We start from the raw sequence: 45979 nt of genomic DNA, 5'->3' as shown, positions 1-45979 counted from the left end.
TGCGTGGGGTCGTCCCCCCCCCCCCCCCGGCCCGCCCCTCCCCCGCTACCCCGCCCGCCCCCCACCACCCCCCCCCGGGTGCCCCCGCCGCGGCCGTTCGCGGTGGACGGGCACCCGCCAGGTGGGCCCTCCCACCGAAAGCGCTCACGAGCGGGCAGAATGCGTCCGGACCTGTCAGGCGGTGACGGGCCGGTGAGGGAAGGTGTGGGGAATGGCGGAGGCCAGCAGCTCCGTGGCGGCCGGGCCGGGCGCGGCCGGGGCCGGGACGACCGGGGAGGGCGCGGCCGGACCGGCGCCCGGCGCTCCGGGCGTCCGCGGCGGCTCGGGCCCGGCGGGCTGGGCCGGCCGGATCGCCGGCTGGAAGGCGACCGGTTCGCGGCTGGCGCTGCTGCCGCTGCGGATCTTCCTCGGCACCACCTTCGTCTACGCGGCGCTCGACAAGCTCTCCGACAGCCACTACCTGGCCGGGGCCGGCGACCCGGCCTCGTTCGTCTCGCAGACCCGGGCCGTCAAGGGCTCCAGCCCGATCGACTTCCTGCTCGGCCCGGCCCTGTCCCACCCCACCCCGTTCGCCCTGCTGGTCGCCTTCGGCGAGCTGGCGGTGGGCCTGGGCACCCTGCTCGGCCTCTGGGGCCGGCTCGCCGCCGCCGGCGGGGCCCTGATCAGCCTCACCCTCTGGCTCACCGTCAGCTGGACCGTCGCGCCGTACTACCTCGGCAACGACCTCGCCTACCTGATGGCCTGGACGCCGCTGGTGCTGGCCGGCACCCCGTACCTCTCGGTGGACGGCTACCTCGCCCGCCGCGCCGCCCGGGACCGCGGGCGCGGCCTGCGCGAGGACCACGTCCGGCGCCGGGCCCTGATGGACGGCGGCATCGCGGCCGTGGCGATGGGCGGCGCCGGACTGCTCACCGGCTCGCTGACCGCCACCTTCGGGCGGGAGAAGCCCGGCGCGGACGCGAAGGCGAAGCAGTCCGCCGTCCCGGCACCGGCCGCCGCGCCGGTCACGGTGGACGCCGCGAGCGTCCCGGTCGGCGGCTCGGCCCAGGTCAAGGACCCGGCCAGCGGAGACGCGGTCTACGTGGTGCAGCCCAAGGCGGGCCAGTACTGCGCGTTCTCCTCGGTCTGCACCCACTCCGGCTGCGCGGTCGACGCGCCGAAGGACGGAAGGCTCTACTGCCCCTGCCACGGCTCCCGGTTCGACGCGGCCACCGGTGCGGTGGTGACCGGGCCGGCCACCAGGCCGCTGCCGAAGTACCGGGTCACCAAGGAGGGCGACAAGCTGCACCTGGGGCCGCTGGAGGCCCAGGGAGGCTCCTAGGAGGCGCCCCGGTCCGGGCCGTGGTCCTCCGGCCGGGAGCGGCGCACCGCCGCCGCCACCGCCCCGGCCAGGCCGCCCAGGCCCAGGACGATGAAGGTCACCGGGATGACGATCCGGCCGTTCACCGAGACGTCGTTCACCGCCGCCACCAGGTAGAGCACCGCGATCGCGGTGAACAGCCCCCCGGCGATCAGCGAGAACAGGTCGAGCTGGTGCTTCCTCACTGCTGGACCACCTTGACGTTGCCGAGCCCGACCTTCAGCGTGAGGTCGAGCGTGCCCTTGGATGCCTGTCCGTTCAACGGGAGCAGCTGGTAGGTGCGCTTCCCCGGCCCGCCGTCGTCGTAGCCGTCCTGGCCCGTGATGCGGACCTCGACCAGGCCGATCTCGCTGCGCACGTTGACCGTCACGCCCGACGGCACCGTGACGAGCAGGTCGCCGGCGCCCAGCTCGGCGGTGGTGGCCAGGCTCGCGCCGGCCGGGTCGATCGCGCTGAGGTCCAGGTGCAGCGTGCCGGCCCCCAGCGAGTACTTGGGCCGCAGCTCGGCGGCCGTGGCGACGGTCCAGCTGCGGTCGCCGGCCAGGTTCCGGGTGGTGACCGAGGAGCCGCCGATCGCGGTCAGCGCGACGGTGAGCAGCAGGCCCGGGACCACCAGCCGGCGGGCCCGGCCGAACTTGGCGCCGAGCAGCAGGGTCAGACCGATCACCAGCAGCGCGGCGGCCAGCACGCTGCCGGCCCGCACCGTCCCCCCGCCGTCGGCCGAGGCCGACCAGACGGCACTGGCGGCGCCCACCGCCAGCAGCAGGCCGATCAGGCCGAGCGGGGAGCGCTCGCGCCGGTGCACCACCACGGGCGGGCGCGGCGCGGACGGCGGGGCGGGCGGGACGGGGCCGGACCCCTTGCGCAGCGGGTCGCCCTGCGGCAGGTCGGTGCGCTGCCACCACGGCCGGGCCGGGGCGCCGGGCGGCGGGGTCGGCGCGGTGCCGCCGTACGGGTTGCGCTCGGGGTGGCGCGGGTCCCACAGGTAGCCGGACGGGCCGGCGTGCGGGGTGTCGGCCGGGACGGTGCCGGCCTCGCGCGCGGCGGCGTGCCGGGCGCGGGCCTCCTCGGCGGCGGCCGGCTCCTCGCGCGGCCAGCGGTAGCCGTCCGCGGCGGTTCCGGCGGCGGTCCCGGCGGTGGGGTCGGCGTCCGGGAAGTACCGGTCGTACGGGCCGCCCTGCGGTCCGCCGTCCCCGAACCCGTGACCGCGGCCGTGCGGGTGGTGGTGCCGGTGGCGCCGGCCGCGGATCCGGCCGCCGCGGCGGCGCTCGGGGTCGTAGCGGACGGCGAGGAAGACCAGCCCGCCGAGCAGCAGCAGCGGGAACAGCTGGTCGCCGTCGCCCATCGAGGAGAAGAAGACGCCGGTGCCGATCACGGTCAGCAGCACCGCGCCGACCGACTGGCCGTCCACCCGGCCGGTGAGCACCCGCTGGAGCTCGGTGCGGCCGGAGCGGCCGCCCTTGCCGTCGGCATCCGGCTCGGTCGGCACGATCAGCCAGGCCAGGCCGTAGAGGAAGAGGCCGAGGCCGCCGGAGAGGCAGAGCACGACCGTCACGACGCGGAACACCACCGGGTCGATGTCGAGGTGCCGGCCGAGGCCGCCGCAGACGCCGGCCACCACGCGGTGGTGCTCGGCCCGGGTCAGCGGGGGTCGGTCCGGCGCGGGCGGGGCGCTGGTCCCCGCCTCGTGGAGCTCCTCTGCGCGGTGGTCTTCGGTCATGGCCACCATCCTGGTGGGTGCCGGACCCCCGCCCAACCGGTCCCGCCCCTGCTCGGACCCTGACTTGTCCCTGATAAGGGTCAGGGCCGCACCCTGATGCGGCCGGGTCCGCCCGCGTGGAACCATCGGTGCCGTGGCAGCACCCGGTTCCGACCCCCGCCCCCTCGCTCCCGAGCCAGCACCGCCCGGGGGCGGCGACCCGTCCGCGCCCGCGGACGGGAAACCGCCGTACCGCCGGCTGTACCGCAGCCCGCAGGGGCGGATGCTCGGCGGCGTCGCGCACGGGCTCGCCCTGCACCTCGGACTGCCCGTCAGCTGGGTGCGGATCGCCTTCGTGGTGCTGTTCTTCGCCCAGGGCCTCGGCGCGCTGCTCTACGCGGCGTTCTGGTTCGTGGTGCCGATCGGCATCGGCGAGCCGCGGGCCGGCGCGCACTGGGTGTACGTCAACGGCGCCTTCGTCCCGGTCGGCTCCTGGCAGTCGGGCGGCGGCGGGGAGCTGAGCAAGGCCGGCCGGCGCGGCGGGTGGATCGGCCGGCTGCGCGAGGTGCTGCAGCACGCCCTGCGCGGCGAGCCGGTCGAGGCGGGCGAGGGGGCCGGCGCGGCCGCCGGCCAGCGGCAGGGCGGACTGGGCCAGCTGGCCGCGCTGGTGATGCTGGTGATCGGCGTGATCGCCCTGCTCAACGCGCTCAACGTGCAGACCGCCAAGCCGTACACCTGGCCGCTGCTGGCGATCGGCGTCGGCGTGGCGCTGGTCTGGCGGCAGGCCGACGACTCGCGCTGGCAGCGCTGGTTCGGCCTGGAGGAGGGCGACAAGCGGCGCGGCGCCTACACCCGGGTCGGCGCGGGCGTGCTGCTGGTGGTGGCGGGCATCATCGCCTTCCTCGCCACCCAGGGCAGCGGCTCGACGATCGGCTCGGTGGTCGAGGCCTCGCTCGCGGTGCTGGCCGGTGTGCTGGTGCTGGTCGGGCCCTACGCGCTGCGGATGTGGCAGGACCTCGGCGCCGAGCGCACCGCCCGCATCCGGGCCCAGGAGCGCGCCGAGATCGCCGCCCACGTCCACGACTCGGTGCTGCACACGCTGACCCTCATCCAGCGCCGCGCCGAGGACCCCAAGGAGGTGCTGCGGCTCGCCCGGGCCCAGGAGCGCGAGCTGCGGCTCTGGCTCTACCGCCCGGAGGCGGTCGCCGAGCAGGCGCCGGACACCATGGCGGAGAGCCTGCGGGCGGTGGTCGCCGAGGTCGAGGACCGGCACGGCGTCCCGGTCGAGGTGGTCGTCGTCGGCGACTGCCCGATGGACGAGCGGATCGCGGCACAGATGCAGGCCGCGAGGGAGGCGACCGTCAACGCGGCCAAGTACGGTGGCGGGGGACCGGTCCAGGTCTACGCCGAGGTCGAGGGGAGGACCGTGATGGTGTTCGTCCGCGACCACGGACCGGGCTTCGACCCGGACACGGTGCCCGAGGACCGGATGGGCGTACGCGAGTCGATCCTCGGCCGCATGAAGCGCAACGGCGGCACCGCACGGGTGCGGCCGGCGCCGGACGGCGGGACCGAGGTCGAGCTGGAGATGGAGAGAGCGAATGACTGAGGCAGCGCCGGAGCGCCGTGCGCGGGTCGTGCTGGTCGACGACCACCGGATGTTCCGGACGGGGGTACGGGCGGAGATCGGGCGCACCGAGACGACCGGGATCGACGTGGTCGGCGAGGCCGACGACGTCGAGTCCGCGGTCCGGGTGGTCGCCGAGACGCGGCCCGACGTGGTGCTGCTGGACGTCCACCTGCCCGGGGGCGGCGGCGTCGAGGTGCTGCGCCGCTCGGCCGGGCTGATGGGGGACCCGGGGGGAGTGCGCTTCCTGGCGCTCTCGGTGTCGGACGCGGCGGAGGACGTGATCGGGGTGATCCGCGGCGGCGCCCGCGGCTACGTCACCAAGACGATCACCGGGACCGACCTGGTCGACGCGATCTTCCGGATCTCCGACGGGGACGCCGTCTTCTCGCCCCGGCTGGCCGGCTTCGTGCTGGACGCCTTCGCCGCCACCGACACCCCGCCGGTGGACGAGGACCTGGACCGGCTGACCCAGCGCGAGCGCGAGGTGCTGCGGCTGATCGCCCGCGGCTACGCGTACAAGGAGATCGCCAAGCAGCTGTTCATCTCGGTGAAGACGGTGGAGAGCCACGTCTCGGCGGTGCTGCGCAAGCTCCAGCTGAGCAACCGGCACGAGCTGACCCGCTGGGCCACCGCGCGCCGGCTGGTCTGAGCGGGCGCCGTCCCGCCACCCCGCGGTCCCGCCGCCCGCCCGGTCCTGTCAAGGGCCGGGCGGGCTTGTCGGCGCGTGGCCATAGACTCGTCAGTGCCATGAGTAGCCTCTTTGACGACCTCCCGCTCCCCGGTTTCGAGGCCCCCGCCGCCGGGTCGAAGCAGCCCGCGCCGCCGATCGACGAGGAGCCGCCGCCGTACGGGGACGAAGCCCCCTACGACGCCTACGAGGAGGCGATCCCGGACGGGCTGTTCCAGACCGCTGCTTTCCATGAGCCGGGGGGCTCCGCGGAGGCGGAGCGGGACGCCTGGTACCGCAACGGCGCCGCCCGCCCGGTGATCGACCCGGCCGCGCTGCTGGAGGGCATGAACGACCCGCAGCGCGAGGCGGTGCTGCACGCCGGCTCGCCGCTGCTGATCGTGGCCGGCGCCGGCTCCGGCAAGACCCGGGTGCTCACCCACCGGATCGCGTACCTGCTCGGCGCGCGCGGGGTGCAGCCGGGCGAGATCCTGGCGATCACCTTCACCAACAAGGCGGCCGGCGAGATGCGCGAGCGCGTCGAGCAGCTGGTCGGCCCGCGCGCCCGGGCGATGTGGGTCTCCACCTTCCACAGCGCCTGCGTGCGGATCCTGCGCCGCGAGTCCAAGCTGCTCGGCTTCACCTCGTCGTTCTCGATCTACGACTCGGCCGACTCGCAGCGGCTGATGGCGCTGGTCTGCCGCGACCTCGACCTGGATCCCAAGCAGTTCCCGCCGAAGTCCTTCACCGCCAAGGTCAGCAACCTCAAGAACGAGCTGATCGACGAGGAGACCTACGCGGACCAGGCCGCCAACCCGATGGAGAAGAAGCTCGCCGAGGCGTACTTCCTCTACCAGCGGCGGCTGCGCGAGGCCAACGCCCTCGACTTCGACGACATCATCATGACGACGGTGAACCTGCTCCAGGCGTTCCCGGACGTCGCGGAGCACTACCGGCGGCGGTTCCGGCACATCCTGGTCGACGAGTACCAGGACACCAACCACGCCCAGTACACGCTGGTCCGGGAGCTGAGCGGCGGCGCGGCCGCCGACGCCCCGAAGCGCACCGTCGACGGCGACCGGGTCGGCCCGGCGGCCGGCCGGGCGGCCGAGGTGCCGCCCGCCGAGCTGTGCGTGGTCGGTGACGCGGACCAGTCGATCTACGCCTTCCGCGGCGCGACGATCCGCAACATCCTCCAGTTCGAGGAGGACTACCCGAACGCCACCACGATCCTGCTGGAGCAGAACTACCGCTCCACCCAGACCATTCTCAGCGCGGCCAACTCCGTCATCGAGCGCAACGCCAACCGGCGCAAGAAGAAGCTCTGGACGGCCGGCGAGGACGGCGAGAAGGTCGTCGGCTACGTCGCGGACGACGAGCACGGCGAGGCCCAGTTCATCGCCGACGAGATCGACCGGCTCACCGACGCGGGCGCGGCCAGGCCAGGCGACGTCGCGATCTTCTACCGCACCAACGCGCAGTCCCGCGTCTTCGAGGAGGTGTTCATCCGGGTCGGCCTGCCGTACAAGGTGGTCGGCGGGGTGCGCTTCTACGAGCGCAAGGAGGTCAAGGACGTCCTGGCCTACCTGCGGGTGCTGTCCAACCCGGAGGACACCGTGCCGCTGCGCCGGATCCTCAACGTGCCCAAGCGCGGCATCGGCGAGCGGGCCGAGGCGATGATCGACGCGCTGTCCGCGCGCGAGCGGATCTCCTTCGCGCAGGCGCTGCAGCGGGTCGACGAGGCGTACGGGATGGCCGCGCGCTCGGCGAACGCGGTGAAGAAGTTCAACGCGCTGATGGCCGGGCTGCGCCAGGTCGTCGAGTCCGGCGCGGGTCCGGCCGCGGTGCTGGAGGCGGTGCTGGAGGAGACCGGCTACCTCGCCGAGCTCCAGGCGTCGACCGACCCGCAGGACGAGACCCGGGTGGAGAACCTCCAGGAGCTGGCCTCGGTCGCCCTGGAGTACGAGCAGGACCCGGGCGAGCGCCCGGACGCGGGCGAGGACGGCGCGCCGCCGGTCGGCTCGCTGGCCGACTTCCTGGAGCGGGTCGCGCTGGTCGCCGACTCCGACCAGATCCCGGACGAGGACGAGGAGGGGCAGGGCGTCATCACGATGATGACCCTGCACACCGCCAAGGGCCTGGAGTTCCCGGTGGTCTTCCTGACCGGCATGGAGGACGGCATCTTCCCGCACATGCGGGCGCTCAACCAGGTCAAGGAGCTGGAGGAGGAGCGGCGCCTCGCGTACGTCGGGCTGACCCGGGCGCGGCAGCGGCTCTACCTGACCAGGTCGGTGCTGCGCAGCGCCTGGGGGCAGCCCTCGTACAACCCGGCCTCGCGGTTCCTGGAGGAGATCCCGGAGACGCTGGTGGAGTGGAAGCGCACGGGGGCGGCGCCGGCGCCGGCCTCGCGCGGCTTCTCGTCCGGGTCGTCCTGGGGCGGCCGGTCCTCGGGCGGTGCGGGCGCCTCGTCGCGCGGCGGAGCCTCCTCGCGCGGTTCGTCGGCCGGGGCCTCGCCGAAGGCGGGCTGGGGCCAGTCGGCGCGGCGCTCGGGCGCGGCGGCGGAGCGGGAGGCGGTCGCGCTGGCGGTCGGCGACCGGGTCACCCACGACACCTTCGGGCTGGGCACCGTGGTGGCCACCACCGGGGCCGGCGACAAGGCGCAGGCCACGGTGGACTTCGGCACGGAGGGGCGCAAGCAGCTGCTGCTGCGCTACGCGCCGGTCGAGAAGCTGTAGGGCCGGGGAGCCCCGGCCCGCGCTGCGCTCAGCGCGGGTCGAGGCCCTGGGCGAGGAACCAGGGCAGCGGGTCGACGGGGGCGCCCCCGCCGGCCGGGCGGATCTCCAGGTGCAGGTGCGGGCCGGTGCTGTTGCCGCTGCTGCCGACGAAGGCGATGACGTCGCCGGCCTTCACCGTGCCCTTGCGGATCTTGTACGAGCGCAGGTGGCAGTACCAGACCTCGGTGCCGTCGGCGGTCTTGAGGATCGTCATGTAGCCGTACGACGCGTTCCACTGCGTGCGGATGGTGCCGTCGGCGACGGCCATCACCTGGGTGCCGCCGTCCACCGGGAAGTCGATGCCCGTGTGCCGCTTGGCCCAGTGGGTGCCGGCCGCGCCGAAGGCCTCGCCGATGCCGTGCTGGGCGACCGGCATCGAGATCGCGGGCCGGACCGGCGCGGGCGGCTGGTCGGCGGCGGCGGCCTGCGCGACCGGCTGCCCGGCGGCGTCGGGCGCGCCCTGGGTGCCGGAGAGCGGCTGGCGGGCGTCGCCGCGGGAGGCCTGGTCGGCCTGGCCGGCGGCGAGCGCCTGCTGGGCGGCCTGCACGGCCTCGGTGGGCGCGCCGTCCGGCGCGTCGGCGGCGGTGTTCTGCTCGGGGGCACGGCCGGCCGCCTGGGCGCGCTGCTGGTCGGCCTCGCCCTGCACGGTGACGGCGGCCGCGGCGGCGACGCCGAGCGCGGCCACCGACGGCAGGGCGACCCGCAGCAGTGCCGTGCGGGTGGCGGCCTTGGCGGCGTCGCGGCGCTGGGACCGGGACTGCTCGCGGGCGGCGAGACGCAGTTCCGCACGGGTCGGGCGGGCGGCTGCTTCGGGAGCCATCGCGGCTGCCTCCTCGGTGGCCTCGGGCGCGTCGTCGGGCGGGGACGGAGGGTGAAACGACCGAGACTGTAGCCGGAAGCCTGACATCCGGACAAAAGTCCGGATGTCAAGGGGCTGGGGGTGTGCGGTTGCGGGGCGGGAGCAGGGCGGATCGGCGGGCGGGTTGTGATTTTCCCCTCGTCTTGAGGGGCGGCGCCGCCAACCCCGGCGGGTGGCGCTACCCTCCCCTCAGATTGGTTATTGCTCGTTAACCTCGCCCGTGCTCACAAAGTCCGGTGGGGGATGGACGACGAGGTCCGGGAGGCAGTGATGGGTGTGTCAGGACCGATCCGCGTGGTGGTCGCCAAGCCGGGGCTGGACGGCCACGACCGCGGCGCCAAGGTCATCGCGCGCGCCCTGCGCGACGCCGGTATGGAGGTCATCTACACCGGCCTGCACCAGACGCCGGAGCAGGTGGTCGACACCGCGATCCAGGAGGACGCGGACGGCATCGGCCTGTCGATCCTCTCCGGGGCGCACATGACGCTCTGCGCGCGGGTGCTGGAGCTGCTGAAGGAGCGCGAGGCCGAGGACATCAAGGTGTTCTGCGGCGGGATCATCCCGGACGAGGACATCGTCGAGCTGAAGGCGATGGGCGTCGCCGACATCTTCACCCCGGGCACGCCGACCAGCGACGTGGTCGCCTGGGTCGAGGCCAACCTGCGCGCCGCGGGCTGACCGCCGCCGACGGGCCGGGGCCGGACGAGGTGTCCGGCACCGGCCCGTCGCGCGTCCGGGCCGGGCGTCCGGGTGTCCGGGTGTCTCCGGGTTCCGCGGGCGGCCGCCGGTCGGGTCCTCGGTCAGGCCGCCAGCTCGGCGAGCATCGCCTCGCGGAAGCGCAGCGTCCCGGCGAGCCGGGCGAAGGTCTCGCCCCACGCGGTGGCGGTCGAGGCCCCGGCGGCCAGCGCCTCGACCGCCCCGGCGCTCTCCGGGGAGAGCGCGCGCTCGGTCATGCCCAGCACTCCGCTGTGGCTCCACGGGTAGGCGCCGGAGGCCGCGGCCCGGGCCAGTGCCTCGACCACCGCGGTGGAGAGCGGCGGCGTCCACGGGGTGGCGCAGGCGCCGAGCAGCTGGAAGGCGTCGCCGAGACCGTGGGCCTCGATGAACGCGGCCGTCCAGGCGGCCCGTTCGGTGGGCGGGAGCACCGCGAGCAGCTTGGCGGGGGCGCCGGTGGTGCGGGCGGGGCGCCCGGGGCCGGCGACGGGCGCGGGGCCCAGCAGGGCGCGCGCCCAGGCGGCGTCCTGCTGGCGGACGGCGGCCCGGGCCCAGGCCTCGCGCAGATCGTCGGCCCAGGTGCTGCTGGTCTCGTCGATCGCGTCGCCGACCCGCAGCGCGAGCAGCCGCTCGGGCGTCAGACCGGTGTGCCCGGACCAGACGGAGAGCGGGGCGGCGGCGATCACCTCGCCGAACCACCAGGCCCGTTCGCCGCGCCCGGTGGGCGACTTGGGGGGTATGCCGTCGCGCTGCATGGCCGGGTCGCAGGCGGTGGGCGGGGTGACCAGCAGATGCGTGCCATGGGAGGAGAGGCGCACGGCGGTGCGGGCGCGCTCGGCCATCCGGGTGGCCAGTGCGGAGCCGGGCAGGGTGGAGAGCAGTTCGGCGGCGGTGGCCCGGACGTTCTTGCTGCGGTCGCCCAGCGCGGCCTCCAGGAAGGGTTCGTCGGCGAGCGAGAGGCCCTCCTGGAGGGCGTCCAGGAAGAGCAGCCGGTCCTCGGCGCGCTCGGTGGACCAGGTGCCGCGCAGCAGCGCGAGCCCGGCGGCCGGGTCGCGGCGGCGGAGCAGGGTGAGGTGGGTGACCCGTTCGGCGAACAGGCCCTCGTGCCACAGCCGGTCGCCCTCGGCGGGCGCGGCCTCCGGGACGGACGCGGGCTTTGGGGCGGATGCGGCCGCCGGGGCGGGCTCCGGCGCGGACACCGGGTCCTGGGCGGCGCGCTGGACGAACCGCCAGTCCGCGTTGCGCTCGGCGAGCCATCGGCCGAGCGGGCCGGCCAGCGCGACCGCGTCGGGGCGCAGTTCGCTGCGGGCGCGGGCGGCGTCCAGCAGGGCCGGGACGCTGGCGGCGGGCACGCGGTAGCCGCGCTCCCGGGCGGTGGCGAGCCACTGCGGGAGCAGTTCGCCGACGTTGGCGAGCACACCGCTGCCGCCGCCGCGGGTGGAGAGCAGCAGCGAGAGCCGGCGGGCGGCGGGGGCCGGCAGCTCGGGGCGCGGGTCCTCGGCGGCCGGCCGGTCGGCCGGGGCGGCGGCCGGCACGGGCAGTGCGCCGGCCCGGCGGCGGACCGTCTCCAGGGCGGCGAGTTCGAGCAGCGCGGTGGCCGGGTCGGCGCGGTCGACGGCCTCGTCGTACGGGGCGGCCGGGCCGGGCGCGGGGAGCGGGCGGCGGTCGGTGCCCAGCAGGGCGGTGGTCTGCAGGGACTCCCAGGGGTCGGGCACGGGGCCTCCTCCGGTGGAACGGGTGCGGGTGGACGTCGGGGTGTCGGCGGGCTCGCGGCGCGCGCCCGGGGCGCGGCGGGGCCCGCTCAGGGCGTGCCGAGGCCGATCGGGCGGCCGTCGAGCCCCCAGGCGGTGACCGGCGCGAAGCCGCGGTGGCCGTACTCGCCGAAGACGGTGAGCGGGCGCCCGGTGGAGACGGCGGCGAGCCGCCAGAGCGCGGCCTCCGGCACGGCGGCGCGGTGCACCGGGACGGTGTGCCGGCCGTCGGTGAGGTGCCAGCCCCCCTCGGAGAGCACCGGGACGACCTCGGTGAGCACCGTCGGCCAGGCGTCCAGCCACGGGTCGTCGGCCACCGCGGTGCCGTAGCCGGCCACCGCCTCGGCGACGGCCAGGCCGGGCGGCGGTCCGTCGGGCGCCGCCGCGGGGGCGCCGTAGCGGGTGCCGAGCACGGCCCGCAGCGGGCGGGCGCCGGGGTGGAAGGCCAGCTCGGCCTCGACCACCTGGCCGGTGGGCAGGGCGAGTTCGGGGGCCTGGCCGGGGCGGCCGAAGGAGATCAGCAGGGCCTGGCGGCCGGTCTTGGCGCCGCGCAGCCAGAGCTGGCGGGTGGTCAGCCGCTCGTCCGACCCGCCTTCCATGGGCGAGGTCCGGCTGCCGAGGACCTGCCAGCGGTCCCGGACGGTCGGGCCGGCCAGCAGCTCGGCGGTCTCGGTGGTGTAGCCGACCCGGGCGCGGACGGTCGCGGCGAGCGGCGCGGGCAGCTCGTCGAGCCGGGTCGCGGCGGTGGCCAGCAGGTGGAGCATCGCGTACTCCGCCAGCAGCCCGTGCTGCGGCAGCGCGTCGAGTTCGCGGACCCGGGTGGCCAGGCCGGGGGCCTGGGCGTCGACCATCCGGGCCGCGACCTCCTCCCAGGGGCCGGCGGTGGACTGGTCGGCGAGGCCGTGCCGGACCCGGTCGGCGAGCCGCAGCCGCAGCTCGGCGGCGCCGGCCGCGACCCGGGCGGAGCGCTTCTCGGCGCGGCGGCGGGCGGCGGCCGGATCGGCCGGCGCCTCCGCCCGCACGGCCCGCTGCTCGGCGCGCTCCTGGCGGCCCTTCAGCCATTCGGCGGCCCAGTCGGCGGGCTCCGCGCCGTCCGGCACCGCGGCGGGTGAGCCGCTCCAGAGCAGCAGCAGCCCCAGGGCGTGCTTGCAGGGGAACTTCCGGCTCGGGCAGCTGCACTGGTAGGCGGGTGTGGCGAGCTCGACGACCGTGCGGTACGGCGTGCTGCCGCTGCCCTTGCACTCGCCCCAGACCGCCGCGCCGTCGGTGCCCGCGGCGGACCAGGGGGCGGGCGCGGAGAGCTTGCCCGCGGCCTTCCGTGAGGCGGCGTCGGGTGCCAGGGACAGGACGTGTTCGGTGCTCCAGCGTTCCTCCATGCCCACGACGGTAGGCGGCGGCACTGACAGTCGACCGGTGGCCGGGAAGGCCCGAACTGAGGTCCGGTCAGGATTGTCAGTGGTCGGGTGCATGGTGGTTTCCGCAGGCCGGGACGCCGACCTGGCTCCCCCCGATCATCCCGCCGCCCGGGCATCCGTGTGCCCGGCGGCCGACCCGAAGGAGCCCCGATGACCGACGTCGTGACCGAGGTCCTGCGGCAGCACGCCGAGGACGCGTTCGCCGCCGAGCTGTCCGCGCTGGCCGCCCAGGACGACCGTCCGCGCCCGGAGCGCTGGAGGCTCTCCCCGTGGGCCGTCGCCACCTACCTGCTGGGCGGCGAGCTGCCCGACGGCACCGTGATCACCCCCAAGTACATCGGCCCGCGCCGGGTGGTGGAGGTCGCCGTCACCACGCTCGCCACCGACCGCGCGCTGCTGCTGCTCGGCGTGCCGGGCACCGCCAAGACCTGGGTGTCCGAGCACCTCGCCGCGGCGATCAGCGGCGACTCCACGCTGCTGGTGCAGGGCACCGCCGGCACCCCCGAGGAAGCCGTCCGGTACGGCTGGAACTACGCGCAGCTGCTCACCAACGGCCCGAGCCGGGAGGCGCTCGTCCCCTCGCCGCTGATGCGGGCGATGGCGGAGGGCCGGATCGCCCGGGTCGAGGAGCTGACCCGCATTCCGGCGGACGTCCAGGACAGTCTGATCACCATCCTGTCCGAGAAGACCCTCCCGATCCCGGAGCTGGGCAGCGAGACCCAGGCCGTGCGCGGCTTCAACCTCATCGCCACCGCCAACGACCGCGACCGCGGCGTCAACGAGCTGTCCAGCGCCCTGCGCCGCCGCTTCAACACCGTGGTGCTGCCGCTGCCCGGCTCGCTGGAGGAGGAGGTCGAGATCGTCAGCCGCCGGGTCGAGCAGCTCGGCCGCTCCCTCCAGCTGCCCGAACTGCCCGGCGGCGCCGAGGAGATCAGGCGCGTGGTGACCGTCTTCCGCGAGCTGCGGGCCGGCCTCACCACCGACGGCCGGACCAAGGTGAAGACCCCCAGCGGCACCCTCTCCACCGCCGAGGCCATCTCGGTGGTCACCAACGGCATGGCGCTCGCCGCCCACTTCGGCGACGGCGTGCTGCGGGCCGCCGACGTCGCGGCCAGCGTGATCGGCGCGGTGGTCCGCGACCCGGCGGCCGACCAGCAGGTCTGGCGCGAGTACGTCGAGGGCGTGGTCCGCGAGCGCGACGGCTGGAAGGACTTCTACCGCGCCGCCCGTGAGAACGCCCGCTGAACGGCGCGACCGTGCCTCGCACGACCGTGCACCGTACGACGCACCGTACGACCGCAAGCTCGGAACACTCGGGAGGGAGCGCGCGATGAGCGCAGAGGTGACGCTTCTCGGCGTCCGGCACCACGGCCCCGGCTCGGCCCGCTCGGTGGCCGCCGCACTGGAGCAACTGCGACCGGACGCCGTCCTGGTGGAGGGCCCGCCGGAGGCCGACCCGATCCTCGCACTGGCGGGGGAGAAGGACATGGTGCCGCCGGTCGCGCTGCTGGCCCACGCGGCCGACGACCCGGCCCGCGCCGCCTTCTGGCCGTACGCCGAGTTCTCGCCGGAGTGGGTGGCGATCCGCTACGCCACCGAACTCGGGCTCCCGCTCCGCTTCATCGACCTGCCGGCCGGCTACGCCTTCGCCGACGCCGGGGAGGAGGCGGACCGGGGAGCCGACGGCGCCGACGGGGAGGACGCGGACCTGCCGGGCGACCCGATCGCCCGGCTCGCCGAGGCGGCCGGCCACGACGACCCGGAGCGCTGGTGGGAGGACGTCGTCGAGCACCGCCGCCCCGGCGACGGCGAGGACGCGCTCGCGCCCTTCGCGGCCGTCGCCGAGGCGATGGCCGCCCTGCGCGAGGACGGCGGAGCGGGCCGGCGCGACGAGCGGCGCGAGGCGTACATGCGACAGCAGATCCGCGCCGCCCGCCGGGCCGGCCACCAGCGGATCGCCGTGGTCTGCGGGGCCTTCCACGTCCCCGCGCTGGCCGCCATGCCGACCGTCGCGCACGACCGGGCGCTGCTCGCCGAGCTGCCGAAGAAGGTGCGCACCGAGGTCACCTGGGTGCCCTGGACGCACCGCCGGCTCTCCCAACTCACCGGATACGGCGCCGGGATCGTCTCCCCGGGCTGGTACCGCCACCTGCACCGCACGGACGGTGACCCGCTGCCCGGCTGGCTCACCCGGGCCGCCGACCTGCTGCGCGCCGAGGACCACCCGGTCTCCTCCGCGCACGTCATCGAGGCCGTCCGGCTGGCCCGCACCCTCGCCGTGCTGCGCGGCCGCCCGCTCGCCGGGCTCACCGAGACGCTGGACGCCGTCCGCGCGGTGATGTGCGACGGCTCGGACGTCGCCCTCGCGCTCGTCCAGGACCGGCTGGTGATCGGCGACGCGCTCGGCGAGGTGCCCGACGCCGCGCCCGCCGTCCCGCTCCAGCGCGACCTCGCGCGCCTCCAGCGCACCCTGCGGCTCAAGCCCGACCCCGCCCCGCGCGACCTCGACCTCGACCTGCGCAAGGAGACCGACGCGGCCCGCTCCCGGCTGCTGCACCGGCTGCGCCTGCTCGGCGTCGACTGGGGCGTGCCGGTCCGCTCCGCCGTCGCCTCCACCGGCACCTTCCGGGAGAGCTGGCGGCTGTGCTGGCAGCCCGAGTTCGCGGTCCGGATCGCCGAGGCGGCCCAGTGGGGCACCACGGTCGAACGGGCGGCCGCCGGCAAGGCGGTCGGCACCGCCCGGGCCGCCGTCGAGCTCGCCGAACTCACCGGGCTGGTGGAGACCTGCCTGGTGGCCGGGTTGGCCGAGGCGCTGCCCGCCGTGATGCGGGTGCTCGCCGACTGCGCCGCCCTGGACACCGATGTCGCCCACCTGGCCGGCGCGCTGCCCGCCCTGGTCCGCGCGCTGCGCTACGGCGACGTCCGGGGCACCGACCACGGCGCGCTCGGCGAGGTCGCCGGCGGCCTCGCCGACCGGATCTGCGTCGGCCTGCCGCCCGCCTGCACCGGCCTGGACGCCGCCGGGGCCGCCGCGATGCGCGGCCACCTGGACGAGGTGCACGGCGCGATCGGCCTGCTGGACCAGCCGGGCGGCGACGGCGCCGGGCTCGCCGGACTCGCCGACCGCTGGGCCGCCACCCTGCGGGCGCTCGCCCGGCGCGAGCCGTCCGGCGGCCCGGCCACCGGTGTCCCCGGCCTGCTGCGCGGGCGCGCCGTCCGGCTGCTGCTGGACGACGGCCGGCTCGAATCCGACGAGGTCGGACGGCGGCTCGGCCTGGTGCTGTCCACCGCCAACAGCCCGGCGGACGCTGCCGGTTGGATCGAGGGATTCCTGACCGGGGGCGGCGCGCTGCTGCTCCACGACCCCCGGTTGATCGGCCTGCTCGACGACTGGCTGACCGGTGTTCCGGCGGAGGTCTTCACGGACGTGCTGCCGCTGCTGCGGCGCACCTTCGCCACCCTGGAGGCCGGGGTCCGGCACACCGTCGGCGGCCGGGTGGCGGCCGGTCCGCTCGATCCCGGGAACGTCGAACCGGTCGCGGACACCGCCGAGTTGGACCGCCCGCGGGCCGACGCCGCGCTGCCCGTGGTGGCCCTGCTGCTCGGGCTGCCCGACGCCGGGGAGCCCGGCGCCCGCCCGCGGATCCCCCGGCAGGCCGAGGGCCGCGACACCTGACGACACCCACGACACCCCCGTCCCGACCGCCGACCGCACGCAGAGGAGCCCCCGATGGCAGTCACCACCCCCGGCACCGCGTCCGCCGCCGACCCCGGTGCCCGCGCCGACGAGCGGCTGCGCCGCTGGCGGCTGGTCCTCGGCGGCGAGGCGGACGGCACCGGCCGCGCCCTGCACGGCCGGGACGCCGCGATGGACGGCGCGCTCGCCGCGCTCTACCGGGGCGCCGCCGAGGACGGCCGGGCCGGGCAGCCGCGCTCCGGCCGCCGCGGCGCCGGCCTCGGCGGCTCGGCCCCGCAGGTGGCCCGCTGGCTGGGCGACATCCGGACGTACTTCCCGGCCACCGTCGTCCAGCTGATGCAGCAGGACGCCATCACCCGGCTCGGTCTTGAGCAGCTGCTGCTGGAGCCCGAGATGCTGGAGGCCGTCGAGCCGGACGTCCACCTGGTCGGCACCCTGCTCTCGCTCAAGCACGCGCTGCCCGAGACCACCCGGGAGACCGCCCGCGCCGTCGTCGGCCGGGTGGTCGCCGACCTGGAGCGCCGGCTCGCCGACCGCACCCGGGCCACCCTGGGCGGCGCGCTGGACCGCAGCGCCCGGGTCAACCGCCCACGCCACCGCGACATCGACTGGGGCCGCACCATCCGGGCCAACCTGAAGAACTACCTGCCCGAGCACGGCACGGTCGTCCCGGAGCGGCTGGTCGGCTACGCCCGCGCCCAGCGCGCGGTGAAGAAGGACGTCATCCTCTGCATCGACCAGTCCGGCTCGATGGCGCCGTCGGTGGTGCACTCGGCGGTGTTCGGCGCCGTGCTCGCCTCGATGAGCAGCCTGGACACCCGGCTGGTGGTCTTCGACACCTCGGTGGTCGACCTCACCGAGCAGCTCACCGACCCGGTCGACGTGCTGTTCGCGACCCAGCTCGGCGGCGGCACCGACATCAACCGGGCGCTCGCCTACTGCCAGTCCCGGATCACCCGGCCGGCCGAGACGATCGTCGTCCTGATCAGCGACCTCTACGAGGGCGGCATCCGCGACGAGATGCTCAAGCGGGTGGCCGCGATGAAGGCGGCCGGCGTCCAGTTCATCGCCCTGCTGGCGCTCTCCGACGAGGGCGCGCCCGCCTACGACCACGCGCACGCCGCCGCGCTGGCCGCGCTCGGCGCCCCGGCCTTCGCCTGCACCCCCGACGTCTTCCCGGAGATCATGGCGGCGGCGATCGAGAAGCGCCCGATCCCGGTCCCGGACCAGGGGGTGTGAGCGGAACCGTCGGCACGGTCGTCGACCCTGGTCCCGGCGGGATCACCCGAACGGTGGAACCTGGGGCGCAACCGCGCGAAGCCGCCGGTCGGGGCACCCGGCGTACGCCCCCTAAGCTGTCTGTGACGGTTCTCACCAAAGACGGGCAGGCCCCGGGCGAAACACGCCCGTCGTACGGGGATAACCTGCCAGACGGACGTGACGCGCGTGTTGATTGACGTGTGCGCCCGTGGCTGTGTGGGCCGCAAGGCCGTACTTCTGCGTACCCGCACCGCCCCGACGACCCGCAGCGAAGATCCTGCCGTGGCACGCTCGTAGAGACACAATCCGCGACCACGAACAAGGACAAACACGTGGACCTGTTCGAGTACCAGGCGAGGGACCTCTTCGCCAAGCACGGCGTGCCCGTGCTTGACGGCGATGTCATCGAGACCGCCGCAGACGCTGCCGCCATCGCGGAGCGCTTCGGCGGCCGCGCCGTCGTCAAGGCTCAGGTGAAGGTGGGCGGCCGTGGCAAGGCCGGCGGCGTGAAGCTCGCCGCCGACCCGGCCGACGCCGTCGCCAAGGCCGATGCGATCCTCGGCATGGACATCAAGGGCCACACCGTGCACAAGGTGATGCTCGCCCAGACCGCCGACATCAAGGACGAGTACTACGTCTCGTTCCTGCTGGACCGCACCAACCGCACCTTCCTGGCCATGGCCAGCGTCGAGGGCGGCGTGGAGATCGAGGTCGTCGCGGAGCAGAACCCCGACGCGCTCGCCAAGATCCCGGTCGACGCCAACGAGGGTGTGACCCCGGAGAAGGCCGCCGAGATCGTCGCCGCCGCGAAGTTCCCGGCCGAGGTCGCCGACCAGGTCGCCGAGGTCCTGCAGAAGCTGTGGACCGTCTTCATCAAGGAGGACGCCCTCCTCGTCGAGGTCAACCCGCTGATCAAGTCCGGTGACGGCAAGATCATCGCGCTCGACGGCAAGGTCTCCCTGGACGAGAACGCCGAGTTCCGCCAGCCGGAGCACGAGGCGCTCGAGGACAAGGCCGCCGCCAACCCGCTGGAGGCCGCGGCCAAGGCCAAGGGCCTCAACTACGTCAAGCTCGACGGCGAGGTCGGCATCATCGGCAACGGCGCGGGTCTCGTCATGAGCACCCTCGACGTGGTCGCCTACGCCGGTGAGAAGCACGGCAACGTCAAGCCCGCCAACTTCCTCGACATCGGTGGCGGCGCCTCCGCCGAGGTCATGGCGAACGGCCTGGAGATCATCCTCGGCGACCCCGACGTCAAGTCGGTCTTCGTCAACGTCTTCGGCGGCATCACCGCGTGCGACGCGGTCGCCAACGGCATCGTGCAGGCCCTCGAACTGCTCGCGTCGAAGGGCGAGGCGGTCACCAAGCCGCTCGTCGTCCGCCTCGACGGCAACAACGCGGAGCTGGGTCGCAAGATCCTGGACGACGCCAACCACCCGCTGGTCCAGCGCGTGGACACCATGGACGGTGCGGCCGACCGCGCCGCCGAGCTGGCCAACAAGTAAGGAAGGGGACTCTCACACCATGGCTATCTTCCTTACCAAGGACAGCAAGGTCATCGTTCAGGGCATGACCGGCTCCGAGGGCATGAAGCACACCCGCCGCATGCTCGCCTCCGGCACCCAGATCGTCGGCGGTGTCAACCCGCGCAAGGCCGGCACCACCGTGGACGTCGACGGCACCGAGGTGCCCGTCTTCGGCACCGTCGCCGAGGCCATCGAGAAGACCGGTGCCGATGTCACCGTCATCTTCGTCCCGCCGGCGCACACCAAGAGCGCCGTCGTCGAGGCCGTCGACGCCGAGATCGGCCTGGCCGTCGTCATCACCGAGGGCGTCCCGGTGCACGACACCGCCGCCTTCTGGGCGCACGCCGGCGCGAAGGGCAACAAGACCCGGATCATCGGCCCGAACTGCCCCGGCCTGATCAGCCCCGGACAGTCGAACGCCGGCATCATCCCGGCCGACATCACCAAGGCCGGCAAGATCGGCCTGGTCTCGAAGTCCGGCACCCTGACCTACCAGCTCATGTACGAGCTGCGGGACATCGGCTTCACCTCGGCCGTGGGCATCGGCGGTGACCCGGTCATCGGCACCACCCACATCGACGCCCTCAAGGCGTTCCAGGAGGACCCGGAGACCGAGCTCATCGTCATGATCGGTGAGATCGGCGGCGACGCCGAGGAGCGGGCCGCGGCCTTCATCAAGGAGAACGTGACCAAGCCGGTCGTCGGCTACGTCGCGGGCTTCACCGCCCCCGAGGGCAAGACCATGGGCCACGCCGGCGCCATCGTCTCCGGTTCCTCGGGCACCGCGCAGGCCAAGAAGGAGGCCCTTGAGGCCGCCGGTGTCAAGGTCGGCAAGACGCCGTCCGAGACCGCCCGCCTGGCCCGTGAGCTGTTCAAGGGCTGACGCCCTCCCGCTCGCCACGCGGCGCCCCCGGCCGGACCTCCTGCCGGGGGCGCCGCGTTTCCGTCCGCTCGCCCCCGGGCACCGTGCTGCCGCCTCAGCGGCCCGCTGCGCACGGGTGCAGGGCCCAGGCCGGTGCGCAGGCGAGCGGCGGTTCGACGGCCACCGCGCCGGGCGGGGGCAGCGCCTCGGCGTACCGCCCGCCCGACGGCGGGCGGTACGGCCCGTCCTCGCGGGGCGGCGGCGGATCCACCACGACCGGTTCGAGCCCCGGCGTCGGCGAGCACCAGAGGCTCTGGATCCCCGACGGCGGCCCGTCCGCCAGCAGCGGCAGCGGCGCGTCCGGATCGGTCGCCGAGGTCGGGAACGGCGCGCAGAGCGCGGGCGGCGGCGGACCGGGCGGCCGGAACAGCTCGCCCGGCCCCCCGCCCGCGAGCGTCGCCAGCACCGCGCCGCCGACCGCGGCCGTCAGCAGCGCCGCCGCCCCCGTCCGGCCCGCGTTCACCAGTCCGTGCCGGGCCCGCAGCAGCGGCACCGGCGGCCGGTACGGCTCGGGGACCCCGCGCACCGCCGCCCGGTGCATCAGCGCGCACAGCCGGTCGGCGAACCCGTCCGCCGCCGGATCCGTCCCGACCAGCTCCGGCACCGAGTGCGCCAGCGCCGTCCGGGCCGCCCACACCCGCCCCTCGGCGGCCGTCACCGTCGATTCCACCTCCACCGCCACCGCGGCGGCCGGCATCCCCAGCCCGTCGTGCAGCACCAGCGCCCGGCGCTGCGGCCGGGACAGCCGCCGGAGCGCCTTGAGCAGCGCGCGGTCCCGGTCGGTGAGGCGGTCGTGGTCCGGCAGGACCGCCTGGGCCTCGTCGGCCGGCCGCACCTTGATCCGGCGGTGCGGCAGCCGCCACGCGTGCGTGCGCCGCGGGCCGCCCCGGTGCCAGGGGGACAGCGCCAGCTCGAAGGCCCGCGCCCGCACCCACGACTCCGGCTCGCCCCCGGAGGCCGCCTCCGGCCACCGCCGCCGGGCCTCCCCGAACGCCCGCCCCACGCAGTGCACGGCGCGGTGCTTGCACGCGGTGAGCAGGAACACCTGCTGCGCCAGCCGGGTGTGCGCGGTCTCGTACACCTCCTCGAACGCCGCCGCCGGCCTGCCCTCGCCGGCTCCCGCGTCCCGGTCGGCGGTCCGGCCGGGACGCACGCCCTGCGGCCGGTTCGTCCCGGCGGCGTCCGCCACCGGGGGGCGGGCCTCCTCGACGGGGTGTGCGGCGGTCGCACGGTCCGACGGAGACGGGGCGGCGGTGTCGGGCCCCACCGGTTCGGCCGGTTCGACCGGCTCCACCCGTCCGACCGGCTCCACCCGTCCGACCGGCTCCACCCGTCCGACCGGCTCCACCCGTCCGACCGGTGCCGCCGCCGGGGCCTTCCGGTCCTCCGGAGCGCCCGGAGCCTCCGGGGCCCCCGGAGCCGCCGGGGCCCCCGGAGCCTCCGCGGTCCGTCCGGTCGGTGCCGCGCTCCGGCGGGGCTTCCCGCCGCCGGACTTCGGGCGGCGGGCCTGCGCACTCCGGGGCGGGTTGCCGGGCGTGGCCTCCGGGGCGGGCAGCAGGGCGGCCAGGGCGGCGATCTCGTCCTGGGTGCGGGTGCCGAGCTTGCGCAGGGCCCGGTGCTGGTAGCTGCGCGCGGTGGTGGGGGTGACGCCGAGGGCGGCGGCGGTCTCGGCGAGGTCCCGGCCCGCCGCGAGATGGGCGAAAGCCTGCGCCTCACGCGCCGTCAGGCGGCCCAGCAGCTCGGCGGACCCGTCGTCCCGCGCGGGCGGTGCTCCGCCCTTCCCGGCGGTGGGAGCGGTGCCGGCCCGGGCGCGTCCGGCCCCGGCCTTGGCGGGACGCCCCTTCCCGCTGCGGCGCTGCGGCGCGGGCGCGGGCTGGTTGCCGGGGTGTTCGGCGGTCGGGGGCTTGGTCATCAGACGCTCCTGGCCGGGTCGGTCGCGGCGCCGAAAGGGCATGGTCTGAAAATGCGCATAAGCCAATAATCTGGGACACCCCGGCGGTTTGCCTCTTCACCGAGCATGGCGAGTCGCCTTGGCACGATGTGGGCCATGACGCAGCTGACGGGTCGTCCGATTCTGGGAGCGCCGGGCGAACTGGGGGCCAGGCCCGTCCTGTCCGCCCTGCTCGCCGGGGTCCGGACGGCCCTGCTCGGGCTCTGCGCCGTCACCGTCCCGGTGCTCGGCCTCTGGGTGGTGACGCCGAACGCGGACGCGGGGGCGTCCGGGGCGCTGCGGCTGGCGGCGGCGCTCTGGCTGCTCGGGCACGGCGCGCCGGTGCTGCGCGGGGCGGCGGAGGCGCCGCTGTCGGTCACCCCGCTGCTGCTCGGCCTGCTGGCGGCGGCCCAGTTGTCCCGGGCGGCGGGCCGGGTGGCTGCGCGCGGCGCGGGGCGGCCGGGGCGCAGCGGGGTGCGGGCGGTGTGGGCGGGCTACTGCGCGGTGGCGTGCGCGGTGGTGGCGCAGTGCGCGGGGGCGGGGGAGTTCCGGGCCCGGGTGCTGCCGGACCTCGCCGTGGTCGCGCTGGTGGCCGGGGCGGCGGTGGTGGCCGGTGCGCGCGGGCGCGCGGTGGTCGCGGGGGTGACGGGACTGCTGGAACGGGCGCTGGCGCGGCTGCCGGAGCCGGCCCGGCCGACGGGCGGCGCGGTGGCGGTCCGGGTGGCCGCGCAGGCGGCCGGGACCGGGCTGCTGGCGGCCGGCGGACTGGTGCTGGCGGGGGGCGCGGTGCTGGCCGCGGCGTCCACGAGCGGCGCGCCGGGGGTGTTCGACGGCGGGCCGGCGGCGGTGGCGGGGGTGCTGCTGGTGAGCCTGGTGCTGCTGCCGAACGCGGTGCTGTGGGGTGCGGCGTACGCCCTCGGGCCGGGGTTCGCGGCGGGGGAGGGGGCGGTGGTGTCACCGGTGCGGACGGTGCTGGGGCCGGTGCCGGAGTTCCCGCTGTTCGCGCTGTTCCCGGAGCCGGGTGCGGGCGGCTGGCGGCTGGTGGTGTGCGTGCTGCCGGCCCTGGCGGGCGTGGTGCCGGGGCTGGTGCTGGGCCGGGCGGCCGTCCTCGGCCAGGGTGGTCGGCCCGGCCCGTGGCCGCCGGCGGCCACCGCGGCGGCGGCGGTGGCGGCCGCGCTGCTGGCCGGGGTCGCGGCGGCGGGGCTCGGCGGTCTCTCCGGCGGGGCGCTGGCGGCCGGCCGGATGGCCTGGCTGGGGCCGGTGCCCTGGTGGACGGGCCTGGCCGCGGCGGCCTGGACGGCGGTCGTCGCCACCCCGACCGCCCTGCTGGCCCGCTTTCGGCTGCTGCGCGAACCCGGGGTCCGCGTCCCCCTCGTCCCTCGGGCGCTCGCCCTGCGCGCGCACCGGTGGGCGCTTCTCCTGCGCGCCCGCGCCCACCGGGCGGTCACCCGCCTGTCGGGACTCGGGGTCGGCACCCCCGGGGCCGGCGCGGACGGCGCCGGCCGGGCCCGCTGACCGGGTCTACTCGCTCTGCTTGGTGATGTCGACGTACCACTGCGGGGCGAGCCGCTCGCAGCCGTCGGCGCCGCTGGCGGTGAGGGAGTCCTGCACGCAGGTGACGTAGTCGTTGTAGTACAGGGCCAGGCCGAGGACCGAGGAGACGAAGACCACGGTCATGGCGCCGGTGAGGACGCCGGCCAGGGCGGCCGGGGTGAGCGGGTTCGGGGTGGCGGGGCCGGCGGGGGCCGGGGTGCCGGTCGAGGCGTCGGCGGCGGGGGCAGGCCTGGGGGCGCGCATGGCGGAGACGCCCCAGACGATGGCGAGCGCGCCGACGAACAGGGCGACGTAGTGCAGGGAGGCGAAGGCGCAGACCAGCGCGCCCATGCCGGCCAGCGCGGCGTTGCGGGCCTTGCGCTGGGCAGGGTCGGTCGGGTCGAGCCGGGGCGGCTGCGGCGCGGGCGGGCGGGGGTGCCAGCCGCCGCCCTGGTAGCCGGGGCTCCAGGGGTGCGGCGGCGGGACGAGCGGGCGCTCGTCCGGGTCGCCGTCCTGGCCCTCGGGGCGGTCGGAGCCGTCGGAGGGGTGGGGAGCGCGCGGTCGCCACGGCTGCTCGGGGGCATCCGCCGGCGGCGGCGCGAAGGGGTTGCGCTCGCCGGTGTCGTCACCGCTGCTCATGGTTCAGCCATTCCTTCTCGGTCGGTGGGGCGGGTGCCCGCGCCACCCTATGATCCCGCAGGCCTTTGTGGGGGCTCCGGGCGCGTCCGGGACGAGCCGGTCGGGGCCCGCCGGGCCCGGCGAGATCCCCGTCTCAGCTACGCGCGTAGCCCTCGACGGTGTTTCGGAGGCCGTCCGACCAGCCGTTATGGTGGTGACGGTCAGCAGCTCCCACGGGTTCCCCGGGCGCCCGCGTCGCGGCGGGTTCTCCAGGAGTTCCCCCTCGCTCGACCTGCCGTTCGTAGTGGCCCCACCGCCGGTGGACGTACCAGCGTACGGCGACCGACCTACGGAGAATCGCGCAGTGGCCGCCGCCCCCGCTCAGCTCTTCCCGCCCCGCACGCCCGGACCGGCCCGCCTGGTGGTGCTGGTCTCCGGCTCCGGCACCAACCTCCAGGCGCTGCTCGACGCCGCCGCCGATCCCGCGTACGGCGTGGAGATCCTGGCCGTCGGCGCGGACCGCGACGGCATCGCGGGCCTGGAGCGCGCGGAGCGCGCGGGCCTGCCGGTGTTCGTGCACCGGGTGAAGGACCACCCGGGCCGCGCGGACTGGGACCGCGCGCTGACCGCCTCCGTGGCCGGGTACCGGCCGGACCTGGTCGTCACGGCCGGCTTCATGAAGATCCTCGGCCCCGAGTTCATCGCGGCCTTCGCCGGACGGATCGTCAACACCCACCCCGCGCTGCTGCCCTCCTTCCCCGGCGCCCACGGCGTCACCGACGCCCTGGCGTACGGGGTGAGGGTCACCGGCTGCACCGTCCACCTCGTCGACGCCGGCGTCGACACCGGGCCGATCATCGCGCAGGGCGTCGTGGAGGTCCTCGACGCCGACCACGCGGATGGCGGCGAGGCGCTGCACGAGCGCATCAAGACTGTCGAGCGCAAGCTGCTCGTCGACGTCGTGGGCCGGCTGGCCCGCGAGGGTCACCGCATCGAGGACCGAAAGGTATGGATTCCGGCATGAGCGCCGCCCCCACCACCACTCCCGTCTCCGAGAACGTCCGGCCGATCCGCCGCGCCCTGATCAGCGTGTACGACAAGACCGGTCTGGAGGAGCTGGCCCAGGGCCTGCACGCCGCCGGGGTCGCCATCGTCTCCACCGGTTCCACCGCGGGCCGGATCGCCGCCGCGGGCGTCCCGGTGACCGAGGTCTCCGAGCTGACCGGCTTCCCGGAGTGCCTGGACGGGCGCGTGAAGACGCTGCACCCCCGCGTGCACGCCGGCGTGCTCGCCGACCTGCGGCTGGAGTCGCACCGCGCGCAGCTGGCCGAGCTGGGCGTCGAGCCCTTCGACCTGGTCGTGGTGAACCTCTACCCGTTCAAGGCGACGGTCGCCTCCGGCGCCACCCCGGACGAGTGCGTCGAGCAGATCGACATCGGCGGCCCGAGCATGGTCCGCGCCGCCGCCAAGAACCACCCCTCGGTGGCCGTCGTGGTCGACCCGGCCCGCTACCAGGACGTGCTCGCCGCCGCCCGGGCCGGCGGCTTCGACCTGCTGACCCGCAAGCGGCTGGCCGCCCAGGCCTTCGCGCACACCGCCGCCTACGACGTCGCGGTGGCCAACTGGTTCGAGGAGTCCGGCTACACGGAGACCGAGGACGCGTTCCCGGCCTTCCTGGGCTCGGCCTTCGAGCGCCAGAACGTGCTGCGCTACGGCGAGAACCCGCACCAGGGTGCCGCGCTGTACACCGACGGCAGCGGTGGTCTGGCCGGTGCGCGGCAGCTGCACGGCAAGGAGATGTCGTACAACAACTACGTCGACACCGACGCCGCCCGCCGCGCCGCCTACGACCACGCCGAGCCGGCCGTCGCGATCATCAAGCACGCCAACCCGTGCGGCATCGCGACCGGCGCCGACGTCGCCGAGGCGCACCGCAAGGCGCACGAGTGCGACCCGGTCTCCGCGTACGGCGGCGTGATCGCCGTCAACCGCCCGGTCACCGTGGCGCTGGCCGAGCAGATCGCCCCGATCTTCACCGAGGTCGTGGTGGCCCCCGGCTACGAGGACGGTGCCGTCGAGGTGCTGGCCCGCAAGAAGAACCTGCGGGTGCTGCTGGCCCCCGAGGCCCCGGCCAACCGCCAGGAGGTGCGCCCGATCTCCGGCGGCGTGCTGCTCCAGGACGCCGACCGGGTGCACGCCGAGGGCGACGACCCGGCGACCTGGACGCTGGCCACCGGTGAGGCGCTGTCCGAGGCCGAGCTGGCCGAGCTGGCCTTCGCCTGGCGGGCCTGCCGGGCCGTCAAGTCCAACGCGATCCTGCTGGCCAAGGACGGCGCCTCGGTGGGCGTCGGCATGGGCCAGGTCAACCGGGTCGACTCCTGCAAGCTCGCGGTCGAGCGGGCCGGCGAGCGGGCCAAGGGCGCGTACGCGGCCTCCGACGCCTTCTTCCCCTTCGCGGACGGCCCGGCGATCCTGATCGCCGCCGGTGTCCGGGCGATCGTCCAGCCGGGCGGCTCGATCCGCGACGAAGAGGTGATCGCGGCCGCCGCCGAGGCCGGGGTGACCATGTACCTCACCGGCACCCGGCACTTCTTCCACTGATTCCGCCGGTTCGCCGGCCGGCCGATCCGATGACCGGCTGATCCGCCGACGGAACGACGGAGCGGCCCGCTCCCCTCCACCGAGGGGGCGGGCCGCTCCGTCGTCCGCGTTACTTCTTGATCACCAGGGTGCCGGCGGCACGGTCGTGCCAGCCCTGCAGCTTCCCGGAGTTGTCGAAGAACGGCGACAGGTAGACCAGCAGCGCGCCGATGTAGCAGAGGAACGCGCCGACGATCGGGATGATGAAGCGGATGAAGCCGCCGCCCAGGCCCGGGGTCTGGCCGGTGCTCTCCTTGACCACGCGCAGGCCCATGGCCATCTTGCCCAGGGTGGCGCCCACCAGGGAGACCATCAGCCACTCGTAGAGCAGGTTGAACAGCGCCAGCACGCCGATCATGATCATCATGGTGGCGAAGACGCCGGTCGCGGCGTCGGTCTGCTGCTGGAGGCAGTCGTCGTAGGAGATGGTCCCGTAGGAGTACTGGGTGCAGTCGTCGGTGTCCTTGACGATGCCGAGCGAGCCGGCCAGGCCGAGCGCCATGACCAGGGCTATGACCGCGCCGACCGCCAGACCGTCGATCAGCCGGGCCACGAAGCGCTGGCCCATCGACGCGATCTTCACCGTGCCGAGCTGGGCGATGTTGATGTAGCCGTTGTTCGCCTGGAGGGTGCCCGGCATCGGCTGGTACCCGTACGCGGGCTGCTGCTGCTGCGGGTAGCCGTACCCGGCGGCCGGCGGGGCCTGCTGCGGGTAGCCGTAACCCGCGGCCGGCGGCTGCTGCGGGTAGCCGTAACCGGGCGGGGGCTGCGGCGGCTGCTGGGGCTGCTGCGGCTGCTGGTTGTACGGGTTGTTCGGGTCGGGCGGGTAGCTCATCGATGCCTCCGGGCAGATGGGGACACAGGGGGACGGGACAGCGGAGGACCCGGAACGGACCGGCGGATCGCACGGCCGGTCGGACGGGACGTTAGCGGAGCGCACTGACACCGGGCGCGGGTGCGACCGGCCGCGTGTCCCCGCTCAGGGCCGTGGGGAGTGGGCGAACGGAGGCCGGGACGGCGCGCCGGTGAGGGGCGTGCCGCGTCGTCGGTCGGTCGTCGGCGCGGTGCGGTCTGGTCGGCTCACTTCGTTCTTCCCCCGGGTACGCCCCCGCCGGGTCTGTCCGTCGGCCCGTCACCGGGCCGGATGCGGCGGGGAATGCCCGCATATCGTCGACCGCCCGGCGGGGGCCTGTCCAGCCGCGTCCGCGCGTCGCGCCGGACTGTGGCGCAACCGCAATACGACCCGGACGTTCCGTACCCGTTCGTCCACCCCCGGCGCCGTCCCGCGACCGCCCCGCGGCCGCCCGGCCGCCGCCCCGCCGCGGGCCGCGGCCGCCGCCGTGCCGTCGGCTCCGCCCGCCCCGGGACCGGTGGCACGGAACCCGTTCCGGATCCGGGAGAATGGGTCCATGACTGCCCAGATTCTCGATGGCAAGGCCACCGCGGCCGCGATCAAGTCCGAACTCGCCGCCCGCGTGGCGGCCCTCCAGGCGAAGGGCGTCGTGCCCGGCCTCGGCACCGTCCTGGTCGGCGACGACCCGGGCAGCCGCTGGTACGTCAACGGCAAGCACCGGGACTGCGCCGAGATCGGCATCGCCTCGATCCAGCGCGAGCTGCCCGCCACCGCCACCCAGGAGGACGTCGAGAACGTCGTCCGCGAGCTCAACGCCGACCCGACCTGCACCGGCTACATCGTCCAGCTGCCGCTGCCCAAGGGCCTCGACCAGAACCCGGTCCTGGAGCTGATGGACCCGGACAAGGACGCGGACGGCCTGCACCCGACCTCGCTCGGCCGGCTCGCGCTGGGCATCGAGGGCCCGCTGCCCTGCACCCCGCTCGGCATCGTCGAGCTGCTGCGCCGCCACGACGTGCCGATCGACGGCGCCGAGGTGGTCGTGGTCGGCCGCGGCGTCACCGTCGGCCGCTCGATCGGCCTGCTGCTCACCCGCCGCAGCGAGAACGCCACCGTCACCCTCTGCCACACCGGCACCCGCGACCTCGCCCACCACCTGCGCCAGGCCGACATCATCGTGGCCGCCGCCGGTGTGCCGCACCTGGTCAAGCCGGAGGACGTCAAGCCCGGCGCGGCCGTGCTGGACGTCGGCGTCAGCCGCAGCGAGGGCAAGATCGTCGGCGACGTCCACCCGGGCGTGGCCGAGGTGGCCGGCTGGATCTCCCCGAACCCCGGCGGCGTCGGCCCGATGACCCGCGCCATGCTGCTGAACAACATCGTGGTGGCGGCCGAGCGCCGCGCCGGCGTCTGACCCACCCCCGATCGACGAACGACGATCCCGAAGGACGGGAAGCCATGACCGAACCGCGGCGGACCCGGCGCAGGCCGGTCAAGACCACCGGCACCATCCCTCCCGAGGGATCGGCGGCCGCGCTCGGGCGCGACCACGCGCTGCCGGTCCGGCAGTGGCCGATAACGGTGGTCCTGCTGGTGGTCGGCGCCGGTCTCGCGGTCACCTGGTTCGCCGACTTCAAGGACGGCTTCAAGTACGGGCTGCTGATCGTCGGCGCCGGGGTGCTGCTCGGCGCGCTGCTGCGGCTGGTGCTGCCGGAGGTCGGCATGCTGGCGGTGCGCAGCCGCTTCACCGACGTGATCGTGCTGACCTTCCTGGGCCTCTCGATCGTGCTGCTCACCCTGATGGCCCAGCCCAATCCGTGGCTGGACCCGCCGCTGCTGGACAACATCGGCCAGCTGATCGGCCGTCCGCGCCGGTAGCCCGGCGTGTCGGTGAACGGCCCCCGCCCGGTTCCGGGCGGGGGCCGTCATCGTCTGTGACCAACCAGTCACGACCTCGCCCGAGGCGTACGCTTCCCTTTGCGATACCCTGACGCCGGTTCTCTCGATGTCGAGAGACCGTCCGCGGCTCCGGCGCGCCGAACGTGCCTGGGGCACCTGGCGATCTTGCTGGAGAAGGTAGAAATGACCCGCACCCCCGTCAACGTCACCATCACCGGAGCCGCCGGCCAGATCGGCTACGCGCTGCTCTTCCGCATCGCCTCGGGCCACCTGCTCGGCGCCGACGTCCCGGTGAACCTGCGCCTCCTGGAGATCCCGCAGGGTCTCAAGGCCGCCGAGGGCACCGCCATGGAGCTCGTCGACTGCGCGTTCCCGCTGCTGCGCGACATCACCATCACCGACCAGCCGAACGTGGCCTTCGACGGCGCCAACGTCGCGCTGCTGGTCGGCGCCCGTCCGCGCACCGCCGGCATGGAGCGCGGCGACCTGCTGTCGGCCAACGGCGGCATCTTCGGCCCGCAGGGCAAGGCGATCAACGCCCACGCCGCGGACGACATCAAGGTCCTGGTCGTCGGCAACCCGGCCAACACCAACGCCCTGATCGCCCAGCGCAACGCCCCGGACGTGCCGGCCGAGCGCTTCACCGCGATGACCCGCCTGGACCACAACCGCGCCGTCGGCCAGCTCTCCGCCAAGACCGGCGCCCTGGTCTCCGACATCAAGCGCGTCACCATCTGGGGCAACCACTCCGCCACCCAGTACCCGGACATCTTCCAGGCCGAGGTCGCCGGCAAGCCGGCCTTCGAGGCCGTCGGCAGCGACCAGGCCTGGCTGGAGAACGACTTCATCCCGACCGTCGCCAAGCGCGGCGCGGCCATCATCGAGGCCCGCGGCGCCTCCTCGGCCGCCTCGGCCGCCAACGCCGCCATCGACCACGTGCACACCTGGGTCAACGGCACCGCCGAGGGCGACTGGACCTCCATGGGTGTCGTCTCCGACGGCTCCTACGGCGTCCCGGCCGGCCTGATCTCCTCCTTCCCGGTCACCACCAAGGACGGCAGGTTCGAGATCGTCCAGGGCCTGGAGATCTCCGACTTCTCGCGCGCCCGCATCGACGCCTCGGTCAAGGAGCTGACCGAGGAGCGCGACGCGGTCCAGGAGCTCGGCCTCATCTGAGCCGCCGCGCCCCCCAACGCCCCACGACGGCCCGTCGTCCCCTTCCCCGGGGACGGCGGGCCATCGCCCTACACTGACCCGCTGTGAACGAAACCATCGAGGACGCCGCGCTCGTCCTCGTCTTCATCGTCCTGGGCGGTCTGTTCAACGTCGCCGAGATCTCGCTGATCTCGCTGCGCGAAGGCCAGATCCGGACGCTGGAGGCGCGCGGCACCCGGCGGGCGGCCCGGGCCGCGCACCTCGCGGCCGACCCGAACCGCTTCCTGGCGGCCGTCCAGGTCGGCGTCACCTGCATGGGTTTCCTCTCGGCCGCCTTCGGCGCCGACACGCTGGCCGGCAAGGTCGCCCCGGTGTTCGTGCGGGCCGGGCTCTCCGAGGGCGTCGCCGACGCCACCGCGCTGGTCGGCCTCACCCTGGCGATCAGCTACGTCTCGCTGGTGCTCGGCGAGCTCACCCCCAAGCGGATCGGCCTCCAGCGGGCCGACGCCATCGCGGTGCTGGCCGCCCCGGTGGTCGACGTGATGTCGGTGGTGCTCCGCCCGGCGATCTGGCTGCTCGGCCGCTCCACCGACCTGATGGTGCGGCTGCTCGGCGGCGACCCGAGCGCCGGGCGCGGCTCGATGAGCTCCGAGGAGCTCCGCGGCCTGGTCGCCGCCAACACCGAACTCGGCAGCGACGAACGGACGTTGATCGCCGACGTGTTCGCCGCCGGGGACCGCCGGCTGCGCGAGGTGATGGTCCCGCGCACCGAGGTGACCTTCCTGGACGCCGAGCGCCCGCTGGCCGAGGTGCGCGCCCAGGCGGACTCCTCGCCGCATTCCCGCTACCCCGTGGTCGAGGGCAGCTACGACGCGGTGACCGGCTTCGTGCACGTCCGTGACCTGTACGGGGCGCGCGGCGAACGGGCCGCCAAGGTCCGCGACCTGGCCCGCCCGGTCAAGCTGCTGCCCGGCACCAAGCGGGTGCTGGAGGCGATGGGCGAGATGCGCCGCGAGGGCCACCACCTGGCCATCGTGGTCGACGAGTACGGCGGCACCGCGGGCATCGTCACCCTGGAGGACCTCGTGGAGGAGGTCGTCGGGGAGATCCGCGACGAGTACGACACGCCCGAGCCCGCGCCCACCCGGCGGCTGGCCGGCGGAGGGGTGGAGCTCGACGGCCTGCTCAACCTGGCCGACTTCGCCGAGGAGACCGGTGTCACCCTCCCGGAGGGCCCCTACGAGACGGTGGCCGGCTGCCTGGTGGCCGCGCTCGGCCGGCTGCCCGCCGAGGGCGACCGGGTGCGGATCCCGGCCGGTCCCGGCGTGGAGGTGCTGCTGACGGTGGCCAAGCTGGAGGGCCGGCGGATCGCCCGGGTCGGGGTGAGTGCGGTCACACTGGCTCAACCGCCGGGGCCGGAGGTTTCCTGACCGGTCGGTGGAACTGGAACAATGGCCCGCATGGTCAACGCAGCGGTCACCGGTCCGGTCAAGGACCGTCCCCGGGTGCTCTCCGGCATCCAGCCCACCTCCGGCTCGTTCCACCTCGGCAACTACCTGGGCGCGGTGCGCCAGTGGGTCGACCTGCAGAAGGAGAACGACGCCTTCTACATGGTGGTCGACCTGCACGCGATCACCGTCGAGCAGGATCCGGCGACGCTGCGCCAGAACACCCGGATCTCCGCCGCCCAGCTGCTCGGCGCGGGCCTGGAGCCGGAGCACTGCACCCTGTTCGTCCAGTCGCACGTGCCCGAGCACGCGCAGCTGGGCTGGGTGATGAACTGCCTCACCGGCTTCGGCGAGGCCTCCCGGATGACCCAGTTCAAGGACAAGTCGGCCAAGCAGGGCGCCGCCGGCACCTCGGTGGGCCTGTTCACCTACCCGATCCTCCAGGTCGCCGACATCCTGCTGTACCAGGCGGACGCCGTCCCGGTCGGCGAGGACCAGCGCCAGCACGTGGAGCTCACCCGCGACCTGGCGGAGCGCTTCAACACCCGCTACAGCCCGACCTTCACGGTCCCGAAGCCGTACATCCTCAAGGAGACGGCCAAGATCCAGGACCTCCAGGACCCGGCCATCAAGATGAGCAAGTCCGCGTCCTCCACCAAGGGCCTGGTGAGCCTGCTCGACGAGCCGAAGGCCAGCGCCAAGAAGTTCAAGAGCGCCGTCACCGACACCGGCACCGTGGTCTCCTACGACGAGCAGGAGAAGGCGGGCGTCTCCAACCTGCTGCGGATCCACTCCGCGCTGAGCGGGCAGTCGATCGAGCAGCTCGTGGCGCACTTCGAGGGCAAGATGTACGGGGCCCTGAAGACCGAGCTGGCCGACCTGTTCACCGAGTGGGTGACGCCGTTCCAGGAGCGCACCAGGACCTTCCTGGACGACCCGGCCGAGCTGGACCGCGTCCTCGCGCTGGGCGCCGGCAAGGCCCGCGAGGTGGCGTCCGAGACGCTGGCCCAGGTGTACGACCGGATCGGCTTCCTCCCGGCCGCCAAGCGGTGACTCCGCTGACGAGCCTGCCCGGTGGTGGGGGTCTCCCGGAGACCCTCACCATCGGCGTGTCCGTCAGCGTCCCGGATCCGTACGGCGCGGCGATCCAGGACGCGCGGGCCGGGCACGGCGATCCGCTGGCCCGGTCGATACCCACGCACGTCACGCTGCTGCCGCCCACCGAGGTGCCGGCCGAGGCGCTGCCGAAGATCGAGGAGCACCTGGCGGCGGTGGCCGCCGCGCACCGGCCGTTCCGGATGGTGCTGCGCGGCGGCGGCAGCTTCCGCCCGGTCTCCCCGGTGGTCTTCGTCCGGGTCGAGGAGGGCGAGCGGGAGTGCCGGCTGCTGGAGGCGGACATCCGCTCCGGCCCGCTGGCCCGGGAGCTGGCCTTCCCGTACCACCCGCACGTGACCGTGGCGCACGGACTCCCGGACGACGTGCTGGACCAGGCCCACGAGCAGGCCCGGTCCTTCCACGCGGCCTTCCCGGTCCCCGGGTTCGGCCTCTCCCGGTTCGACGCGGACGAGGTCTGGCGGCCCTGGCGGGCCTACGGCTTCGCCTGACCGGCGCGCCCGGCCGCGCCGCCGAGCTCCAGCATCCGGTCGACCACCCGGGAGGCGGCGGCGCCGTCGTCCAGCGCGCAGTGCACCTCCCGGAAGCGCCGGTAGCGCTCGGCGTACCCGGCGGGCACGGCGCCCCCGGTGTCGGCGACCGCGCGCAGCGCCGCGACCAGCGCGGCCGAGTCGGCCAGCAGCGGGCCGGGGGCCTGCGCCTCGAAGTCGAAGGCGAAGCCGCGCAGGCTGTCCCGGTAGTGCGCCAGGTCGTAGGTGAAGAACAGCACCGGGCGGCCGGTGATGGCGAAGTCGAACAGGATCGACGAGTAGTCGGTCACCAGCACGTCGGCGACCAGCAGCAGCTCCTGCACGTCCGGGTAGTCGGCGCAGTCGACGGCGAAGCCGTCCCCGGTGCCGGTCAGCGGCTCGCGGACGTGCGCGTGCGGGCGCAGCAGCAGGACGTGGTCGTCGCCGAGCGCCCGCCGGGCCCGGTCGAGGTCGAGCCGCAGGTCCAGCCGGAAGCCGTCGCCGTCGGGGCGCGGCCGGTCCTCCCGCCAGGTCGGCGCGTAGAGCACGACCCGGCGGCCCTCGGGGATGCCGAGCCGGCGGCGGACGGCGGCCGCCCGGTGCGGGTCGGGGCGGGCCAGCACGTCGTTGCGCGGGTAGCCGGACTCCAGGATCTCGCCCCGGTAGCGGAAGGCCCGGCGCAGGATCGGGGTGGCGAAGGGGCTGGGGGAGAGCAGCAGGCTCCAGTGCGGGGTCTCCCGGTCGAGGGAGGCGAGGTAGCCGTGGTCGGCGAGCCAGGGGTTGTCGACGTCGTGGGCGATCCGCTTGAGCAGGGCGCCGTGCCAGGTCTGGACGACGACCTGGCCGGGGCGGCGCCGCAGGAAGTCCGGGAAGTGGGTGTTGCCGACGAGGTAGCGGCTGGTGGCCAGCGCCCGGTACCACTCGGGGCTCCAGACCCGGACCGCGCGGACCCCGGGCGGCAGCTCGGCCTGGGCGTCGTCGACCACCCACAGGTGCTCCAACGGCGCGCCGCGGCGGGCGAGTTCGGTGTGCACGGCGCGCGGTGAGTCGGCGTAGCCGCGACCGCCGAAGACGTCGTACAGCACGGCCTCGCGCAGCGGCTCGCGGCGGGCGGCGGGGTAGCCGGCGGTGCGCTGGCGGGCCTGGGTCCAGGCGCTGCGTTCGGTGGCGCTGAGGACGGGCGTGGAGTCCAGCACCAGGGTGTCGTGCCAGCGGCGCTCCAGCACGATCCGCTTGCCGCCGGCCAGGGTGGCGGCGGGCAGCGCGGCCAGGACGGCGGGCGCGGCGGTCAGCGGGCGGGCCGGGCCCGGGCGGCCGGCGGGGTGCAGCGCGACCTCCCACAGACCCTTGCGCAGCGGCAGCGCGGTGCCGTCGGAGCCGGTGCGGGTGGCGGGCAGCCGGACGGTGAACCGCGGGCCGGGGCCGAGCCGGACGGGGTGGCGGACCTCGGTGCCGCTGGCGCTGTGCCGCAGGACGAGGTCGAGCGGGCCGGGCGCGGGGCAGCGGCCGGCGAGGTCGAAGCCGCCGGCCCGGGGGGTGAGCCGCTCGATCCAGCCGGCGGCGGGCCGCACGCACAGCTGGAGCCGGCCGTCGGCGAGGTGCTTGAGGTGCAGCACCCGGTCCTCGGCGCCGGGCAGCGGGTGCTGGCCGGTGACCGGCGCGCCGCGTTCGTCCAGGACGAGCTGTTCGACGGCGCCGTCGGGGTCGACGAGTTCGGCGTCCCAGTGCTCCAGCTCGTCGGCGCCGCGGCCGTCGGCGGTGAACGGGGCGTACGGCAGCAGCGTGGTGACGGTCCGTCCGGTCCGGTGGGCGGGCTCGGTGAGGACGGTACCACTCTCGCGGTGGCGCAGCCGCAGGACGGTGCGGGCCTGGCCGGGGTCGGCGGTGGCGAGGCACAGGCGGATCCCGCCGGGGGCGGGTACGGCCCGGGTGAGGCGGACGGCGGGGCGTTCGAGCCGCAGGGCGAGCCGGCCGTCGGCGAAGTGCGGCAGGAGGCGGACGTCGTGGTCCACCCAGCGCGCGGGCGGGTACTCGCCGGAGCCGCACCAGTGCGGGGCGAGGCCGCCGTACTGGCGGCGCAGCCGGGTGGGGCGGGGGAGGGTGAACAGGGTGGCATCGACGCTCCAGTCGCCGAGCAGCCAGTCGTCGGGGGCGCGCAGCCGGCGCGGTTCGACGAGGGCGGTGAAGCCGGCCCAGTCGTGGTTGTGCTCGGGCTGGGCGCTGTCGTCGGTGATCTCGGGGAGCCGGCGCGGGCGGGTGGGGACGTGGACCGGCTCCTGGCGGTCGTCGCGGCGCAGGGTGAGCCAGGTCCAGGCGGAGCCGGGGCGGTCGGTGGACCGGTCGTCGGGGCGGGCGTAGCCGGTGAGTTCGAGGCCGCGACCGGTCCAGCGGGCGCGCAGCAGTCCGAAGGCGGCGTTCCCCTCCTCGCCCGGCAGCGGGGCGCCGAAGCGGGGGTCGCCGAAGCGGGGCGCGGCGTGCGGGAGGACGAACCGGGTGAGGACAGCCATTTCCACGGACCTTTCTCGGCGAGAATTGCCATCTCACCCGGAAAAGCATCCGAGGTCAATTCGGTAATGGAATGCGAATTAGCTGGCGAGTTCCCCTCGGAAACGTCAGTTCGAAATTCCGGATCGGTGGGCGGAAATCGCCCGGAAAACGCCGGAGGCGCCCGCCGCGGTGTTCGCGTCGGGCGCCTCCGGCACCGGTGTGCGGCCGGTCAGGCCTCGCGGCTCAGCATGGCGTCCACGGCCCGGGCGGCGGCGTGGCCGTCGTCCAGGTCGCAGTACTTCGCGCGGAACGCCGCGTACTTCCCGGCGTGCTCCGCGGTGACCTCGTCCAGCCGGCCGAGCGCCGCGACCAGCTCCTCGGAGGTGGCCAGCAGCGGGCCGGGCGCCTCCGCCTCGAAGTCCAGCGAGAAACCGCGCAGGTTGTCGCGGTAGTGCGCCAGGTCGTAGGTGAAGAACAGGATCGGCTTGCCGGTCGCCGCGAAGTCGAACGTCGACGCCGTGTAGTCCGTCACCAGCACGTCCGTGACCAGCAGCAGCTCGTTCATGTCCGGGTAGCTGCTGACGTCCCAGACGTAGCCGTTGCCGGCGCCCTCGATCTGCTCGTGGACGCTGGTGTGCCGGCGGACCAGCAGCACCTGGTCGTCGCCCAGCGCGGCCTGCGCCGCCTGGAGGTCCAGCTGGAGGTTCAGCTGGTAGCCGCCGTAGTGGCGGCGCCGGTCCTCGCGCCAGGTCGGGGCGTACAGCACGACCTTCTTGCCCTCGGGCAGGCCGAGCCGCTCCCGCACCCGCTCGGCGGTCTTCTCCTTGTCGGGGGAGAAGAACACGTCGTTGCGCGGCAGGCCGCTCTCCAGGATCTCGCCCTTGAAGGCGAAGGCGCGGCGCAGCACCGGGGCCGCCCAGGTGCTGCCGGCCAGCAGGATGCTCCAGTTCGGAACCTCCTGGGCGAGGCCCTTCAGGTAGTTCGCGTCGGTGAACCAGACCTTCTCGAAGTCGTGGCCGAGCTGCTTCAGCGGCGAACCGTGCCAGGTCTGCAGGACGATCTGGCCGGGCCGGCGGACGAAGAAGTCCGGCAGGTGCGCGCTGGTGACGATGTACTTCGCGCTGCCCAGCGCCTCGAACCACTCCGGGCTGTAGAGCCGGACGGAGCCGGCCGACTGCGGCAGGTCCGCCTGAAGGTCGTCGGTGCCCCACAGGTGCTCCAGCGGCAGGCCGCGGCGCACCAGCTCCTCGTGGATCGCCCGCGGCGAGTCCGCGTACAGACCGCCGAGCGCGGCGTTGTAGAGCACGGTGTCGCGCAGCGGCAGCCGGCGGGCGGCCGGGTAGTCGACCGTCCGCAGCTGGCGCTGGCGCCAGCCGCTGCGCTCCTCCGGAAGCAGTATGTTCTCGGACTCCAGCTGCAGGCCGTCGTGGTGGCGGCGCTCCAGCACGATCCGCTTGCCGCGGGCCTCGGCCTCCAGCGGCAGCCTCTCCCAGCACTCGGGCGCGATCAGCGCGTAGGAGGCCATGTCCGGATGGTAGACGACGCCGACCGGACGGAAGGAGACGTTCCAACCGCCCTGGGCCAGCGGCACGTTGCCCGCGAAGGACGCGGTCGGCACGGCCGGCAGCGCGGTGCGGAACCGGCCGTCGGCGATCTCCACCGGGTAGATGTGCTGCTCGTCGCCCCAGTGGTGGCGGACCACCATCTCCCAGCGATGGGTGCCGGGCAGCGGGAAGGTGCCGCTGAGCAGGAAGCCGTCCGCGCCGCGCGAGGTGACCTCGTGCACGACCGGCTGCAGCAGCTGGTCCAGGAACTGCAGGTAGCCGCCGGGGGAGGGCTTGCTGTAGAGCGCGCGCCGCAGCACGGGCTCGGCGCCCGCGTTGAGCACCAGGTTGAGCTGCTCCGGCGCGTTCCGGTCGTCCCAGGCCAGCGGCACCGAGGTGCCGTCGGCCAGCTCCAGGGCGGTGTCCCAGCGGTCGCGGGCGCGCTCCTCGGCGACCGGGTCCAGCTCGGCCCAGGCCTCGCGGACCGCGGTCAGCTCGGCGATCGGGAAGGAGGCGCGGAACGACTGGAGGCCGCCGGCCGGGGAGCCCGCGGACACCGGGAAGGACAGGTCGCGCTCGGACTCGACGTGGGTGAGCCGCAGCCGGGCCCCGGACAGCCGGACGCCGGAGTGGGCCGCGCCGGACACCTCGACGGTGTCGCCCTGCGAGACGAGCCCGGTGACCCGGACCCGCACGTTCTCCACCCGCAGGTAGACGCTGCCGTCGCGGACGAACGGCACGATCCGCACGTCCGGCTCGACCCAGTGCGCGGGGAGGTAGGCCGCGCTGTCGGCCCAGCCGGCCCAGATCCGGCCCTTGTAGACGCCGCCCTTGCCCGCGCCGGCGACCAGGACGCGCCAGTTGCCGTCCTTCCACTGGCCGCGGTGCTTGAGCTTCACCGGGTCGACGGCGACGGTGAAGCCGGCCCAGTCGCAGTTGTAGAGGTCGTGGTGGTTGGTGGCGGTGGCCTCGGGGCTGTACGTGGTCTTCATCGGCACCGCGATGACCCGGCGGCCCTTGGCCTCGCGCAGCACCAGCGTGCGGACCATGTCGTGCTTGTTGGCCGCGCCCAGCTGCTCCGGGTACGCGTGGCCGGTCAGCCGCAGCCGGCCGCCCTCCCAGTGCGACTCGTAGAGCCGGCTGCGGATGACGGTGGAGTTGCGCAGGCTGAGCAGGCCCGGCGGCACGCTCTTGCGGCCGCCGCGCAGGAACGGGTAGTCGGCGTACGGGCGCAGCAGGCCCTTGGCGACGACGCCGCCGTTGCTCTCGCCCTCGTACTTGATCTGCTCGACGAACTCGTCGATCCGGCCCTGGAGGGTCAGGTGGTACTTCAGGCGCAGCGGCGCGCGCAGCTTCTTGACCTGCTCGGGGCCGATCGCGCGCAGCAGCCGGCTGACGCAGCGGATGTAGGCGTCCCGGTACTCCTTGTCGCCGTCCACGACGGACCAGAAGAACATCGGGATCTCCTCGACGAGGGTGTTCTCGTCGTAGGACCTCAGGTACTCGGCGAAGCGCGGCTCGGTCTGCTTCTTCAGCCAGGCGCGCACCAGCTCGACCGAGGTGACGCGGTCGATCAGGCCCTTGGGGTTGGTGCGCATCTGGGTGATCGACATCTCGCCGACCTCGCGCTCGCGCCAGTGGTAGATCGGCTCGGAGAGCACGTCCACGCTCTTGGCGAGGTAGTGGTGCGGCACGCTGACCGGGGCGTCCTCGTACAGGATGCCCTCGGGGTAGAGCAGGCCGGCCGCGTCGAAGAAGGAGCGGCGGTAGACCTTGTTCCACGCGGTGCGGTCGGTGACCAGCGAGGGGACCTCGGTCACGTGCGTCTTCAGCACGGTCCTGGCGAACGGCCGGCTGTGGCCGCCGGACTGGTAGTAGCCGATCGCGCGGAACCGGAGCACGTTGCCGGTGGCGAAGTCGGAGCCGGTCTCGTCCAGCGTGTTGATCATCAGCTCGTACGCGCTGGGCGGCATCGAGTCGTCGCTGTCGACGAAGCAGAGGAACTCCGCGTCCGGGTCGATGTGCCGGATGCCGGTGTTGCGGGCCGCGCCGAGGCCCTTGTTGACCTGGCGGACCAGCCGGAAGCGGGAGTCCTTGGCGGCGTACGCCTCGGCGAGGGCGGCGCTGTTGTCCTTCGAACCGTCGTCGACCATGACGCACTCGAAGTCCGTGAACGTCTGGGCGGCGATCGAGTCGAGGCACTCCACGAGGTAGCGCTCGACGTTGTAGATCGGGACGACGATGGAGAGGCGGGGAGCCATCGGCTACGCAGGCCTTTCTCTGGAGGAGCGTGGCAGCCCGGTTCGGGGTCTGGCCGCACTTTGATCGGTGCGTACGTGCCCGTCGATCCTACCGTCCGGCCCACGGACCCCCGGAGCCCCCGTTCCACCGCCCCCACTACCCTGGGGCCATGCCCCGCTTCAGTGTGATCGTGCCGGTCTACCGGGTCGAGGAGTACCTCCCCGAGTGCCTCGACTCGGTGCTCGGCCAGGACGGCCCGGACTTCGAGCTGATCGCGGTGGACGACCGCTCCCCGGACGGCTGCGGCGCCCTGCTCGACGAGGCGGCCGGCCGCGACCCCCGGGTGCGGGTGCTGCACCTGCCGGAGAACGTCGGCCTCGGCCGGGCCCGCAACGCCGGCCTGGAGGTGGCCACCGGCGACTACGTGCTCTTCCTGGACAGCGACGACACCCTGACCCCCGGTCTGCTGGAGGCGGTGGACGACCGGCTCGCGGCCGGCGGCGACCCGGACGTCCTGGTGTACGACTACGCCCGCACCTACGCCGACGGCCGGGTCGTCCGGGCCGCCTCGGCCAAGGTCTTCGGCGCCCCCTCCCGGGAGGTCTTCGACCTCGCCGACCGCCCCGACCTGCTCGAACTGCTGCAGGTGGTCTGGAACAAGGCCTACCGCCGCGACTTCGTCACCGCCCAGGGCCTGACCTTCCCGGCCGGGTACTACGAGGACACCCCCTGGACGTACCCGGCGCTGCTCGCCGCCCGGAGCATCACCCTGCTCGACCGGATCGGCGTCCACTACCGCCAGCGCCAGGAGGGCGGCAACATCCTGGCCACCGCCAGCCGCAAGCACTTCGACGTCTTCGGCCAGTACGACCTGGTCTTCGCCTTCCTGGACGGCCGCCCCGACCTGGAGCGCTGGCGCCCGGTGGTCTACGGCCGGATGCTGCACCACCTCAACACCGTGGTCTCCCGGCCGGGCCGGATCCCGCCCGGCGACCGCCGGGAGTTCTTCCGCCGCGCCGCCGCGCACTGCGCCCGGCTGCGCCCGGCCGGCTACCGGCCGGGCGGCGGGGTGGCCGGGCTGCGCACCGAACTGCTCGGCCACGGCCGGTTCACCGCCTACCAGGCGGTCCGGGCGCTGGCCCGGGCCCGGCGGATGGTCCGGCGCCAGGGCGTGGCTTGACGGGGTTCCGAACGGCCGGGCCTGACGGCTGTTCGGGGGATCCGCGGGTATAACCGGACGGTGGACTTCCTGACCCGCCTTCCGGTGATCGGCCCGCTCGTCGCCCGGGTGCTGCGCAGCCGCCCGTACCGCGCCTACGAGCACTTCACCGCGCTGCGCGGCAACCGGCTGGCCGGCGCGGTCACCTTCTTCGGCTTCCTCGCCCTCTTCCCGCTGCTGACGGTGGCGCTGGCGGTCGCCGTCGCGACCCTCAGCGACAGCCGGGTCGAGGACATCCAGCACCGCATCTCCGACCAGCTGCCCGGCATCTCGGACGCGCTCAACCTGCCCTCGCTGGTGGCCAACGCCGGTGCGGTCGGCCTGGTCAGCGGGGTGCTGCTGGTGCTGTCCGGGCTCGGCTGGGTGGACACCATGCGCACCTCGATCCGGGACCTGTGGCAGCTGCCCGACGAGGAGGGCAACCCGCTGCTGCGCAAGGCCTGGGACTTCGTGGTGCTCGGCGGCCTGGGCGCGGTCTCGCTGGTCTCGCTCGGCGCCTCGGCGGCCGGCACCACGCTGGCGGGGCGGATCGCCGACTGGCTCGGCCTCGGTTCGGCCGGCTACCTGCTCACCGCGGCCGGACTGCTGATCGCGGTGGGCTCGGACATGCTGCTCTTCGCCTACCTGCTGGCGCCGTTCCCGCGGATCGGCCACCAGCGCCGGCGCGACGTCCTGGAGGCCGCGCTGATCGGCGCGGTCGGCTTCGAGCTGCTGAAGATCCTGCTCTCCTCCTACCTCGGCTCGGTGGCCGGGCGGAGCCTCTACGGCGCCTTCGGCGTGCCGGTGGCGCTGCTGCTCTGGATCAACTTCGTCTGCCGGCTGCTGATGTTCTGCGTGGCCTGGACCGCCACCGCCGACCCGGCGGCCGCCCGGGACCGGGCCCGGGAGCGCGCCCGGGCGATGGTCGAGGCCGCCGACGAGGCCGCCGGGCAGGAGTCCCCGGGGGCGTCGTCGGGGGAGTCGGCCCGGGACGCGGCGCGGGCCCGGCCCCAGGAGGACTGAGACCGGGCCCGCGCGCGCCGGATCACCCGCGGGCGGCCCGCCGTCGGCCGAGCAGCACGAGGCCCGCGCCGCCCGCCGCGGCCAGCCCGACGGCGGCCCAGCCGACCGTCCCGATCCCGGTCCCGGCCCCGTCCCCGTCCGCGCGCGCGGCGGGTGCGGCGGGTGCGGCGGAGGCGCTCGGCGTGGGGTGCGGCGGCGGGGCGGGCGCCCCGGCCGCGCCGCCGGCCCGGCCGGTCGGCGCCGGCGCGACGGTCTCGCCCTCCTCGACCAGCTTCCCGACCGGGGTGACCTGGCCGGCCGCCGCGAACCCCCAGTCCAGCAGCGCGGCCGTCTCGTCGTAGACCTTCTGATAGCCGGCCGGGTGCATGACCGTCACCAGCAGGGTGCGCCCGCCGCGTTCGGCGGCGCCGACGAAGGTCGAGCCCGCATTGGTGGTGAAACCGTTCTTCACCCCGATCAGGCCGGGGTACTTGCCGAGCAGCCGGTCGGTGTTGGCGATCCCGAAGCTGCCGCGCTGCCCGGTGTTCCGGTCGACCGCGCCCGGGAACATCGCGTCCCGGGTCGCGCAGTACATCCGGAAGTCCGGGTTGCGCAGCCCGGCCCGGGCGAACAGCGTGAGGTCGTACGCCGAGGAGACCTGGCCGTCCGAGTCGTAGCCGTCCGGCGAGACCACCCGGGTGTCCCGGGCCTGGAGCGCCTCGGCCCGGGCCTGCATCTCGACGACGGTCCGCTGCACCCCGCCGTTCATGTGCGCGAGGACGTGCACCGCGTCGTTCCCCGAGCTCAGGAACACCCCGCGCCAGAGGTCCTCGACCTTGTACTCCAGGTCCTCCTTGATGCCGACCAGGCTGCTGCCGGGGCCGATCCCCTGGATCTCCTCGGGTGCCACCTTGTGGACCGTCTCGCGGTCGAACTTGGGCAGCACGGTGTCCGCGAAGAGGATCTTCAGGGTCGACGCCGGGGCGAGGCGCAGATGCGGGTTGCTGGCCGCGAGCACCTCTCCCGACGCCGCGTCGGCCACGATCCAGGACTGCCCGGTGAGGTCGCCCGGCAGCGCCGGGGCACCGGCCAGCGGGCTGACCTGGACCCCCGGCAGTCCCAGGCGCTCCCCGCCGACCACGGCCTGCGGGGGCGGCGGCTCGAACGGGGCCGCGACGGCCGCCGGGGCGGCGATCAGGAGCGGGAGCGCCGCGACGGGCGCGGCGAGCAGACGTGCGAGCTTCGAGCAAGTGGGCACCTCCAGACGGTACCCAGTCCCGGCCCCCGCCGTCCGCCTCCTTGCCCGTCCGGACCGCAGGAGGGCCCCACCGTACGCCGAACGGACGTCCCCGCATACTGGGAGGGCACACCGTCTTCACCTCCCCGCCGCACCGAGGACCACCCCATGAAGCTGAGCCGCCGCACCTCCTGGTTCCTGACCGCCTTCGGCGTCTGGTCCATGATCATCTGGACCACCTTCGTCAAGAACCTGTGGAAGGACTCCGGCGGCCAGGCCTTCACCGCCGGCGACCACTCCCAGCCCACCGCCTTCTTCTGGGTCCACCTGCTGCTCGCCGTGACCTCCTTCGCCCTCGGCCTCGCGATCGGCGGCATCGGCCTCCGCGGCCTGCGCGCCGCACGGCGGGAAACCGCCACCGGCTGACGCGTTATACCTGGTTGCCGGGGCCCGGCGGTCCTGGGAGGATCCCTGTCGATCGACCGCGATCGAATCTTGGTTCGATCGCATCGCCGACACAGGGGGGATTCCATGAAGCCTGCTCACCTCCGCCGGATCGGCGGCGCCGTCGCCGTCGCACTGACGGCTGGCCTGTTCGCCGCCCCGGCGGCGTCCGCCCACGGGAACGGCCCGCAGGTCACCGGGACCACCGCGTCCCCGCAGCCCCGCAACCTCTCCGCGGGCACCACCACCGATGCCTGCGACCAGACCACCGCGCCCGGCTGGATCGGCCTGACCTCCGGCGGCCCGACACTCCGGGCGGACGTCGCCTCGGACACCGACGGCGCCCTGTCCGCGGCCTTCGCGGTCCGCGACCTGACCGCCGGCACCGCCGCGTTCGACGGCACCGGCCAGGCCGTCGACGGCATCGCGACCACCGCCGTCCCCGGCTTGGCCGACGGCCACGCCTACGCCTGGAACGTCCGTGCGCTCCAGGGCGGCGCGACCTCCGCGAGCTCCCCGGACTGCCACTTCAAGCTGGATCTGACCGCCCCCGGTGCCACCGTCGCCTCGACGGACTTCCCGGCGTCCGGCACCGGCCAGACCGCGACCAAGTACGCGGGCGAGACCGGTGCCTTCGTCCTCACCGCCACCGACCTCGCCCCGGCGGGGGGCGAGGCCTCGGGGATCGCCTGCTACCGCTACGCGCTCAACGACACCCTCGGGGTGGTCAACGGATGCGCGGGCGCCGTCACCCCGGGACCGGACGGCAGCGCCACCCTCGATCTGCGGGTCTCGCAGTGGGGTGTCAACGTCCTCTCCGTCGAGGCCGTCGACAACGCGGGCAACGTGAGCCCGACCGCGACCCACACCTTCTACGCCCCCTGGGACCCGCGCCCCAAGCCGAGCGCCCCGGGTGATGTCGACGGCGACGCTGTTCCGGACATCCTGCTGCCGGACACCGCGGGCAACCTGCAGGTCATCAGCGGCCGGGCTGACAACACCACCCCGAGCTCGGTGATCCCGGCAGGGCTGGCCCCGGGGATCGTCAAGAACTGGAACGGCTACCAGGTGATGCACCGTGGCTGGACCAACGCCCCGGCCGACGACCTGCTCGTCCGGGAGAACGGCCGGGACGTCGTCTCGAGCATGCAGAACCAGTACGGCAACGGCGACTTCAGCCGCTCGGGCTCGACGATGGTCTACTGGCCGGACTGCACCGACTGGGAGTGCCCGCCGGACTACGGCACCGGCTGGCAGGCGGCGGAGCAGCAGCTGCTGATCGGCGCGGTGAACGGTACCAACCAGGCCCGTCCCGCTCTGCTCGTGCTGCAGAACGGCGACCTCTGGGTCGCGGACGCCGGCGGCACCGCGTCCTACTTCGACGTCCGCCGGGTGACCAGCGGCGGCCTGTGGACCGGATACGACCTGGTCGCCCCCGGCCCCGACGCCGCCGGCAACCTCGCCCTGTGGGCGCGTGAGCGGGCCACCGGCGCGCTGCACGCGTACGCGATCCCCAAGCTCGCGGACGGCACCCACGACTTCTCGGCACTGGCCGACCCGGCGGCGGGCACCGTCGCCACCGGTTTCACCGTCGGGGCCTTCCCCACCCTGGGTAGCCAGGGCGACCTCGACGGCGACGGTGCCGCCGACCTGTGGGCCGTCACCGCCGACCGGCACCTGCTGACCTACCGCGGGCTCGCGAACCCCAAGGACCTCGGCGTCCTGCACTGAGCCCGGGCAGCCCGAAGGCCCCCGTCCGGAGGGCGGGTTCTATCGATCCCCGCAACACCCTGAAGTTCAGGGAGTTGCGGGGATCGTGGATTTCGAGGTGTTGAAGGCGAGGTTCTTCGAGGCGCT

Annotated in this window: 34 protein-coding genes and 1 pseudogene; 24 read left to right on the top strand and 11 right to left on the bottom strand. The window is 74.7% G+C overall.

The features are described 5' to 3' along the window. Positions 1-211: 211 nt before the first annotated feature. Together ACFVFS_RS31310 and ACFVFS_RS31305 are read left to right on the top strand one after the other, a co-directional pair. Positions 212-823 (top strand): annotated as a pseudogene (locus ACFVFS_RS31310) (DoxX family membrane protein); the annotation flags it as partial. 39 nt (positions 824-862) lie between these two features. Continuing rightward, on the top strand, positions 863-1321 hold the full coding sequence (locus ACFVFS_RS31305; RefSeq protein ID WP_380628196.1) for a Rieske (2Fe-2S) protein: 459 nt from the start codon (positions 863-865) through the stop codon (positions 1319-1321). On the opposite strand, the gene ACFVFS_RS31300 is transcribed toward ACFVFS_RS31305, so the two are convergent. After that, positions 1318-1545: a hypothetical protein gene (locus ACFVFS_RS31300; RefSeq protein WP_376086084.1), complete on the bottom strand. Its 228-nt coding sequence runs from the start codon at positions 1543-1545 to the stop codon at positions 1318-1320. The two genes, ACFVFS_RS31305 and ACFVFS_RS31300, sit on opposite strands and share 4 nt — an antisense overlap. Continuing rightward, entirely contained in the window at positions 1542-3080 is a 1539-nt protein-coding gene (locus ACFVFS_RS31295; RefSeq protein ID WP_380628194.1) for a PspC domain-containing protein, read from the bottom strand. Before ACFVFS_RS31295 ends, ACFVFS_RS31300 begins: the two co-directional genes overlap by 4 nt. A gap of 238 nt (positions 3081-3318) precedes the next feature. On the opposite strand from ACFVFS_RS31295, the gene ACFVFS_RS31290 reads away from it, so the two are divergent. The 3 genes from ACFVFS_RS31290 to pcrA all read left to right on the top strand — a co-directional run bounded on the left by ACFVFS_RS31290 (position 3319) and on the right by pcrA (position 8091). Next, on the top strand, positions 3319-4668 hold the full coding sequence (locus tag ACFVFS_RS31290) for a PspC domain-containing protein (protein WP_380628195.1): 1350 nt from the start codon (positions 3319-3321) through the stop codon (positions 4666-4668). Next, positions 4661-5338: a response regulator transcription factor gene (locus ACFVFS_RS31285; protein ID WP_030300497.1), complete on the top strand. Its 678-nt coding sequence runs from the start codon at positions 4661-4663 to the stop codon at positions 5336-5338. Before ACFVFS_RS31290 ends, ACFVFS_RS31285 begins: the two co-directional genes overlap by 8 nt. Before the next feature lie 98 nt (positions 5339-5436). Beyond that, entirely contained in the window at positions 5437-8091 is a 2655-nt protein-coding gene (gene pcrA / locus ACFVFS_RS31280; RefSeq protein WP_380628193.1) for a DNA helicase PcrA, read from the top strand. Positions 8092-8119: 28 nt separating this feature from the next. On the opposite strand, the gene ACFVFS_RS31275 is transcribed toward pcrA, so the two are convergent. Then, the gene (locus tag ACFVFS_RS31275) at positions 8120-8950 is read right to left on the bottom strand and encodes a M23 family metallopeptidase (RefSeq protein ID WP_380628192.1); all 831 of its coding nucleotides are present in this window, start codon (positions 8948-8950) and stop codon (positions 8120-8122) included. 309 nt (positions 8951-9259) lie between these two features. On the opposite strand from ACFVFS_RS31275, the gene ACFVFS_RS31270 reads away from it, so the two are divergent. Further along, a complete protein-coding gene (locus ACFVFS_RS31270) occupies positions 9260-9667 on the top strand; it encodes a cobalamin B12-binding domain-containing protein (RefSeq protein ID WP_380628191.1) in 408 nt (135 codons plus the stop codon). 122 nt (positions 9668-9789) lie between these two features. Here ACFVFS_RS31270 and ACFVFS_RS31265 read toward each other — a convergent pair whose 3' ends face one another. Both ACFVFS_RS31265 and ACFVFS_RS31260 read right to left on the bottom strand, forming a co-directional pair. Then, positions 9790-11418: a DUF5691 domain-containing protein gene (locus tag ACFVFS_RS31265; RefSeq protein WP_380628190.1), complete on the bottom strand. Its 1629-nt coding sequence runs from the start codon at positions 11416-11418 to the stop codon at positions 9790-9792. An 86-nt stretch (positions 11419-11504) separates the two neighbouring features. Then, the gene (locus ACFVFS_RS31260) at positions 11505-12830 is read right to left on the bottom strand and encodes an SWIM zinc finger family protein (protein ID WP_380628189.1); all 1326 of its coding nucleotides are present in this window, start codon (positions 12828-12830) and stop codon (positions 11505-11507) included. Between the two features lie 189 nt (positions 12831-13019). Between ACFVFS_RS31260 and ACFVFS_RS31255 the strand changes: the two genes are divergently transcribed. The 5 genes from ACFVFS_RS31255 to sucD all read left to right on the top strand — a co-directional run bounded on the left by ACFVFS_RS31255 (position 13020) and on the right by sucD (position 20235). Beyond that, complete coding sequence (locus ACFVFS_RS31255; protein ID WP_380628188.1) at positions 13020-14114, top strand: AAA family ATPase; 1095 nt, start codon at positions 13020-13022, stop codon at positions 14112-14114. Positions 14115-14199: 85 nt separating this feature from the next. Next, positions 14200-16545, top strand: a complete 2346-nt coding sequence (locus ACFVFS_RS31250) for a DUF5682 family protein (protein ID WP_380628187.1) — start codon at positions 14200-14202, stop codon at positions 16543-16545. Positions 16546-16599: 54 nt separating this feature from the next. Beyond that, positions 16600-17805: a VWA domain-containing protein gene (locus ACFVFS_RS31245; protein ID WP_380628186.1), complete on the top strand. Its 1206-nt coding sequence runs from the start codon at positions 16600-16602 to the stop codon at positions 17803-17805. Between the two features lie 353 nt (positions 17806-18158). Beyond that, a complete protein-coding gene (gene sucC, locus ACFVFS_RS31240) occupies positions 18159-19331 on the top strand; it encodes an ADP-forming succinate--CoA ligase subunit beta (protein WP_380628185.1) in 1173 nt (390 codons plus the stop codon). A gap of 19 nt (positions 19332-19350) precedes the next feature. After that, positions 19351-20235 (top strand): succinate--CoA ligase subunit alpha, encoded by an 885-nt coding sequence (sucD, locus tag ACFVFS_RS31235; RefSeq protein WP_376086067.1) that lies wholly within the window; start codon positions 19351-19353, stop codon positions 20233-20235. Positions 20236-20329: 94 nt separating this feature from the next. Here sucD and ACFVFS_RS31230 read toward each other — a convergent pair whose 3' ends face one another. Further along, positions 20330-22186, bottom strand: a complete 1857-nt coding sequence (locus tag ACFVFS_RS31230; protein ID WP_380628184.1) for a sigma factor-like helix-turn-helix DNA-binding protein — start codon at positions 22184-22186, stop codon at positions 20330-20332. A gap of 135 nt (positions 22187-22321) precedes the next feature. On the opposite strand from ACFVFS_RS31230, the gene ACFVFS_RS31225 reads away from it, so the two are divergent. Next, complete coding sequence (locus ACFVFS_RS31225; protein ID WP_380628183.1) at positions 22322-23719, top strand: DUF6350 family protein; 1398 nt, start codon at positions 22322-22324, stop codon at positions 23717-23719. A gap of 6 nt (positions 23720-23725) precedes the next feature. On the opposite strand, the gene ACFVFS_RS31220 is transcribed toward ACFVFS_RS31225, so the two are convergent. Beyond that, positions 23726-24376 (bottom strand): hypothetical protein, encoded by a 651-nt coding sequence (locus ACFVFS_RS31220; protein WP_380628181.1) that lies wholly within the window; start codon positions 24374-24376, stop codon positions 23726-23728. 343 nt (positions 24377-24719) lie between these two features. Here ACFVFS_RS31220 and purN point away from each other — a divergent pair, with 343 nt between their 5' ends. After that, positions 24720-25379, top strand: coding sequence for a phosphoribosylglycinamide formyltransferase (purN, locus tag ACFVFS_RS31215; protein WP_380628180.1), 660 nt, complete (start codon positions 24720-24722; stop codon positions 25377-25379). Continuing rightward, on the top strand, positions 25376-26956 hold the full coding sequence (gene purH, locus ACFVFS_RS31210) for a bifunctional phosphoribosylaminoimidazolecarboxamide formyltransferase/IMP cyclohydrolase (protein WP_380628179.1): 1581 nt from the start codon (positions 25376-25378) through the stop codon (positions 26954-26956). The genes purN and purH overlap by 4 nt, the downstream gene beginning before the upstream one ends. Positions 26957-27065: 109 nt before the next feature. On the opposite strand, the gene ACFVFS_RS31205 is transcribed toward purH, so the two are convergent. Then, complete coding sequence (locus tag ACFVFS_RS31205) at positions 27066-27830, bottom strand: RDD family protein (protein WP_380628178.1); 765 nt, start codon at positions 27828-27830, stop codon at positions 27066-27068. 574 nt (positions 27831-28404) lie between these two features. On the opposite strand from ACFVFS_RS31205, the gene ACFVFS_RS31200 reads away from it, so the two are divergent. The 6 genes from ACFVFS_RS31200 to ACFVFS_RS31175 all read left to right on the top strand — a co-directional run bounded on the left by ACFVFS_RS31200 (position 28405) and on the right by ACFVFS_RS31175 (position 33951). Continuing rightward, a complete protein-coding gene (locus tag ACFVFS_RS31200) occupies positions 28405-29259 on the top strand; it encodes a bifunctional methylenetetrahydrofolate dehydrogenase/methenyltetrahydrofolate cyclohydrolase (protein ID WP_350554599.1) in 855 nt (284 codons plus the stop codon). Between the two features lie 44 nt (positions 29260-29303). Then, positions 29304-29723 (top strand): DUF3017 domain-containing protein, encoded by a 420-nt coding sequence (locus tag ACFVFS_RS31195; protein WP_380628177.1) that lies wholly within the window; start codon positions 29304-29306, stop codon positions 29721-29723. 204 nt (positions 29724-29927) lie between these two features. After that, complete coding sequence (locus ACFVFS_RS31190; protein WP_380298460.1) at positions 29928-30920, top strand: malate dehydrogenase; 993 nt, start codon at positions 29928-29930, stop codon at positions 30918-30920. Between the two features lie 83 nt (positions 30921-31003). Continuing rightward, a complete protein-coding gene (locus tag ACFVFS_RS31185) occupies positions 31004-32329 on the top strand; it encodes a hemolysin family protein (protein ID WP_380628176.1) in 1326 nt (441 codons plus the stop codon). A gap of 30 nt (positions 32330-32359) precedes the next feature. Further along, positions 32360-33400, top strand: a complete 1041-nt coding sequence (trpS, locus tag ACFVFS_RS31180) for a tryptophan--tRNA ligase (RefSeq protein ID WP_380628175.1) — start codon at positions 32360-32362, stop codon at positions 33398-33400. A 56-nt stretch (positions 33401-33456) separates the two neighbouring features. Next, positions 33457-33951 (top strand): 2'-5' RNA ligase family protein, encoded by a 495-nt coding sequence (locus tag ACFVFS_RS31175; RefSeq protein WP_380628174.1) that lies wholly within the window; start codon positions 33457-33459, stop codon positions 33949-33951. On the opposite strand, the gene ACFVFS_RS31170 is transcribed toward ACFVFS_RS31175, so the two are convergent. Together ACFVFS_RS31170 and ACFVFS_RS31165 are read right to left on the bottom strand one after the other, a co-directional pair. Beyond that, a complete protein-coding gene (locus ACFVFS_RS31170; RefSeq protein ID WP_380628173.1) occupies positions 33936-36476 on the bottom strand; it encodes a CDP-glycerol glycerophosphotransferase family protein in 2541 nt (846 codons plus the stop codon). The two genes, ACFVFS_RS31175 and ACFVFS_RS31170, sit on opposite strands and share 16 nt — an antisense overlap. A 209-nt stretch (positions 36477-36685) precedes the next feature. Then, positions 36686-40261 (bottom strand): CDP-glycerol glycerophosphotransferase family protein, encoded by a 3576-nt coding sequence (locus ACFVFS_RS31165; protein WP_380628172.1) that lies wholly within the window; start codon positions 40259-40261, stop codon positions 36686-36688. A 149-nt stretch (positions 40262-40410) separates the two neighbouring features. Between ACFVFS_RS31165 and ACFVFS_RS31160 the strand changes: the two genes are divergently transcribed. Both ACFVFS_RS31160 and ACFVFS_RS31155 read left to right on the top strand, forming a co-directional pair. Then, on the top strand, positions 40411-41421 hold the full coding sequence (locus ACFVFS_RS31160; RefSeq protein ID WP_380628171.1) for a glycosyltransferase family 2 protein: 1011 nt from the start codon (positions 40411-40413) through the stop codon (positions 41419-41421). 60 nt (positions 41422-41481) lie between these two features. After that, positions 41482-42462, top strand: coding sequence for a YihY/virulence factor BrkB family protein (locus ACFVFS_RS31155; protein ID WP_380628170.1), 981 nt, complete (start codon positions 41482-41484; stop codon positions 42460-42462). Between the two features lie 22 nt (positions 42463-42484). On the opposite strand, the gene ACFVFS_RS31150 is transcribed toward ACFVFS_RS31155, so the two are convergent. Beyond that, a complete protein-coding gene (locus tag ACFVFS_RS31150) occupies positions 42485-43699 on the bottom strand; it encodes a D-alanyl-D-alanine carboxypeptidase family protein (RefSeq protein WP_380628169.1) in 1215 nt (404 codons plus the stop codon). Between the two features lie 147 nt (positions 43700-43846). Here ACFVFS_RS31150 and ACFVFS_RS31145 point away from each other — a divergent pair, with 147 nt between their 5' ends. Both ACFVFS_RS31145 and ACFVFS_RS31140 read left to right on the top strand, forming a co-directional pair. Next, positions 43847-44104 (top strand): SCO4848 family membrane protein, encoded by a 258-nt coding sequence (locus ACFVFS_RS31145; protein ID WP_380628168.1) that lies wholly within the window; start codon positions 43847-43849, stop codon positions 44102-44104. Positions 44105-44209: 105 nt separating this feature from the next. Continuing rightward, complete coding sequence (locus ACFVFS_RS31140) at positions 44210-45853, top strand: hypothetical protein (RefSeq protein WP_380628167.1); 1644 nt, start codon at positions 44210-44212, stop codon at positions 45851-45853. Positions 45854-45979: the final 126 nt, after the last annotated feature.

This window comes from Kitasatospora sp. NPDC057692, from assembly GCF_042799475.1.
GTDB lineage: Bacteria > Actinomycetota > Actinomycetes > Streptomycetales > Streptomycetaceae > Kitasatospora.
This window is presented reverse-complemented; position numbering and strand designations above follow the sequence as displayed.

Coding starts and splice junctions, on each gene's coding strand:
- ACFVFS_RS31195 (WP_380628177.1), top strand. CDS start 29,304: ATGACCGAACCGCGGCGGACCCGGCGCAGGCCGGTCAAGACCACCGGC.
- ACFVFS_RS31305 (WP_380628196.1), top strand. CDS start 863: ATGGACGGCGGCATCGCGGCCGTGGCGATGGGCGGCGCCGGACTGCTC.
- ACFVFS_RS31165 (WP_380628172.1), bottom strand. CDS start 40,261: ATGGCTCCCCGCCTCTCCATCGTCGTCCCGATCTACAACGTCGAGCGC.
- ACFVFS_RS31190 (WP_380298460.1), top strand. CDS start 29,928: ATGACCCGCACCCCCGTCAACGTCACCATCACCGGAGCCGCCGGCCAG.
- ACFVFS_RS31200 (WP_350554599.1), top strand. CDS start 28,405: ATGACTGCCCAGATTCTCGATGGCAAGGCCACCGCGGCCGCGATCAAG.
- ACFVFS_RS31255 (WP_380628188.1), top strand. CDS start 13,020: ATGACCGACGTCGTGACCGAGGTCCTGCGGCAGCACGCCGAGGACGCG.
- ACFVFS_RS31220 (WP_380628181.1), bottom strand. CDS start 24,376: ATGAGCAGCGGTGACGACACCGGCGAGCGCAACCCCTTCGCGCCGCCG.
- ACFVFS_RS31230 (WP_380628184.1), bottom strand. CDS start 22,186: ATGACCAAGCCCCCGACCGCCGAACACCCCGGCAACCAGCCCGCGCCC.
- trpS (WP_380628175.1), top strand. CDS start 32,360: ATGGTCAACGCAGCGGTCACCGGTCCGGTCAAGGACCGTCCCCGGGTG.
- ACFVFS_RS31205 (WP_380628178.1), bottom strand. CDS start 27,830: ATGAGCTACCCGCCCGACCCGAACAACCCGTACAACCAGCAGCCGCAG.
- ACFVFS_RS31145 (WP_380628168.1), top strand. CDS start 43,847: ATGAAGCTGAGCCGCCGCACCTCCTGGTTCCTGACCGCCTTCGGCGTC.
- pcrA (WP_380628193.1), top strand. CDS start 5,437: ATGAGTAGCCTCTTTGACGACCTCCCGCTCCCCGGTTTCGAGGCCCCC.
- ACFVFS_RS31285 (WP_030300497.1), top strand. CDS start 4,661: ATGACTGAGGCAGCGCCGGAGCGCCGTGCGCGGGTCGTGCTGGTCGAC.
- purH (WP_380628179.1), top strand. CDS start 25,376: ATGAGCGCCGCCCCCACCACCACTCCCGTCTCCGAGAACGTCCGGCCG.
- ACFVFS_RS31275 (WP_380628192.1), bottom strand. CDS start 8,950: ATGGCTCCCGAAGCAGCCGCCCGCCCGACCCGTGCGGAACTGCGTCTC.
- ACFVFS_RS31260 (WP_380628189.1), bottom strand. CDS start 12,830: ATGGAGGAACGCTGGAGCACCGAACACGTCCTGTCCCTGGCACCCGAC.
- ACFVFS_RS31225 (WP_380628183.1), top strand. CDS start 22,322: ATGACGCAGCTGACGGGTCGTCCGATTCTGGGAGCGCCGGGCGAACTG.
- sucD (WP_376086067.1), top strand. CDS start 19,351: ATGGCTATCTTCCTTACCAAGGACAGCAAGGTCATCGTTCAGGGCATG.
- ACFVFS_RS31140 (WP_380628167.1), top strand. CDS start 44,210: ATGAAGCCTGCTCACCTCCGCCGGATCGGCGGCGCCGTCGCCGTCGCA.
- ACFVFS_RS31250 (WP_380628187.1), top strand. CDS start 14,200: ATGAGCGCAGAGGTGACGCTTCTCGGCGTCCGGCACCACGGCCCCGGC.
- ACFVFS_RS31160 (WP_380628171.1), top strand. CDS start 40,411: ATGCCCCGCTTCAGTGTGATCGTGCCGGTCTACCGGGTCGAGGAGTAC.
- ACFVFS_RS31245 (WP_380628186.1), top strand. CDS start 16,600: ATGGCAGTCACCACCCCCGGCACCGCGTCCGCCGCCGACCCCGGTGCC.
- ACFVFS_RS31270 (WP_380628191.1), top strand. CDS start 9,260: ATGGGTGTGTCAGGACCGATCCGCGTGGTGGTCGCCAAGCCGGGGCTG.
- ACFVFS_RS31170 (WP_380628173.1), bottom strand. CDS start 36,476: ATGGCTGTCCTCACCCGGTTCGTCCTCCCGCACGCCGCGCCCCGCTTC.
- ACFVFS_RS31295 (WP_380628194.1), bottom strand. CDS start 3,080: ATGACCGAAGACCACCGCGCAGAGGAGCTCCACGAGGCGGGGACCAGC.